Below are 57,671 nucleotides of genomic sequence, written 5' to 3'. Positions count from 1 at the left end.
GATGAGCCGCGATCCCTGGATTATAGCGGGTCGGCGCGGAAGGAATAGCGCGACACTTTCGCCAGCCAGAACGGGATCGGCAATGGGCCTTGTTGCAACGCGGCGAGGGTTAGCGCAGCCGATTGCGTGAAGCAAGCCCAACCTTGGCCCACCGACACAAATCGTGAGCTTCAAACGTCAGTTAGCGCGGCGTCAAGCTTGGGACGCACTTCGGCAATCGCTTGGTCTTTCACTGGCCCGAAGCCGCGAATTTGCATCGGCAAAGCCATTATATCGGCCACCGCTTCAACATTCTGCGGCGAAAGCTTCGCAAGCGCATCATCGATCTTTTCTTCGTACCAGCCGATCAGGTCGCGTTCCATGCGCCGCTCTGCGGTGTAGCCGAACACGTCGAACGACGTGCCGCGCAGGCGCTTCATGCGCGCGAGTACGTGGAAAGGCTTGCGGATCCACGGCCCGAACGAGCGCTTCAATGGTCGTCCGCGCGCGTCCGTTTCGCCGCCCATTATCGGCGGGGCGAGATGATGCACGATGCGATAATCGCCTTCGAATTCCGCCGCGAGCTTCTGTTTCAGTCCCGTTTGCGTGTGAAGCCTGGCGACTTCGTACTCGTCCTTGTACGCCATGAGCTTGAAGAGCGAACGTGCGACGGCCTCTGTGAGCCTTTGCGAGCCGAGATCGCTTTCTGCCGCCTGAACCTTATCGACGAACCGGCGATATCGCGCCGCATAGGCCGCATCCTGATAGTCGGTGAGGAACGCCTCGCGCTTCGCGACGATCTGGTCGAGCGTTTCGCGCGCCGGCTGCTTCGGCGCGATAAGACCCTTGAGCGCCTCGGGCTTCGCCGCCGCAATACGCCCAATCAGAAAAGCGCGATGGTTCGCCTCGATCGCGACGCCGTTGAGCTCGATCGCCTGACGCAACGCCTCGAAGCCGACCGGAACGAGCCCGAGTTGCCAGGCGAAGCCCAGCATCATGACATTGGCGAAAACCGTGTCGCCCATCAGTTTTTCCGACAGGCGATTTGCATCGACGGCGGACAGCGCTTCAGCGCCCGTGACGCTTTCGATTGCCGCAAGGCGCGCATCGACGGCAAGGTCGGCGTCACGTCGGCGCACGATGTCGCCGGTCGGCATCTTGGCGAGATTGACCGCCGCCTTCATGCCCGCCCGATACGTCGCGGACGCCTTGGAAGAAGACGAAACGACGATGTCGCAACCGATCAGCGCGTCGGCCGCGCCGCCATCGATGCGAACCTGATGGATCGCCTGCGGCGTCGCTCCGATCCTCACGAAGGAGAGCACCGGTCCGAATTTTTGCGCAAAACCGGTGAAGTCGAGCACCGTCGCGCCTTTCGCCTCCAGATGCGCGCCCATGGTGACCAATTGGCCGACCGTGACGACGCCCGTGCCGCCGACGCCGGTAATCAGGAGATCGAACGGCTTGTCGAGCGACGGCAATTCTGGCTCTGCCAATCCGGCGGCAAGGCTTGCAAGATCGACCTCGATGCCGCTCTTCTTTTTGCGCGTTGCGCCTTCCACAGTCACGAAACTGGGGCAAAAGCCGTTGAGGCAGGAAAAATCCTTGTTGCAGGACGACTGATTGATACGCCGTTTTGTGCCGAACTCGGTTTCGAGCGGCTCGACGGACAGGCAGTTCGACTCGACCGAGCAGTCGCCGCAGCCCTCGCAGACGAGTTCATTGATGACGACGAATTTCTTCGGGTCTTCCATCGTGCCACGCTTGCGACGGCGGCGCTTTTCGGTGGCGCAGGTCTGCTCGTAGATCAGGACTGACACGCCCTTCACGTCGCGCAGTTCGCGCTGGATGGCATCCAACTCGCGGCGATGATGAATGGTGGTGCCTGCCGGAAAATCCTGAACGGAGAATTTTTCCGGCATATCTGAAACGAGTGCGATGCGCTCGACACCCTCGGCCCGCACTTCCGCCGCGATGGCGTGAACCGAAACAGGCCCGTCGACGGGCTGGCCACCCGTCATCGCTACCGCGTCGTTAAAGAGAATCTTGTAAGTGATGTTGGCCTTCGCCGCGATCGCCTGCCGGATCGCCATCGAGCCGGAATGGTAATAGGTCCCCTCGCCCAGATTCTGGAAGACGTGGCCTTTGCCGGTAAAGAGCGAGGATGCGGCCCAGTTGACGCCCTCGCCGCCCATCTGGATCAGGGATGTCGTTTCGCGGTCCATCCACGACGCCATGAAGTGGCAGCCGATGCCGGCGAGCGCGGTGGAGCCTTCCGGCACCTTTGTCGAGGTGTTGTGCGGGCAGCCCGAGCAAAAATAGGGCGTACGGGTCGCGCCCGGAACGCTGATCGCGGAAACCGGCGACTGCGTGATCGCGCGGGCGCGCGCCGAAAAATCGCGACCGGCAAAGATACCGTCGAGCCGCTTGGCGACGATGGGCAAGAGCTGGCGTGGCGACAGTTCGCCCGTCCACGGCACCAGACGTTCGCCCGCTTCGTCGCGCTTGCCTACCATGCGCTTCGGCTTGTCGCCCGGCCAGTCGTAGAAATATTCCTTGAACTGGCTTTCGATGATGCCGCGCTTTTCCTCGATGACGAGGACTTCCTCCTTGCCGCGCACGAAATCGAGCGCATCGCGCCGCGCCAGCGGCCACACCATACCGACCTTGTAGATGTCGATACCGAGTTCGCGGCATTCGGTTTCGCCGATCCCCAGAAGACGCAGCGCCTCCATCAGGTCGAGATGCCCCTTCCCGGTCGTGACGATACCGAACTTGGCGTGCCGCACCTCATAGATATGCCGGTCGATCGGATTAGCGTCGGCGAAAGCGAAGACCGCCTGCTTCTTCGCCTCCATGCGTTCCTCGATCTGCGGTCCCGGAAGGTCCGGCCAGCGATAGTGCAATCCGGTCGTCGGAAAGGCGAAGTCCGGTGCGTTGAACAGGCGATCCGGCTTCAACTCGAACGAAGCGCCCGATTCCACCGTTTCGGAGACCGCCTTGAAGCCGACCCACATGCCCGAATAGCGCGACAGGGCGTAACCGTATTCGCCAAATTCGAGATATTCGGAGACGCTAGCCGGGTTCAAAGTCGGCATGAACCACGCCATGAAGGCGACATCGGACTGATGCGGCATTGAGGACGACACGCAGCCGTGGTCGTCACCCGCGACGACCAGCACGCCGCCATTCGGCGACGATCCATAGGCGTTGCCGTGCTTGAGCGCATCGCCCGCGCGGTCGACGCCCGGCCCCTTGCCGTACCAAAGCGCGAATACGCCCTCGACCTCGCGCTTCGGGTTTGTCTCAACCTGTTGCGATCCCAAAACTGCCGTTGCAGCCAGATCTTCGTTCACCGCCGGCAAAAACTCGATCGCATTGTCTTTGAGCTTATTGCCGATGCGCCAAAGCTCCAGATCGACACCGCCGAGCGGCGATCCGCGATACCCGGAAATGAAACCGCCTGTCTGCTTGCCCGCCTCCCGGTCTCGCCGCGCCTGATCGAGTGCGACACGAACGAGCGCCTGCGTTCCCGTCATGAAGACGCGCCCGCGCTCCATTTCGTAACGGTCCTTGAGCTTGTAGGTGGCAAGCGGACGCTGAGGCGTATGGATTGTCATGGCTGATCCTCCGCAGATTGGCTGGGCGAAGAATAGCGCGAAACGGGTGGCAACTCCTGCCGCAATTACAGTGAAAACGCTATTTGCCGGTAGCATTATCCGGTGATACGCATAAAATCGGAGAATTCATGCGGGAAGATACATGAAACTGGAAGATCAAGACAAGCGCATCCTCGCCGTCTTGCAGGAAGATGGACGCATATCCAATCAGGATCTTGCTGAGCGCTGCGGCCTGTCGGCATCGGCCTGCTGGCGGCGCGTTCGCGCCCTCGAAGATGCCGGAATCATCAGCGGTTACAGAGCCTTGCTCGATCCCGTTGAATCAGGATTGCAGTTCCATGCCGTCGTCCACGTTACCCTGACGCGCCACGACCACGGGCATGTCGACACTTTCATCGCCGAGGTGCAAAAGCGTCCCGAAGTGCTCGACTGTTTTTCGACGACCGGCGAGGCCGACTATCATCTGCGCGTCCTGTGCGCGGACCTCGATGCGTATAACGCTTTTCTCGAAGGCTTCCTGTTCCGCCTGCCCGGCATCGCCAATGTGCGCACGAACCTCGTGCTGAAAAGCATCAAGCACACGACGCGCCTCGCGCTTTAGACGAAGGCCGCCATGTGAAACGCCTGCACGTCGGGCGGATATCGAAAAGCGTCGTGTGGACACGCATTGCGCGCGATGCATCCAGCCGAACGGCACGTCGCTCCTTCGCTCCGCACATGCGCCCGGCAGCGCTCGACGGCATATCCGGCATCCGTAAACGCATCGACCGGACAGGAATTCAGGCAAGGTTTTTCGACACATAGGTCGCAAATATGATTCGATCTGCGAGCGTGTTGAATCGAAATCTCATGATCGAACAGCAACGCACCGCGATAGGCGTGCCAGAGACCGAACCGGGGATGCATCAAGATGCCGAGCGGTGACGGTCGCAATCCCTCCGCCCGCATCGCCCATTGCTGGAACGGCAGATACGGCCGGTCGTTCGGATAGACGGCACGCGCACCGACGGATCGCGCCACATCATCGATGACGATGCGCGACCATGTGTCGAGCGGCTCGGCGGTTTGCGGATTGTTTCGATGCCAATTCTGGAAATGCGTCCAGTATTCTGCACCACCATGCCCGACGAGCAGCACGGCTTTCGCTGGCGCGTCTTCACCCAGCTCAAAATTAAACCCGCCGCGTATAATCAGACCATGCACAACGAGTTCTTGGGCAACCGTCTCGATGCCGGTCACGTCTTCTGATCCGGCCCCCGCACTGCGGAGCGCCAGACTTCCTTGTGAATGATGTCGGCCACTTTAGCCCGGCCTGTTTCGGGCTCCCTTCACGTGAAGGCGTCGGGCATCGATTCCTTCTTCTTCGTCATGAAATCCTTCAGCCCGTCCTCGATGCCCGGATCGAGATATGGCGCTTCGTAGCTGTCCAGCCAGCGCCGGGCGAGTTCGTTGGCGCGGGCGTGCGCGGGCTTTTCGCCTTCGGCCTGCCATTGCTCGAAGGAATTGTTGTCCGCGATCGTCGAGCGATAAAAGGCTGACTGGAAGTTCGCCTGCGTGTGCGAACAGCCAAGATAGTGGCTGCCCGGCCCGACCTCCCGAATCGCGTCCATCGCCTGCCCGTTCTCCGAAAGGTCGACGCCCTGCGCAAATTTCTGCTGCATGCCGAGCTGATCGACATCCATCATGAATTTCTCGTAGCAGGAGGCCAGCCCACCTTCGAGCCAGCCTGCGGCGTGCAGAACGAAGTTTGTACCAGCCAGCACGGTCGAGTTCAGCGTGTTGGCGCTTTCATAGGCCGCCTGCGCATCGGGAATCTTGGAGGCGCAAAGCGATCCGCCAGTACGGAAAGGCAGTCCAACACGGCGCGCAAGCTGCGCTGCGCCGTAAGAAACCAGCGTCGGCTCCGGCGTTCCGAAGGTCGGCGCACCCGACTGCATCGAGATGGACGACGCGAATGTGCCGAACAGAACCGGCGCGCCCGGCCGCACAAGCTGCGTGAAGGACGCGCCCGCCAGCACTTCGGCCAGAACCTGCGTCAGCGTGCCCGCCACCGTCACCGGGCTCATCGCGCCGGCCAGAATGAACGGGGTGATGATGCAGGCCTGATTGTTGCGTGCATAGACCTTTGCCGCGCCGAGCATGGTCTCGTCGAAGACCATCGGCGAATTGGCATTGATGAGATTGATGATCACCGTGTTCTCGTCGACGAATTTCTCGCCGAAGAGAATCTTCGCCATGTCGACCGTGTCTTCCGCCCGTTCCGGCGCGGTAACCGATCCCATGAACGGCTTGTCGGAGAACTTCATGTGGGCGAACACCATGTCGAGGTGCCGCTTGTTGACCGGAATGTCGACCGGCTCGCACACCGTGCCGCCCGAATGGTGGATCGAGGGCGCCATATAGGCGAGTTTCACGAAATTGCGGAAATCCTCGATCGTGGCGTAACGGCGGTTGCCATCGAGATCGCGCACGAAGGGCGGACCATAGACCGGCGCAAAAACGGTGGCGTCACCGCCGATCTGGACGGAACGCTCGGGATTGCGCGCATGCTGCGTGAATTGCGAGGGCGCGGTCTTCAGGAGTTCGCGGCAAAGGCCCTTCGGAAAGTGAACCCGTTCACCGCGCACGTCGGCACCAGCCTGCTTGAAGAGTTCGAGCGCTTCGGCGTCGTCGCGAAACTCGATGCCGACTTCTTCCAGAACCGTGTCGGCATTGGCCTCGATCAGCGCCAGCCCCTCCTCGTTCAGCACCTCGTAAAGCGGTATCTCCCGCTTGATATAGGTCAGTGTCTTGCCCGGACCGCCGCCGGCACGCGCCGCGCGCCGTGCTGCCGCGCCACCGCTTGCGCCGCGTCCGCGCCGCCCGGAGCCTGCCTCATCTGCGTGCGCGAGATTTTCGTCCATGGGTGTTTCCTCGTCTATCCCGGCAGCGTTTGCGCTGCATTTTATCGTCAATCTAGCCAATGGGCCTCTTCGAAACGGCTTGCGCGCGCCAAACCCTGTCGCAAATTCGACAAGCAAATCCAAGGTTTTTCCGGTCGTTTTCATATTCCCGGACGTCGCAATCCGGCTATGGCGTAGCGCGACCGGCGCATATGAATTGGACATTGCAATCAAGGCGCGTATCGCCTGAACCGCCTATCGGGAGTGCCTCATGTCCGACGACGAAATCATCCTGTCCGAACTGTCCGACGACGAACTCGTGCAGCAGATGCATGACGATCTCTACGACGGGCTGAAGGAAGAGATCGAGGAAGGCACCAACATCCTTCTTGAGCGTGGCTGGGCGCCCTACAAAGTGCTGACCGAGGCGCTCGTCGAGGGCATGCGCATCGTCGGCGAAGATTTCCGCGACGGCATTCTGTTCGTGCCCGAAGTGCTCTTGTCGGCCAATGCGATGAAAGCCGGGATGTTCATCCTGCGTCCGCTTCTGGCCGCCACGAATGCGCCGAAGCAGGGCAAGATGGTGATCGGCACCGTCAAGGGTGACATCCACGATATCGGCAAGAACCTCGTCGGCATGATGATGGAAGGCGCCGGCTTCGATGTCGTCGATCTCGGCATCAACAATCCGGTCGAAAAATATCTTGCCGCTCTGGAAGAGCACCAGCCGGACATCATCGGCATGTCGGCGCTTTTGACGACGACCATGCCTTACATGAAGGTCGTCATCGATACGATGAAGGAAAAGGGCATTCGCGACGATTATGTCGTGCTCGTCGGCGGCGCGCCGCTCAATGAGGAATTCGGCAAGGCCGTCGGTGCCGACGCCTATTGCCGCGATGCGGCCGTCACCGTTGAAACGGCCAAGGATTACATGAAGCGCCGGCACAACGCCCGCGTTTCAGCATAGGAGAAAGGACGCCGTCACCGGCGTCCTCGCCCTCACCGTCTTACTGAGCGGCGTTGGCAACGTTGTTGCCGGCGCTCTGCGTGGCATCGACCGCATTGGCGGTATCTGCGCCGACGCCGCGGATCGTGTTCGCGCAACCGCTGGCGAGAGCCACCACGGCGAAAACGACGGCAAGACGTGAAATTGCCTTAGACATATGATCAAACCTCCAGAAGTTAGGTATGGGCTGCCGAAATGGCCTCCATTTCGCCACAACGTTCGAATGCCGAAAAGGTTCTCGTAATTGCGTGCGGGATGATCGCGCGCGAGATTTTGGCTGTTAAGGCTGCGATGCGGCTGGATCATCTCGACCTGACATGCCTGCCCGCCGAATTCCACTACCGGCCCGACCGGATCGCTCCCGCGCTCGATGCGGCGATCGTGAAGGCGCACACCGAAGGCTATGGGACGATTTTCGTCGGCTATGCCGATTGCGGCACGGGCGGCGACCTCGACCGCGTATGCGCAACACATGGCGTCGAGCGCATCGCCGGTCCGCACTGCTTCGCCTTTTATCAGGGGCTCGGCGCCTTCGAGACTATCGCCGAAGACGACATGACCTCCTTTTACATGACGGACTTTCTGTGCCGGCATTTCGACGCTTTCTTCATGAAGCCGATGGGTCTTGACCGGCATCCGGAACTTGCGAGGGATTTTTTCGGCAATTACGAAAAAGTCGTCTATCTGGCGCAGACCGACGAGTCTGAACTCGAAGCCGTTGCGATGCGCGCTGCCGATATGCTCGGCCTTGCCTACGAGCGTCGTTTCACCGGCTATGGCGATCTCGCCCCTGCCCTGAAAAAGGCACACGATGCGGCCAGTACGACATCGTGAATGCCTGCCAACGGATCTTCCTCATGCTTTCTCGCCTTTCCATCGCCTTGCTCCTGTCGGCCGCGACCGTACCTTTTGCGCACGCGACTGGTGAAATCCTGTCGATCATCACCGAGGCTGATACGGACCGGCTCGAACGGTTCGACGAGGCACGCGACAAGGCCGTCGACGAAGCGTCGCAATCGACCGACGAAAAAGCCAAGGCGACCTTTCTGGCCGCGATCGATGCGGAAGCCCTGCCTTTCGCGGATTTCGATCTGACGGGAAACTGGAAATGCCGCACGATCAAGGCCGGCGGCCTTGCCGAGCTTGTCGTCTATGGCTGGTTCAATTGTCGCGTGACCGATGACGGCTCCGGGTGGCGTCTCGAAAAGCTCACGGGCTCGCAGCGGACGGTCGGGCGCTTCTTCACCGAAAGCGACACGCGGCAGACCTATCTCGGCTCCTTCTTCGTCGCCGGCGATAGCGCCCCGCCTTACGCATCAGGCCCGGAAAGCGATCAGGTCGGCTACGCGACCCGCACCGGCAGCGACACCTGGCAGATCGCTTTTCCGTTTCCGCACTATGAGTCGACATTCGACATATTGCAGTTGCGACGCTGAACGTCTTTGGTGCAGCGCGAACCGCGACGAATACAATGACCGATCATATCGCCAGATGCCTGATCCTGCCGATGCCCGATCCGTGTACGGCATCGGCAAAGACGCGGCTGTCGGAAATATTCAGGCGACTTTCTGACGAAGCGGGCGAACGCGTTTCGGTCGAAGCGCTGCTCGGCGCGATGGGAGACCGCGGTTTTGCCATGCTTCTGCTGCTCTTCGCGACACTCAACCTTTTGCCCCTGCCGCCGGGAACGACAGTCATTTTGGGCTTGCCGCTCGTATTGGTCTCGGCGCAACTGATGCTCGGACTTCGAAAGGCGTGGTTGCCGGGCTTCATCGTCAACCGGTCGATCAGCGCCGAGCGGTTCAGGCAGTCGATCGGTACCATTTTGCCACGCCTCGAGCGCCTGGAACGGCTCGTGCGCCCTCGCTGGTGGCCTTTCGACACCGACACGTCGGATCGCTATCTGGGCGTTATCACCTTCATCCTCTCGGTCGTGGTGTTCCTGCCGATCCCCTTGGGCAACTGGCTACCCGCTTTTGCCGTCGCGATACTGGCTCTTGCACTGTCCGAGCGTGACGGGATCTTCCTTGGCTTGGGCGTCGCGCTGGCGCTCCTGTCACTCGCCATCATCTGCGCGGTGGGCGTTGCGGGTGCGGCACTGGCGAGCGCCGTCTTCGGCTTTTAGGTCACACGTCGCTTTTGAATGCACGCGCGTCGTCGCACAACAAGCAGGCCCTGTTGCCTTGCGTCAATGCTCCAAAGTGGATCGAAGCTTGGGAGCTTTCATGGCCGACCTCATAATTGTATACTGGCGTGACATCCCGGCGCAGATCATCGTCCGGAGAGGCCGTCAGAATGCCAAGCGTGAATTGTCGCTTCGCTTCACCGAAGCAATCGACATGTGCGCGATGAGAACAGGCGCGGGGGAGACCGACGCCTATCTGGCAGAATGGCGCAAGGCCGATCCGATTTCTGTTGGGGATGACCTGGAAGCCGAGGCTAACAAGGCTTTGAGGGATTATGAGGCCGCTTATGATCGCGAGCGACTGGTCGCTCTGGTCAAGGCGGGAGGACATGAACCCCAGCGGGAGGATCCCCAATCATGACGACTATAAACGCTTCAATCGAGGTCGCACCGACACAGGCGCTCGAATCTGCCGACCTGCCGGGACTGTTTCCGCAGGGCACCCATGTATACATTACGGATATCGGAAACGACACCACGGACGCTCTCGTGGCAGCCGCCCGACGCGTTCGTGATCTTGGCTACAGGCCGGTCCCGCATTTCGCTTCACGCCGCCTGACGACGCGCGCGGCGCTGGAAGATCGCGTGCGGCGCACCGCCGCTGAGGCTGGCGTAACGGACGTGCTCGTCATCGGCGGCGGACTGGACAAGCCGGCTGGCGAATTCACCTCGACGATGGACGTGCTCAATACCGGTTTCTTCGAGGCAAACGGCATTACCGACATCGGCATCGCCGGTCATCCCGAAGGCAGCCCGGACTTTTCCGAAGCGGTCGCGATCGACGCGCTGCGCCAGAAGCAGGCGTTCGGCGAACGTACGGGCATCAATATGCGCATCGTGACGCAATTCGGCTTCGACGCGGCGAAATTCATCGCGTGGGCCGAAGGCCTGAAGGCGCAAGGCATCGACATGCCCGTACATCTGGGCGTCGCCGGCCCCGCCAAGATCACGACGCTCATCAAGTTCGCCGCCATGTGCGGCGTCGGCAACTCGATCTCGTTTCTCAAGAAGAACGCGCTCTCGCTGACCGCGCTGGCGACAAGCCATTCACCCGAAGGCATGGTGGGTCCGATCGAAAGCCACGTCACTGCTACACCCGGCAGCGCGATCGCACAAATCCATGTCTTTCCGTTCGGCGGCATCAAGAAAAGTGCCGAATGGCTTGTCGAGCGCGGATCGTGGCCTGCCGCAGCATCGCCCGCACAACACGCCTCGTTATAAGCAACCCGTCGCGCAAGGAGCCCGCATATGACCCGCACCATCGTCGCCTCCGCGACACGAGAAATCGTCATCGGTTTCGACCAGCCCTTCTGCGTGATCGGCGAGCGAATTAACCCGACCGGCCGCAAGAAGCTTGCGGCCGAGATGGTCGAGGGCAATTTCGATACGGTTCGCAAGGATGCGCTGGAACAGGTCGCGGCGGGCGCGACGATGCTCGACGTCAATGCGGGCGTCACGGCGGTTGACCCGAATGCAACGGAACCGGCGCTGCTCGTGCAGACGCTGGAGATCGTGCAAAGCCTCGTCGACGTCCCGCTTTCGATCGACAGTTCTGTCTCCGCCGCGATCGAGGCCGCGCTCAAGGTCGCCAAGGGCCGGCCGCTGGTCAATTCGGTGACGGGCGAGGAGGAGAAGCTGGAAGCGATCCTGCCGCTGGTCAAGAAATACAACGTGCCGGTCGTTGCGATCTCCAATGACGAGACCGGTATTTCGATGGACCCGGACGTGCGCTTCGCGGTGGCGAAGAAGATCGTCGAGCGCTGTGCCGATTTCGGCATTCCCGCCCATGATGTCGTGGTCGATCCGCTGGTCATGCCGATCGGTGCACTTGGCGATGCGGGCCGGCAGGTCTTCGCGCTGCTGCGACGCCTGCGCGAGGAACTGAAGGTCAACACGACTTGCGGCCTGTCCAACATCTCGTTCGGACTGCCGCATCGTCATGGCATCAACGCCGCGTTCATTCCCATGGTCATCGGCGCGGGCATGACGAGCGCGATCATGAATCCCTGCCGCCCGCAGGAGATGGAAGCGGTTCGCGGCGCGAACGTGCTCACCGGCACCGACAAGGACTGCATGACATGGATCAAGACCTACAAGGACTACAAGCCTGCTGAAGGCGGCCATGCGGTCGCCGCTCCCGTAGCCGTCAACGCGCCGGGTGACGCTGCAGGTGGCCGCCGGCGCGGCGGACGCGAAGCGCGGATGGCGCGCGGCTGACAGGCATGAACGCGCCCGCCGACATCAAGAACCCGCTGGTTCTCTTCATGCCGTCGGGCAAGCGCGGACGCTTTCCCGCGGGCACGACCGTCCTTGATGCCGCGCGCGAACTCGGCGTCTATGTCGAGAGCGTGTGCGGCGGGCGTGCAACCTGCGGGCGCTGCCAGATCGAAGTGCAGGAAGGTCGTTTCGCCAAGCACAAGATTTCCTCATCCGCCGAGCATATCTCGCCATTCGGCGCGAAGGAGGAGCGATATGCGCGGGTGCGCGGACTGCCGGAAGGCCGCCGCCTCTCCTGCTCCGCGACCATCGAGGGCGATCTCGTCATCGACGTGCCGCAGGACGTGCAGATCAACGCGCAGCTCGTGCGAAAATCTCCCATCGAGCGCGTCATCGAGCGCAATCCGGCTGTCCAGCTTTGCTATGTCGAGGTGGACGAGCCGGACATGCACAAGCCGCTCGGCGATCTCGACCGGCTGAAAGTAATGCTGGAAAAGGACTGGGGCTGGCAAGATCTGCTCGTCTCGCAGCACCTTCTGCCGCAGGTCCAGTCTATTCTGCGCAAAGGCAACTGGGGCGTCACGGTCGCCATCCACCGCGATCTTGAATCATCGCGTCCCACGATCATCGCGCTTTGGCCGGGCCTCAAGAACGAAGCCTACGGCATCGCCTGCGACATCGGTTCGACGACGATCGCGATGCATCTCGTTTCGCTGCTTTCCGGCCGCATCGCCGCCACCGCCGGCGCACAAAACCCGCAGATTCGCTTCGGCGAAGATCTGATGAGCCGCGTCTCCTACGTGATGATGAACCCGGACGGGCGCGAGGCGATGACCAAGGCCGTGCGCGGCGCGGTCAATGATCTGATCGCAAAGGTCTGCAACGAAGCCGAAGTCGAGGCCGATACGCTGCTCGACGCCGTCTTCGTCGGCAATCCTATCATGCATCATTTGTTCCTCGGCATCGACCCGACCGAACTTGGCCAGGCTCCCTTCGCGCTGGCGGTTTCCGGCGCGGTGCATAGCTGGGGAAGCGAACTCGGCCTCAAGATCAACGAAGGCGCGCGCGTCTATGTGCTGCCGTGCATCGCGGGCCATGTCGGCGCGGACGCGGCCGGCGCGACGCTTTCGGAAGGCCCGCATCGGCAAGATCGCATGATGCTGCTCGTCGATGTCGGCACGAATGCGGAAATCGTTCTGGGAAACCGCCATCGCCTGCTCGCCGCGTCCTCGCCTACCGGGCCGGCCTTCGAGGGAGCCGAGATTTCATCCGGACAGCGCGCCGCGCCCGGCGCGATCGAGCGCGTGCGCATCGATCCTGAAACGCTGGAGCCGAAATTCCGGGTGATCGGCGTCGACAGATGGTCCGACGAGCCGGGCTTCTTTGAAGATGCCGAGAGTGTCGGCATTACCGGCATCTGCGGCTCTGCGATCATCGAGGTCGTCGCCGAGATGTATCTTACAGGGATCATCACTGAGGACGGCGTGGTGGACGGCTCGCTCGCAGCGAAATCGCCCCGCATTTTGACCACAGGGCGCACGGCTTCCTATCTGCTTCATGATGGCAAGCAGCGCATCACGGTGACCCAGAACGACGTGCGCGCGATCCAGCTCGCCAAATCGGCGCTTTATGCCGGCATCAAGCTCCTGATGGAAAAGCAGGGCGTTACCGAAGTAGATACGATCTGCTTTGCCGGCGCATTCGGCTCCTTCATCGATCCGAAATATGCGATGGTACTCGGTCTTATCCCCGACTGCGATCTTGCGGAGGTCAAGGCGGTCGGCAATGCCGCCGGAACCGGTGCGTTGATGGCGCTCTTGAACCGGGATCACCGGCGCGAGATCGAAGAGACCGTCAAGCACATCGAGAAGATCGAGACGGCGCTGGAACCGCATTTCCAGCAGCTTTTCGTCGATGCGATGGCGCTGCCCAACAAGGTCGATCCGTTCCCGAAACTGTCAGCCCAGGTGAAGCTGCCCGAGCGCAAGGGGCTGGCTGCCGATACCGGCGAGGCAGCGCCCCGCCGCCGCTCGCGCGAAGAACGTGCGGCACGGCGCAACCGGGAATAGCTCAGAACGTACCCGTCTCGCGGAAATTCTCGAATGTTGCACGGATATGGTCAGCGGCGGCCCTGACCGGCGCGGAAGCATCTGGTGCGACGATCATGGCGAGGCTGTAATTGGGCATGAGCGGCAACCCCTCATCCGGGCCGAGCGCCACGATGTCCTCGCCGATGAACGAGCGCGGCAGCGGCGCGATGGCCAGATCGGAGAGGATCGCAGCGCGCTGACCGGCCGTATGGGCGCTCATATAGGCGATGCGATAGTCGCGCCCTGCCCGCCCGAGCGCATCCAGCGCGGCCGAGCGCCACGCGCAGCCCTCTTCCCAACTCGACAGCGGCAACGGCTCACGCAGATGCGCCGAGCCACCCTTCGCACCACCCCAAACGATCGGCTCGGTCAAAAGCACTTCCGCATCGACCGGCACGGATCGGCAGACCGTGAAAAGCGAGATATCGAGCGCACCTTCAGCGAGCCGCCGCCTCAGATTGACGGTCTGGTCGATGGTGACATCGACGGCAATGGAGGGATGCGTGCGGGCAAACCGCTTCAAAACATGCGGCAGCACGCGCTCGCCGTAATCGTCGGGCGAACCGAGCCGCACGACGCCGGCGATATCGGGAATAATGAATTTCGCCACGGCTTCGCGATTGAGCGCGATCAGCCGGCGCGCATAGCCGATCAGAACCTCGCCATCGGTCGTCAGCGAGACGGAACGCGCGTCACGCGTGAAAACCGCACGCCCGAGCGTTTCCTCCAGCTTCTTGATCTGCATGGAAACGGCTGACGGCGTCCGGAACACCGCGTTGGCGGCGGCGGTAAAACTTCCCGTTTCCGCGATCGCGACGAATGTGCGCAACACGTCGAGGTCGAGCAATGGCAGGGGGTGATTGAGCGGCGCATTCATGATCAGAATTCCTGAATGAAACAATCATTTCATTTCGTTTGATTGAACATCGTACCGGGCCCATTGTCAATTCATCGAGATCGAGAACGCAGAAAGGAGACCTGAAATGTTCACGATTTCCGCTTTCTCCCACCTGGTCGATGGCCTTGTCGCCATTCACCGTCACCGCCGGAACGAGGCGTTGCTGAACGATTTGTCTGACGCGACACGCCGCGATATCGGCTTGCCCGAGCGCTATTCGAGACCTGTCGATTATCGCGATGCAAAGCCGGCGCGGAGGGCGCGTGGATGAGCCCGTCGATTACGTCGCGCGTGCATCGGTGGTGGACGATCCGAAAGGCGCGTCATCACCGCCTCGCCCAGTTCCAGTTGCTGACCGAACTGCCCGCTGAAATCCTCAGTGACATCTCGCGCCAATCTCTTGCCGAGGCGTTCGATGACGGAGCGGCACATGAACGCCAGAGCCTGCGAGCGTCTCGACATTGTTGCGATATAGCCGACGCACGAAAATTGTCGTGAAAGATGTCGTTTTTTCATCCGGGAACTTCGCTTTTGCTGCGTACGAAGCTCTCGACAACCCCTATATGTCCGACAACGACGAACGACCCCACTCCATGATGCGAAGGCCGTTGCGCGTGTCATCAATAAATGGAGACGTGTGATGAAATTGTTCAAACGCTTTTTTGCTGCCAACCGCCCGATGAACCTTGCGACCGCTCTTGAGCGCCAGCGCCTCGGCCGCACGATGCCGGGCCAGACCGGCGCGATGAACGCTTCGCGCCTCGGCTACTTCGTTTAAGGCAAATCGCTTCGAAATCGATAGCCGCGCAAGGGCTTGCCCATGCGCGGTTTTTGGCGTTTAGGCGACGGTTTTTCCCGATGACGGAATAGTTCTGCAGGAAGGCTCCATGCAATTGACACATAAGGGCTTTCCTGTTGAGGCTGTCTTTATCGCGACATGGTGGCGCGAGGCTATTTAGTCGGGTGGCGGGGTGTCGGATGAACGCCAGAAACAGCGTCAAGCGGTCGATTGTCTTTTTTCTGATACCCGATTTCACGATGATCGCCTTCGCGACGGCGGTCGAACCGTTGCGCGCCGCCAATCGCATGCTGGGCTACGAGGCCTATCAGTGGCGCCTGACGAGCCTCGACGGCAATCCCGTTGCCGCGTCGAACGGCGTGGAGTGTGCGGCCGACACCTCGCTCGAGGTCGAGCGGCGCAAGATGACCGGCGGCGAACGTCCCTCAATGGTCATCGTCTGCTCGGGCATCAATGTCGAGACCTATGCCAACAAGACGACCTTCGCCTGGCTGCGCGAGGAGTATAATCGTGGCGTCGCCATAGGTGGCCTTTGCACGGGCGCGCACATTCTGGCCGCCGCCGGGCTTTTGTCGAACCGCAGATGCGCAATCCATTGGGAGAACCTGCCCGGTTTTGCGGAGACGTTTCCGAAGGTGAGCGTCTTTGCCGATCTCTTCGAGGTCGATCAGAACGTCTATACATGCGCGGGCGGCACGGCCGCGCTCGACATGATGCTGAAGCTGATCGGCGACGATTTCGACGAACATCTCGTCAACCGCGTGTGCGAACAGGTGTTGACCGATCGCGTGCGCAGCCCCACCGACCGCCAGCGCCTTCCTCTGCGCGCGCGCCTCGGTGTCCAGAACTCGAAGGTGCTGACCATCATCGAACTGATGGAAGCGAATCTGACGGAGCCGCTGTCGCTGATCGAGATCGCCGACCATGTCGGGCTTTCGCGCCGGCAGATCGAACGACTGTTCCGCCAGGAAATGGGCCGTTCGCCGGCCCGCTACTATCTGGAAATCCGGCTCGACCGCGCACGGCATCTTCTCTTGCAGTCCGCAATGCCGGTTGTGGAGGTCGCGGTTGCCTGCGGATTCGTTTCCGCCTCGCATTTTTCCAAATGCTACCGCGAGGTCTATGCGCGATCACCCCAGCAGGAGCGCGGCGAACGCCGGCAATTGCTGGTGGCATGAGGCAGCGCCACTTACGGGTTCGGCCCGTTCCATGACCTGTTCATCCAGCGCTTTTCGCCGATCAGGCAGTCGTATGCCTCGACGTTCGAAACGGTAATGACGGGCGCGCGCTCGGCGTAATCGCGCCACGTCGGCGACCACGGTCCGGCCAGTTCCAGAACGAGCTTGCGACGAACCGCTTCAGGAAACTGGTCCCAGTCATTGACGGGAACCATGAACGAACCCGGCCCGCCGATCACGCAATTCGTGTAATATTCGTCGAGGTCCGGCACGTCGAACATCGAACTCATGCCGCCATTCGTCATCAGGGGAAGACCGTTGACGACGATGCCCTGCTCGACCAGCCGGTCGCGCGCCTCGACTACCGGGCCACCCTGATTGTTCGGCCCGTCGCCCGAAATGTCGATTACGCGGCGCAATCCGCGATAATCGCTTTCGGCAAAAAGGTCGCCCGCAAAATCGAGCGCACCGGAAACGGAGGTCCGCCGCGCGCTGTTGGTATCGACCTGCGCCATCCGCGCGGCGACCGCCTCGGCATCTGCGCGCGAGGCGATGATCGTCCAGGGAACGACCACATATTGCGACTGGTCGCCGGCCCATTCGAACATGGCGAGCGCGATCCGCCCGTAAGCACCGTCTTCGATCGCCTGAATGACGCTTTCATGCGTCAGCGCGGCCACGTATCCCTCGCGCTGGATGCTCAATTCCTCGTAGGACATGGAAAGCGACACATCGGCTGCGATGACGAGTTGGACGTCGACGATGTCGTCATCGGCCAGTACGGCCTCGCCAAATATCGCCAGCGCGATCGCGGCGCTACCTGTGATCAAGGAAAAGGATCGAATGGAGCCTGCCATAGAGGCAGGATACGCGCGAGACCCCGAGCGCCAAGACAAAAGCCCGACATTGCCGGGCTTTTCCCTTCACGATGACGTTACGTCATCCATCTGCGCGCAGCGAGGCATTCTCCTGATCGAACGGGCTTTCGCCGATGATTGTGGCCTTGTGCGGCTTGCCGAGGATCTTGATTTCAAGCTCCGTGCCTTCGGCAGCGTGCTCCGGCTTCACCATGGCGAGGGCCAGGCTCTTACCGACGCGCCAGCCATAGCCGCCATGCGTGGCACGGCCGACGAGCGTGCCGTCCTTGTGGATCGCCTCGTTGCCACGCGCATCCGCGTCGGTGACGCCATGGACTTCGAGCGTGACGAAGTTCCACTTCGGCCCCTGCTCCTTCAGCGAGACGAGTGCTTGCCTGCCAATGAACTCACCTTTGTCAGGATGAACGAAACGGTCGAGCCCGCTTTCCCAGGCCGAATATTCGATGGAAAGTTCGCGCGGGATGAGACGGTAGCTCTTCTCGATGGCCATCGCCGTCATGGCGCGGATGCCGAACGGCTTGATGCCGAACTCCGCCCCCGCTTCCATCAACGCGTCGAAGATCGCGTTCTGCTGCTCGATCGGATGATGCAACTCCCAACCGAGCTCTCCGACGAAATTGACGCGAAGCGCATGCGCGGTCGCAGTGCCGACCGCGATTTCCTTGCCGGAAAGCCACGGGAAATCGGCATTGGCAAGGCTCGTCCGTGTCAGCTTTTTCAGGACATCGCGACTGCGCGGACCGGCCAGCACGAGAACGCCGTACATCTGCGTGATCGGCTGAAGTACGACCGAACCGTCGGTCGGCGCGAGCTTGCGCAGCACGTCATGGTCATGCGCCTCGTAGGCACCGGCCGAGACGAGATAGAACCGGCCGGGCTTCCATTCATAGACGGTGAACTCGCTCTTTACGCCGCCCGTCTTCGTCAGAAGATGCGCCAGCGCGATGCGCCCGCGCTTTTTCGGGATGCGGTTGGCGAGAATGGAATCGAGCCATCCTCGCGCGCCGGGGCCGGACACTTCCATCTTGGCGAAGGCCGACATGTCGAGGACGCCGACCTTTTCATGGACCGTCTTCACCTCGTTGCCGACATGGTCGAAATAATTCGAGCGGCGGAACGACCAGCGCTCGACGATGCGCCCGTCTTCGAGCGCTGGCGCGTGGTTATGGTTGGTCAGGACATCCGCGCCGACGCCCAGTTCCTCGGCCGGAACCTCATAACCGTCCGGCGCGAACCAGTTGGCGCGCTCCCAGCCATAGACCGAGCCGAATACCGCGCCCATGTCCTTCAGTCGCGAATAGACGGGCGTCGTCTTCAGCGGACGCGCCGCAGCGCGCTCTTCGTCCGGGTAGTGCATGGTGAAGACGTTCGCGTAGGCTTCCTCGTTCTTCTCGATGAGGTAACCTTCGGTGGCGTAGGGACCGAAACGACGCGGATCGACGCCCATCATGTCGATGGTCGGCTCGCCGTCGACGATCCATTCGGCAAGCTGCCAGCCTGCGCCACCGGCTGCCGTCACGCCGAAGGAATGGCCTTCGTTCAGCCAGAAATTCTTCAGGCCCGGAGCGGGGCCGATGATCGGAGAGCCATCGGGCGTATAGGCGATCGCGCCATTATAGACCTTCTTGATACCGACCTCGCCAAATGCCGGAACGCGTGCGATGGCCGTCTCGATATGTGGCATTAGCCGTTCGAGGTCTTCCTGGAACAGCTCGTATTCGCTGTCGTCCGAAGGCCCGTCGACATAGCAAACCGGCGCGCCGTGCTCGTAAGGTCCGAGCAGCAACCCGCCATTTTCCTCGCGCATATACCAGGACGAATCGCTTTCGCGCAGAACGCCCATTTCGGGCAGGCCCTGCTTCTTGCGCTCCACGATGGCCGGATGCGGCTCGGTGACGATGTATTGATGCTCGACGGGGATGACCGGCACGTTGAGGCCGACCATCTCGCCCGTCTTACGCGCGAAATTGCCGGTGGCGGAAATGACGTGTTCGGCCTCGATGTCGCCCTGATCGGTCTTGACCACCCACTTGCCGTCAGCCATCTGCTCGATGGCCTTAACGGTCGTGTTTCGGTAGATCGTCGCGCCACGGTCGCGTGCGCCCTTGGCGAGCGCCTGCGTCAGGTCCGCCGGCTGGATATAACCGTCGTCGGGATGCTGGATCGCGCCAAGCAGGCCGTCCGTTTCGCACAAAGGCCAGATTTCCTTGACCTGTTCGGGCGTCAGGAGGTTCACCGGGATATCGAGCGTTTCCGCAACGCCGGCATAATACATGAACTCGTCCCAGCGATCCTTGGTGCGTGCCAGGCGAATGTTGGTGCATTGGGTGAAGCCGACATTCATGCCGGTCTCTTCCTGAAGCTCCTGATAGAACTTCACCGAATAGCGGTGAATCTGCCCAACCGAATAGCTCATATTGAAGAGCGGCAGGAGGCCGGCGGCGTGCCATGTCGAGCCCGACGTCAGTTCCTTGCGCTCGATCAGGACAACGTCCGACCATCCCTTCTTCGCCAGATGATACAGCGTCGACACGCCGACCACGCCGCCCCCGATGACAACCGCGCGCGCCTTTTCCTTCAATGCCATGATGTTCCCCGCAAAGGTCGTGCCGCGCTCGCGCGGTCGTGATTTGAGACCGCGACCATAGGACGGCGAAAAAGAGCGTCCTCGGCCTAAATGCGACATCGCCCAAGCGGGCCGCGACCTGTCGGCATCCCGCCATGAAAAGACGAAAAATTCGCTTTCGTTATGCCGCGCTATCTGTAGCTTGTGCTTCGTCTGGATGAACCGAACGGCACGAGCAATGGCTGAATATTCGTTCTTCTCGCTTTTGAAGAACGCCTTGAGTGGCAATGAGGGATGGAAACCGGCATGGCGCAAGCCAGAGCCGAAGCCGTCCTATGATGTGATCGTCATCGGTGGCGGCGGGCACGGCCTGTCCACGGCCTATTATCTGGCCAAGGAACACGGCCTGACGAACGTCGCCGTTCTGGAAAAGGGCTATCTCGGCTCAGGCAATATAGGGCGCAACACGACGATCGTGCGCTCGAACTATCTGCTGCCCGACAATATCCGCTTTTACGAACATTCGCTGAAGCTTTGGGAGAACCTCTCCCACGATCTCAACTACAATGTCATGTTCTCCCAGCGCGGCGTTTTGAACCTCGCCCACACGCCCGCACAGATGGACGAGCACGCAAGGCGCGGCAACGCGATGCGCCATGAGGGCGGCGATGCCGTGCTGCTAGGCCGCGAGGAAGTGGCGAAGATGGTGCCCGGTCTCGACGTCTCGGGCTCGGCACGTTTTCCAGTGCATGGCGGACTGCTTCAGCCGCGTGCGGGCACGGCGCGTCATGATGCGGTCGCCTGGGGCTATGCGCGCGGTGCGGACCGGCGCGGTGTCGATATTCTGGAAAACTGCGAAGTCACCGGCTTTCTGCGTGAAGGCGAGCGCATTGTCGGCGTCACGACGACGCGCGGCGAAATCCGCGCCAAGAAGGTCGCCGTCGCCGTCGCCGGTTCCACCGGCCGCGTCATGAAGCTTGCCGGCATCGAAAACCTGCCGATCGAAAGCCACGTCCTTCAGGCTTTCGTGTCGGAATCGCTGAAACCTCTGATCCATCAGGTCGTCACCTTCGGCGCGGGGCATCTCTACGTCTCGCAGTCCGACAAGGGCGGCCTCGTCTTCGGCGGCGATCTCGACGGCTACAACACCTATGCACAGCGCGGAAACCTGCCGCTCGTCGAGGAAGTCATGAGCGAGTTGCTCGCCATGTTCCCGATGCTGGCGCGCGTTCGGCTCCTGCGCTCGTGGGGCGGCGTGATGGATATGTCGATGGACGGCTCGCCGATCATCACCACCGGCCCCCTGCCCGGCATGTATCTGAACTGTGGCTGGTGCTACGGCGGCTTCAAGGCGACGCCCGCCTCGGGCTGGTGTTTCGCCCACACCATCGCGCGCGACGAACCGCACGCGTTCAACGCGCCGTTCACGCTCGACCGCTTTCATCGCGGCATCCTGATCGACGAAAAAGGGTCCGGCGCGACCCCGAAATGGCACTGAGGTTTCCATGCTGATCGCTTGCCCTTACTGCGGCCCGCGCGACCTGTCCGAATACACGTATCAGGGCGACGCGACGCGCACGCGACCCGATCCGGCCTCGACGGATCAGGAAGCCTGGAACGCCTATGTCTACGACCGGGTAAACACGGCGGGCGATCATGCCGAATTCTGGCAGCACTCGGGCGGGTGCCGTGCGCACCTCAAGCTCGTTCGCTCGACGCTGACTCATGAGATCAAGTCTGTGGCCTATGCGCGTGATATGATTCGCGAAAGGTCGCCCGCATGAGCGCGCGCCGCACACCATCCGGCGGCCGGATCGACCGGTCGCGCACGATCCGCTTCACCTTCGACGGCACGGCGATGACGGGCTATCCGGGCGACACACTCGCCTCGGCCTTGATGGCGAACGGCATCTCCGTCATCGGCCGCTCGTTCAAATATCACCGCCCGCGCGGCATCTTCGCCGCTGGCATCGACGAGCCGAATGCGCTCGTCACGATCATTCGCGGCAAGCTGCGCGAGCCGAACGTGCCGGCAACGCAGATCGAACTTTATGACGGGCTGACAGTCGAGAGCCAGAACCGCTTCCCCTCGCTTTCCTTCGATGTCGGCGCGGTCAACGGTCTCGCCGGCAATCTCTTTGCCGCCGGATTCTACTACAAGACCTTCATGGGCCCGGTCGTCGGCCCGCTGAAGGGAACGCGCTTCTGGCGCTTTTGCGAGCATTTCATCCGCCGCGCCGCCGGCCTCGGCCGGGCGGGCTACGACGCCGATACCGATCGCTACGAAAAGATGTTCGCCTTTTGCGACGTGCTGGTCGTCGGCTCTGGCCCGGCAGGCCTGATCGCCGCGCGCAAGGCGGCAAGCGAAGGCAAGCGTGTGATCCTCACCGAACAGGACGCAACGCTAGGCGGCGCATTGCGCTGGCGGCAGGCGAGCATCGACGGGCAACCGGCCGCCGAGTGGCTGGACGCGGCCAAGGCCGATCTGCATGCGGACGCGAACGTCACGATCCTGCCACGCACGACCGTGTGGGGCTATTACGACGGCAACCAGCTTGCCGCTCTGGAGCGCGTCACCGACCATAAATCCGTCCCCGGCATCGGCGAACCGCGCCACCGGCAATGGACGATCACGGCCACGGATGTCGTATTGGCGACGGGAGCGCTGGAGCGTCCCATCATCTTTCCCGGAAACGACCGGCCGGGCGTTCTGCTCGCTGGCGCGGCCGCGCGGTATGCGGGTGAGTTCGGCGCGTTGCCGGGCCACCGCATCGCGATCTTCACTAACAACGATTCGGCATACGAGACGGCAGCGCTCCTCAGGGAAGCCGGCGCGGAGATCGCCGTCATCGTGGACGTGCGCGCAAACATCTGCGAAGCCGCGCGCGATCTTGCAAGGCGTGCAGGCGGCGAGTTGCTGCTCGGCAATGCCGTCACCAATGCGAGCGGCGGCAAGCGCCTGCGCGAAATCGACGTTCAGCCTTTTGCCGGAGGTGCTGTAAGAAACGGCGGCAAGCGCTCCTTCGCGGTCGATTGCCTTGCTGTATCGGGCGGCTGGTCGCCGGCCATTCATCTGGCAAGCCAGGCTGGCGCAGCACCGGAATGGGACGAAAAATTGCAGGCGTTCCTGCCGCCCACGCCATCGCAGCGCTGGACCGGCATTGGCGCATTCACCGGCAAGTTCTCAACGGCGGAGGCGCTCGGCGGCGAGTTCGACGTTGACGAGGCGGAAATCGACCACGCGCCTGCTCCCGTTTTCGAAATCCGCCCCGAAGGCAAGTCCGGCAAGGCATTCGTCGATCTCCAGCACGATGTCACGGCGTCGGACATTCGTCTTGCAAATCGCGAAGGCTTCCAATCCGTCGAACATCTGAAGCGCTATACGACGCTCGGCATGGCGACTGATCAGGGCAAGACCTCCAATGTTCCGGGCCTCGCCATCATGGCGGCCGCGCGAGGTATTCCCATCTCGCAGGCCGGCACGACCCGCTTTCGCCCGCCATTTTCGGCTGTTTCCATTGGGTCGTTGGCAAGCGACACACATGGCCATTTCAAGCCGGACAGGCTGACGCCGATTCATGACTGGCATGTCGATCACGGCGCTAGGATGTATTCGGCGGGCCTTTGGCATCGCCCGATGATCTATGGAACCGGCGGCGAGACGATCGAGCAGGCTTATGTGCGCGAGGCGGCGGCCGTGCGGACCAGCGTCGGCATCGTCGATGTCTCGACTCTCGGCAAGATCGCCGTGCAGGGACCGGATGCGGCTGAATTTCTTGATCGTGTCTACACCAACATGTTCTCGACATTGCCGGTCATGAGAGCGCGCTACGGACTGATGCTGCGCGAGGAAGGCATCGCCTTCGATGACGGCACCACATGGCGGCTCGGCGAGCACGAATTCCTGATGACGACGACAACAGCCAATGCCGGCAAGGTCATGCAGCATCTGGAATATTATCTCGATTGCGTCTGGCCGGATTTGCGCGTCCACGTCACCTCCGTGACCGATGAATGGGCGGGCGCGGCAGTCGCCGGGCCGCATGCGCGCAAGGTTCTAGAAGCCTGCGTCGAGGGGACGCCGGTCGGCAATGAGATACTGCCCTTCATGGGCATCGTGCGGGGCGAGATTGCCGGCGCTCCAGTCCTAATCTGCCGCCTCTCCTTTTCCGGCGAACTCGCCTACGAGGTCTATTGCGGCGCGGGCCACGGCATGCATGTGTGGGAAGCGCTGATGGAAGCGGGAAAGCCGTTTTCCGTCACGCCCTACGGCCTTGAGGCGCTCGGCACGCTGCGCATCGAAAAGGGCCACGTCACCGGCGCGGAAATCGACGGGCGCACCTCGCCGCGCGATCTTTATCTCGATTGGATGCTGTCGAAGAAGAAGCCCTATATCGGCTCGGCAATGGTCGACCGCGAAGGGCTGGTCGCGGACAGCCGTGTCCGTCTCGTCGGCGTCGTCTCGCTCGACGACCGGCCGCTCAATGGCGGAGCGCATATCGTGGAACGGCTGGAAGACGAGCCACGCGGCTCCGTTGGCCACATCACGGCTGTCTGCTATTCGCCAGCACTGGGCAAATATATCGGGCTTGCGTTGGTGAAGGGCGGCAAAATCCGTCACGGACAACGCGCACACATCTCCGACCCGCTGCGAAACCGCTTCGGCCCTGTCGAGATCGTCAGCCACCACTTCTTCGATCCCGAAGGGAGCCGCATGCATGGTTGAGAATGTCTCGGCCCTCGAACCTGTCTACCGGCGCGGTGCGCACGGCAACCGCGATAACGGCTCTACGGTCACGATCTGGGAAACCCAGCCGGGCTCCATCGTTCAGGTCGCTTGCTGGCCCGGGCGGGAGGATGCGGCACGGATCGCCATTGAATCGGCAAGCGAACTCGCGCTTGGCACAGCATCCGGCGCGGGAGGATTCGATGTGTCGAGAGCAGCGTTCGGCTTTGCGCCGGGCCGCTGGCTCATCGTCGATCAGGCCGAAGGCATGGGCGATACGCTTCGAAGCAAAATCGATAGCGAAACCGGCACCGTGACCGATCTTTCACATGGGCGAACCGCCATTGCCATCAAAGGCGAGAAGGCCGGATGGGTTCTGGCCAAGCTCTTCGCGCTGGATTTCTCGCCGGCCGCGTTTCCGGTGGGCACCGGCAAATCGACCACCCATCACGAGTTCTTCACGCTCATCCAGCGCACGGGCGCTGATCGGTTCGACCTTTATGTCTACCGCTCGTTTGCACGATCGTTCTGGCAGCTTTTATGCGCCAGCGCCGAAGAGGTCGGCTACACGGTCGATTAAGCTGACCGCCGCTATTCGACGAAGGTGACGAACGCGTCGAGCGGTTCGCGCTCGGATATCAGCGTGTTTTCCGGCTTCGTCGTGTCCTCATGCCCGAGCGCCATACCGCAGACCACGATCTCCTCGTCGGGAATACCGAGAACGGTACGTATCTGCCGGTGATAGGGCGCGAAGGCCGCTTGCGGGCAGGTATGCAGACCGCGTGCGCGCGCGGCGATCATGATCGACTGCAGGAACATGCCGTGATCGATCCACGAGCCCATGTTCAGGCGACGATCGATGGTGAAGATCATGCCGACCGGGGCGTCGAAGAAGAGGAAATTACGGTCGTGCTGCTCGCGCATCCGGTCCGTCTCGCGCTTGCCGATGCCAAGCAGGCCGTAAAGTGCAAAACCCACGGCACGGCGGCGCGACAGATAGGGTTCGAAGAACTGATCCGGATAGTATTTATACTCGTCCCACGCGGCTTTTTCCGCACGCATGCCTGAGTTCAATATGGCGTCGGAAAGCACCTTCTTGCGCTTATCCTTCACGACATAGACTTTCCAGGGCTGCATGTTCGTGCCCGATGGCGCGCGCGCCGCGACCTTCAAGATATCGCGGATGGTCTGGTCGTCGACGGCAGTCGGCAGGAAGGCCCGCACGGATTTGCGCGACGTGATCGCCTCGTCCACGATCTCTTTTTCATCGCGCAGGGACGCGTTCATGCTTTCGCCTTTTGGATGATGATTCATCTCAATGCCTTGGTCGCTTCTTTTGGTCGGCATAGGACATGCCATGCCAGCGCGCAATTCCTTTGAGCCAATGGCAGAAAACCCGCCGCCGTCGCCTGCGAATTGATAGAACGTCGCCAATTTCATGATTCAAAGGAGGCGTACATGCCCGCTCCCTCGTCGCGCATTTCCGGTATCGTTCCTTCCGGCAAGGATGGCTGGGAGGTTCATTTCACCGCCTATCATCGCAAGCTGGCAGGCGAGGCGATCGTGATGCTTTCGGTCGGCGACCATGATTTCGATACGCCGAAGGAAACCGTGGAAGCCTGCGTTCGCGAGGTTCGCGCCGGACATCATCATTATACGCCGCTTCCCGGCATGCCGCGTCTTCGAACGGCGATGGCGGCGGTTTCCACCGAATGCACTGGTGTCGCAACAGAGGCCAACAACGTGCTCGCGACCCCTGGCGGGCAATCTTCGCTTTATGCAGCCGTTATGGCGACGCTGGATGCGGGCGGGCACGCCGTCGTCGTCGCCCCGTATTACGCGACCTATCCCGGTACATTTCGCGCAGCCGGTGCCGGCTTCACGGTGGTGGAGACCCGCGCGGAAGAAAGCTTCCAGCCCGACGCAGCGGCAATCGAAAAGGCGATCGAGCCCAATACGCGCGCGATTTTGATCAACACGCCGAACAATCCCACCGGCGCGATGTACACCGCCGAAACGCTTGCAAGCCTTGCCGACATCTGCATCCGGCATGATCTGTGGCTGCTCTCGGACGAGGTGTACTGGTCGATCACGGGCGGCAGGCAGCATTTGTCGCCGCGCGCCCTGCCCGGCATGGCCGAACGCACGCTCGTTATCAATTCCATGTCCAAAAGCCATGGCATGACCGGGTGGCGGATTGGCTGGTTGACCGGACCGCAGGAAATCATCTCCCGCCTGATCGACCTGAATCTCGTGACCACCTACGGCCTGCCGGACTTCGTCTCGCGCGCGGCGTCGGAAGCACTGGAAAACCGCTACGGGGTAGACGACATATCCGCTCGCTACGGCGCGCGGCGCGAGGTCTTTTTGCAGGCGATCGACGGCGCGAACGGGTTCGTCGTGCGCGGGTCGGAAGGCGGCATGTATGTGATGCTCGACATTTCGGCCATCGACCCGGACTGCGAAGCCTTTGCGTGGAAATTGCTGAACACCGAGAAGATCGCCGTCATGCCGGGATCGAGCTTCGGCGATGCCGCGAAAGGGCATATCCGTGTCAGCCTCACCCAGCCGGACGATATTCTTCGGGACGCCGGCGCGCGGCTGAAGCGGTTCGCGGCCCGATACGCTGATATTGAAGCCTAATCGTAAAAATCGAGAAGAGGCTGATCGCAGCGATAAACGGGACACTGATTGGTGTCGGCTGACGGAATGGTCGTGTAGCGCGCGACATCGGGACTATAGCAAAAGCGCCCGTCAACGACGTAGCGGTCATATGTGAACTGGCCTGTCGTCAACACAACTGCGCCATTGTCGTCGATCAGCGCCTGTACGCTTTCACAGTCGAGTTGTCGCGCATCGACCCTGTGCTGCGCCATTGCAGGCGTCGTTGCCACAAGCGCTACAGCAAGAAGCAGACTGCGCATTGGATGATCCTTTCATAAGCGACCGGCACCGACTTTGCTGGCAGCGCGGCTGGCCTATATTCCTTGTCCAATCTCAAACGGCGTCGACGCAAACTGTGTTCCACGGCCTCAAGCAAGGGTGATCATGACCGGAACAAACCCTCTCTCCAATCTCGTTCTTCCCTGCGACATCGATCAGCTCGCGATCTTTCTGGACTTTGACGGGACGCTGGCGGACATCGTCGAGCATCCTGACGATGTGCATTTGCCCCAAGATACGCTGGAGGCGCTCGACCGGCTGGCCCGGCGCACGTCCGGCGCGCTCGCCATCGTCACCGGCCGCCCGGTCCAGCAGATCGACAGGCTCGTCGAGCCGCTGCTCTTGCCTGTCGCCGGCGTGCACGGCATGTCGCGGCGCGCGTTTGACGGCACAGTCCATACGACACAACATGATCCCTCGACTTTCGCCGAAGTCCAAAGCCGGTTGACACAACTCCACACGCAACTCGACGACACCATGATCGAGTTGAAACCGGGTTCCGTCGCTTTTCACTATCGCCGCCGCCCGGACCTGAGCGAAACGATCGCCGAACACGTTCACGACGCGCTGGGCGATCTCGAAGGCATCGATGTGTTGCATGGCAAGATGGTCGTAGAGGCAAAGACGGGACATGCCGACAAGGGCAGCGCGATCCGCGCCTTTATGAGCGAATCGCCCTTCGCTGGCCGGGTCGCGCTTTTCGCCGGGGACGACGTCACCGACGAATTCGGTTTTTCGGCCGTGTCGGAACTCGGCGGCATCGCGATCAAGATCGGCAAAGGCGATACACGAGCCGATTGGCGCACGGAAGAGCCGGCTGACTTTCGGGAATGGCTCGCGCATCTGGCCGTCGCACCTGCCTAAATTTTACCTTGAACCAGAACCCTGCTACAAATTTGCGCATTCAAACTTTCGCTTGCGATGGATCGTTTGTCCGGGCCGAAAGTTTTTGCCGCAGGTAAATAAGGGAGATGGATTATTGGGAAGGCTCGTCGTCGTCTCGAACCGGGTTGCCGATTTGACGCGATCCACACAATCGGGCGGCCTCGCTGTCGGAATTGCCGACGCGCTGAAAAATCGAGGCGGGCTCTGGTTCGGCTGGAACGGAGAAATTGCGCCCGATGCCGATGACGTGTCGCCGACACTCGTCGATGCAGGCAATGTCGCGATGGCGACGATCCCGCTGAAACGGGCCGATTACGACAATTACTATCTCGGCTTTTCCAACAGTGTGTTGTGGCCGCTGTTCCACTATCGCCTCGATCTGGTCGATTTCCACTCCCGTTTTCTGGACAGCTACAAGGCGGTCAATCGACGCTTCGCCGAAGCACTTCTTCCACTTTTGAAGGATGACGACACGATATGGGTGCATGACTACCACCTGATCCCCCTCGCCTCCGAACTGCGCAGGCTCGGTTGCCGCCAGAAAATCGGCTTTTTTCTCCACATCCCGTTCCCGCCTCCTGAAATTCTGGCTGCGGCTCCGGGGCACAAATGGCTTACCGATAGCCTGCTGGCCTATGACCTCGTTGGCTTCCAGACGCAGGCCGACGTGTCCAATCTGGCGCGATACGCCGAAGACCATCTCCAGATGTCCAGGATGAAAGAAGGCCGCATCACCGGCCCGGCGGGCGATCTGCGGGTCGACTGCTTCCCGATCGGCATCGACGCGCAGGCATTTGCGGAGCTTGCCGCATCGCCTTCCGACGACGTCCAGATCGATACGATGCGGCGCGAGACGCTCGGCCGTAAACAGATCATTGGCGTCGACCGGCTCGACTATTCAAAGGGATTGCCCGACCGCATGAAGGCATTCGGGCGGCTGCTCGAGCTCTATCCCGACCACATGAAGAAGGTGACGTTCCTGCAGATCGCGCCGCCGACGCGCGAGGATGTTGACGCTTATGCCGATATTCGCAGCGAGCTCGAGCACCTGTCAGGCTCCATCAACGGACGCTTCGCGGACTTCAACTGGACGCCGATCCGCTACATTCACCGCTCCGTTCCGCGCGAAATCCTGGCGGCGCTTTATCGCGTCAGCCGCGCGGGCCTCGTTACGCCGCTGCGAGACGGCATGAATCTCGTGGCCAAGGAATTCGTCGCCGCGCAAAATCCGGAAGATCCGGGCGTCCTGATCCTGTCGAAATTTGCAGGGGCAGCGGAAGAACTGGCCGAAGCCCTGATCGTCAATCCATACGACATAGATGCGATGGCGCGCGCGATCGAACGGGCGCTGACAATGGACATAGCAGAACGCAAGGAACGCCACGCCGCTCTTTTCGAGCGAGTATCGAAAGGCGATGCCATCGCCTGGCAGAACGCGTTTCTGAGTGCGCTCGAAATGCGGGCCGACGATGTTCACATGAACGTTGCCTGATCAGGATTTCTTTTCCGGCAGGTTCTTTCGCTTCGTCTCCGCAAGCTCTTCGAGTTGCGTTTCCGACATCGAGTCGGCCATCTGCTTCGAGGCACCTTTCAATTCGGTTTTTTTGGTTTCGCCGCGCTTTGCCGACAACGCTGCGCCGGCCGCTTTCTGCTGGGCTTTCGATTTGGCGGGCATGGCAATCTCCTTCCGTCACCTTCCATGAAATCCGAAGGTGGGCGGCGAGGTTCCTTGTCGTTATGCAACACGCTGTGACCAAATCGACACGAAGTCGGTTGGACAGTCTGCAGGCCAGCCGGTAGGTTGCATTGTTGAGAACCGTCGCAATTTATTAGGATTTCATTATCAATATCACGCTCTTGGGGTTGGTGTTGATGTGTAGATTTCGCCGGGCGGTCGGGATGGGACGAGTGGCGGGCCATCCTGTAATGCGCCCGCTGGTTGTACGAGTTCGGGGAATAGAGTGTCGGAAAAGTTCGGTTCCTGGCGTCGACGTTTCGCCCTTTTTGCTTCGCTCAGCGTAGCGGCTGCGGCCCTTCCCGCCACGCAGGCTTCGGCCTTTTTCGGTCTGTTCGGCTCGCGTGACGATGAAGCAGCCGTCGATGTCATCGGCGATCCGCAGAACTATTCTGCCGAGGTCACGGTGCTGAATGCCGATGGCGCGCTCGAAAGGCGGTTGCGCTCCACCTCGACGCTCTGGAACGACCGGGAAGAACCAGCCTCGGGATCGGGCGGCCTGCTCGCCAAGGCGCGCGGTGATTATCGACGCCTGCTTTCGGCCCTTTATGCCGAGGGGCGCTATGGCGGCACGATCTCCATCTTGATCGACGGTCGCGAGGCCGCCGACATCCGGCCCGACACCGTCCTCGCCAACCCAGCCAATGTGGTCGTTTCGATCAATCCCGGCCCCGAATTCCGGTTCGGCGAAGCGTCGATCGTCAATGAGGCCCCACCGCCGCAAAGCTGGCGCGACGAAGTGGATGATCCGCGCGAGGAAGGCTATGCGAGCGGCGAAGTGGCGCGTTCCACCGCGATCCTGCGCGCAGAACGCCTTTCGGTCGAGGCGTGGCGTCAGCAGGGACACGCCAAGGCGGAAGTGGTGGAGCGCCGCGTGGAAGCCGCGCACAACGCCGACATCGTCAATGCGCGCATCACGGTCGAGCCGGGCCGCAAGGCATATTATGGCCCGATCACGGTCGAAGGCACCGAGCGTCTCGATCCCGAATTCATCGCCTTCATGGCCGGCCTTCCGCTCGGCCAGGAATACGATCCCGACGACATTCGCCGCTCCGGCGAGCGTCTCGCCCGCCTCGACGTCTTCCGCGCCTCGCGTTTTCAGGAAGCCGACACGATTGGCCCCGATGGCCTGTTGCCGATCAATTTGATCGTGCAGGAGCGCGAGCGCCGCCGCATCGGCATTGGCGGCTCCTATTCCACGCTCGACGGCCTCGGCATCGAGACATACTGGCTGCATCGCAACCTGTTCGGGCGTGCGGAGCGGCTGCGGCTTGACGCGCGCGTAGCAGGCATCGGCAAGAAGCTCGACAGCAGCGGCTTCGACCCAGAGGAACTGAACTACCGCGTCGGCGCTCTCTTCGAAAAACCGGGCGTCTGGACACCGGATACCAATTTCTTCGCTTCGGTCTACGGAACGCGCGAAGTGCTCGACAATTACACCCGCACCGGTGTCGACGGGCAGACCGGCCTGTCGCACATCTTCAACGAAGAGCTCGCCGGACGGTTTGCGGTGACGGGCGGCTATGCCCGTTTCGAAGATGACGCATTCGGCAAACGCGAATTCACCACGGCCGGCCTTCTCGGCTCGCTCACCTACGATTCGCGCGATAACGCCGCCGACGCCACGCGCGGATATTTCGCCGAAGCCGTCGTCGAGCCGTTCTACGAGTTCCAGTTCAACAATGCAGCCTTCCGCTCGACCATCGAAGGCCGCGCCTATTACGGTTTCGGAGCCGAGGACCGGTTCATCCTTGCCGGACGCGCCAAGGTCGGAACGCTTGTCGGACCGTCGATTGCGGAAGCTCCGCCAGACAAGCTTTTCTTTGCCGGTGGCGGCGGTTCGGTACGTGGCTACGCCTATCGCAATATCGGCGTCGAAGGTCCGTTCGACACGGTGATCGGCGGCAAGTCGCTGATCGAGGGCTCGATCGAGGCACGCGCGAAGATAACGGACACTATCGGCCTCGTCGGGTTCGCCGATGCGGGCCTCGTCGGTGCCGATTCCGTGCCGGACTTCGACGAAGACGTGAGGTTCGGCGTCGGTGCGGGCTTGCGATACTACACGGGGCTCGGCCCCATTCGTCTGGATGTCGCCGTGCCGCTCGACAAGCGGGAAGGCGATCCATCCGTCGCCTTCTACGTGGGAATAGGACAGGCGTTTTGATCAGGTTCCTCGTCGCCCTCGCTTTCGTTTTCCTAACCGCTCCCGCCTTTGCGCAGGAAACGGAAGCCGAGACACGTTCGGTTTTCACCAATTTCCTTCAAAATCAGCTTTCGACGCCAAACCGCCAGATCCGCATCAGTGGCATTCAAGGCGCGCTGTCCTCCAATGCGCGCATCGGCTCGATCACGGTTGCGGATCGCGAGGGCGTGTGGCTGCGCATCACCAACGCATCGATCGACTGGAGCCGCACCGCCCTGCTCCTGCGCCAGCGATTGGAAATCTCGTCGCTGCGCGCCGACCGCATCGACGTTCTTCGCAATCCGGTGCCCGAAGAAGGCTTGCCGCCACCTGAATCGTCCGGTTTCGCGGTTCCGGAACTGCCCGTTGCGGTCAATCTCGAAAGCCTCGAAATCCCGGTCGCGACCTTCGGGTCGACTGTCTTCGGCCTTGAATCGGAACTGTCGCTGACCGGCCGTTTGCGGCTGGAAGACGGTTCGCTCGATACCGCGCTGGATGTGCAAAGGCTCGACGGTCCTGGCGGTCAGCTCGGGCTTACTTTTGCCTATTCCAACTCGACGGAAGTGGTCGATCTCGACCTAACCTTGAGCGAACCGGAAGACGGAATCGTCGCAAATGTTCTCAATATCGACGGGCGTCCTCCCGTCGCTCTGACGGTTACAGGCAGTGGCCCGCTCGGCGACCTTAATGTCGATCTGACGCTCGACGCCGATGCGCAGCGCATGCTTACCGGCCGCGCGCAGGTGCGCGACGGCACCGGCGGACGGGGATTCTCGACGCGCCTCTCCGGCCCCATTGCCCGTCTGGTCCCAGCAGAATTCCGCGATTTCTTCGGCGCAGAAACCGCGCTGACCGCGCAGGGTTTCATACCGGAAGCAGGCGGCGTACGCCTCGATGCGCTTGACCTGACGAGCGCGGCCCTCAATTTGAGCGCGTCGGCCGAAACGACAGCCGACAATTTCCTGCGACGCCTTTCTATCGACGCGACGGTCGAGGACCCGGCCGGCGATGTCGTCATACTGCCCGTTTCGGGCGGGGAAACGACCGTCGACCGCGCGCAACTCGTCCTTTCTTATGGCGAAGGCGCATCCGACGACTGGTCCGGTTCACTCGATATCCGCTCGCTCAGCACGGCCGATTTTGCCGCCGAAACGATGGAACTGGACCTGACCGGACTTGCCCAGAACCTCGACCAGCCCGACGCGCGACGTGTCACGTTCGATCTGAACGGCGCGATCGACGGCGTTACGGCCACGCAGGAGGAGATTTCGCAGGCACTCGGTCAGCGCATAGCCCTGACCTCATCCGGCGAATGGAACGCCGGCCAGCCGCTCACTTTGTCCGATACGCAGGTCGAAGCGGAAGCGCTGATCCTGCGCCTTGCCGGCGAAATTGCGGAAAATGTCTTCGATGGCGACATCACGGTCGAAACGTCGAGCATCGCACCGTTCTCTGGCGTTGCCGGACGTGATCTGTCCGGCGCGATGACGCTCGATGCATCCGGCACGATTGCGGCGCTTTCCGGCGGCTTCAATCTTACGCTCGACGGCACGATCGACGAATTACGGATCGACAACGAGGCGGCGGACAATCTGATGGGCGGCCGCACCACGATAAGCGGCAGGGTCGAGCGCGGCGAGCAAGGTCTCGTCACCGACAATTTACGCGTGGAGAACGAGCAGTTCGACCTTCTCGCGGACGGCACCTATGCAACGGGCGCGGCTGATTTCGATTTCAATTTCGACCTGACCGACCTTGCGCTCGTTACCCCGCAAGCTTCCGGCGCGCTCGCGGTCGAAGGTCGGGCGGCAGGCGGCGACGGCATCATCAACCTGACGACTTCGGTGCGCGTGCCTTCAGGTCGCCTCGCCGAGAAGCAGCTGCGCGACGCGGCGATCACCTTCGACGGCACGCTTCAGGAAGCGAACCTCGATGGCACGCTCGGCGGCAGCGCATTTCTCGATGGCGTGCGCGTCGATCTTTCGACCGGGATTGCCCTCGTCGACGAAGAGCGGCGGCTGACCGATCTGACTTTCACAGCCGGCGGTGCGCGGCTGACCGGCGGCGTCGTTCAGGGCGCGAACGGCCTTTTGACCGGCTCGCTCGATATCGACGCGGCGGACATTTCCACTCTTGCCGCGCTTGCCTTGCAGGAAGCATCGGGCGCGGTTCGCGCCGCGATCGAACTGACGCCTGTCGAGAATGAACAGCGCGCGACGATCGACGCCTCGATCGATGGATTCGAGCTTGGCGAAACGGGCATCGAGCGTGCGCGCATCGAAGCTGCTATCGACGATCTTTTCGGTGTTCCCCGCGTCGACGGCTCGGTCGATGCAGCCGGCATCGCGGCCGGTGGCGTCGATATCGAAACCCTTCAGGCAAATGCGAGCCGTCAGGGCGACGCGACCGAATTCAGTGCGAATGCACGGCTCGACAATGCAACAACCACAGCGGTGGCCGGAACGCTGACGCCGGAAGGTGACGGCTTCAGGCTCGAACTCGATCAGGCCGATCTCGCACAGGGGAACCTTGCCGCCCGGCTTCGCCAAGCCGCGAGCCTCTCGATCATCGGTGACGTCATCACCATCGACCGGCTGGCGCTCGACGTCGGCGGCGGAAGCATCGACGCGACCGGGCGGATCGCCGATGAGATCGATCTCAATGCCACGATCGCCGCCCTCCCCCTGTCGATCGCCAACACATTGCGGCCGGACCTCGAACTCGACGGAACGATCGACGGCACCGCGCGCGTCACCGGCTCGCGCGAGCGGCCCGATGTCGCCTTCGATATTCGCGGCAACGCGCTTCGCGCCGCAGCCCTCAGCGGTGCAGGTCTTTCCTCGCTCAATATTACGGCGCGTGGAACGACCAGCGGCGAGAGCCTTAACGTCGATGCGCGCGCGACCAGCCCCGAGGGGCTCGACGCCTCGGTGCGCGGCAGCGCGCCGCTCGGAGAGGGGCAACTCGCGCTCGACGTCAATCTCGCCGCTTTCCCGCTCGCGATTTTGAATGCCGTGGTTCCCGACCAGAACCTTGCGGGCAATCTGTCGGGCACGGCGCAGCTTACCGGGACTACGGCTGATCCCCGCGCCGCGTTCAATCTCAATGTGGCGGGCCTATCCGCCGCCCCGCTAGCGCAAAACGGCATCGACGCGCTGACGGCATCGGCTGCAGGAAATTTCGCCGACCAGGCCGTGACCCTGTCATCGGTGAACGTGACGAACGGTCAGGACATCTCGGTGTCGGCCAGCGGCCGCGTACCGCTCGAAGGGGCAGGAATGTCCGTCAACCTGACGGCCGAAGCACCGCTGTCGCTCGCCAACCGGTTCCTGATCGATCGCGGCACACAGCTTTCCGGTACCGCGCGGTTCCAGGGCCAGGTTGCAGGATCGACCAGCGATCCGCAGATCAACGGCACGGTATCGACGCAAGGCGCGCAAATCGTCGACCCTGAGGCGAATGTCTCGCTCCAATCGATCAATCTGGCGGCGAGCATCGCAGGCGACACGATCACACTTCAAACCGCCAACGCCACGCTTGGAGCCGGCGGAACGATCAATGCCGGTGGCACGATCTCGCTCGCCGAAGGCATGCCGGCCAATATTACCGTGGCCCTCAACGAGGCGCGCTATAATGACGGGGACATGGTCGCGGCCACTGCCTCGGGCAATCTCACCATCATCGGCCCGCTGACCGGAGACGCGCGGATCGGCGGCACGATCAACGTCGCCCGCGCGGAAATCAGCGTTCCGGACAATTTTGGCGGTGGAGCGGCCGGCATCGACGTCATTCACCGCAATCCGCCTCCCGGCGTCGCTGCGACCTTGCAGCGCGCCCGCGCGAATGATGGAACGCCGGTCCCCACGACGCGCCCGAGCGTTCTGCAACTCGACGTGACCGTCAACGCGCCCAACCAGATTTTCGTGCGCGGCCGGGGCCTTGACGCGGAACTTGGCGGCAGCGTTCGCCTGCTCGGGCCCGTCACCAACATTCAGCCGGTCGGCGCCTTTGAGATGATCCGGGGCCGGCTCGGCATTCTGGGCCAGCGCATCGACTTCGAGGAAGGCACGATCACACTGATCGGCGATCTGGACCCGGTTCTGAACTTCGTCGCGAGTTCGGAAGGGTCGGGCGGCATTACCGTTTTCATCACGGTCTCCGGCCGCGTCTCTGACCTCGACATCTCGTTCTCCTCACAACCTCAATTGCCGGAGGACGAGGTCCTTGCGCAATTGATCTTCAACCGCAGCATTGGCGAGCTTTCACCGTTCCAGATCGCGCAACTCGCGGCTGCCGCGGCCGAACTTGCAGGCGGCGGCAACTCTTCTCTTTTGGGCAGTCTGCGCGGTGCGGCCGGTCTCGACGACCTCGACATTGTCACAGACAGCGAAGGCAACGCGGCCGTTCGCGCCGGCCGGTACATCCAGGACAATATCTATCTGGGCGTGGAGGCAGGGGCCGGCGGAACCGCTCGCGGCACGATCAATCTGGATATCACCGACGAGTTGAAAGCGCGCGGTGCTGTCGGCTCGGATGGCGATTCCAGCGTCGGCCTGTTCTTCGAACGGGACTATTGAACGCGCCCTGTCTGGCAAACCAAAAAGGCGGCCAATTGGCCGCCTTTTGATTTGGCGTGCGCTAAACCGCACATACTCACTTCTTTTCGGTCTTGTCCTTCTTCGGCGCACCGGTGATGCTCGATCCCGTTACCGATACCGGATCGCTTGCCGGAAACGTGTCTTCAAGGCCTTCTTCCAGCTCGTCATCGCGGCGCGTTTTGTCATCATTCTTCTCGATATTGAGATGGCGCTTCTTTTCGTTCTCGGGCATGTAAGCCTCCTGTTGATCTGCTCACGACAGAAACGCCGACGGTGGTTCGCCGGTTGCATGGCAAATCAGAAAGCAGACCGCTATTCCGCAGCTTCGCGTCGCTCTTCAGAGCCGGCATTTTCATGCTGGCTCGCCAGCGGCGATATGTCGGCCATGGGAAAGGCGTCGACGGCAATTACCTTGGCGACCGCTGCATGGGCCTCGTCGAGCCGCCGCTTTTCATCGGTCGAGATCAATCCCGTCTCCAGCGCGCGACCGACCTCACGCACCTTGGCATCGCGCATTTTCTTTTCGATGGGCGTGATCTGAGCGACAAGGTCGAAGGCGTGTTCGAGGTCCTTGAGAGCATGTTCGGCATGCCCCTCGCCCAGATAGATATCGGGCGTTAGCCGGTCGCGCTGAGGGCCGGCCTCCATCAGCATGTCCGCAACACGAGAGCGATCCGCATCACGCGGTTCGGGATGCGGCACGCCAACCGGAAAGGCGACGAGCCGGACGACAAATGCGGCCCAGCGCGCCGGCAAATTGGCAAGCACACCTTTGAACGCAACGCCCATGCGCTGGCGTCCGCGCACCATGATGAAGTCGACAAGCGGACGATCCGCCTCGGGCCGGCCTTCATCCTCGAAGCGCTTGAGTACGGCCGCGCCGAGATAAAGCTCGGCAAGAATATCGCCCAGACGGGCCGACAGCATTTCCTTGCGCTTCAAAGCGCCGCCAAGAGTCAAAAGCGAAAGGTCGGCCAAAAGCGCGAATGCGGCCGCGTAGCGCGAAAGCTGACGCCAGTGTCCCGACAACGCGGCCCGCGAGGGAGCGGGCGATACGAGGCCGCCAGTCCATCCACGCACGAACGCTCGCAGCGCATTGGCGACAGAGTGCCCGGCATGACGCCAAAATTGCTGGTCGAACTCCTTGAGGCCTTCGGTCTCGTCTTCGTCCGAGAGCGCCAGCAGTTCCTTGAGCATGTAAGGGTGCGAACGTATCGCCCCCTGCCCGAAGATCATGAGGTTTCGCGTCAGGATGTTCGCGCCTTCCACGGTGATCCCGATCGGAACGGACCGGTACTGCGCGCCGAGATAATTCTTCGGCCCGTCTATGACCGCCTTGCCGCCATGGATATCCATCGCGTGCTCGATCGACCGTCGCATGCGGTCTGTGGCGTGAAACTTCATGATCGCCGAAATGACGGACGGCTTGTGGCCTTCGTCGAGCGCGGCGACGGTCAGCCTGCGCGCCGCGTCAATCTGGTACGCGTTGGCCGCGATTTCAGCCAGCGGCTCCTGAATGCCCTCGAATTTGCCGATCGAAACGTTGAACTGGGTCCGAATGCGCGCATAGGCACCTGTCGCGCGAGCGCACATCGCGGCAGATGCCGCCGATTGCGACGGCAAGGAAATGCCGCGACCGGCGGCAAGTGCCGTCATCAGCATTTTCCACCCCTGCCCGACGCGTTCAGGCCCGCCAAGCACCCAGTCGAGCGGAATGAACACGTCCTTGCCGTAAAGCGGCCCGTTCTGGAAGAAGGTGAATTGCGGAATGTGGCGGTCGCCATGGCTGACGCCGGCAATGGCAGTCGGCAACAATGCGACGGTGATACCGCGATCTTCGCCGCCGCCAAGGTGATTGTCAGGATCGTGAAGCTTGAAGGCGAGGCCCATAACGGTCGCGACCGGACCGAGCGTGATATAGCGCTTTTCGAAATTCAGCCGAATGCCGAGAACGCGCTGGCCCTCATGCTCGCCATATTCGACGACGCCTTTATCCGTCATCGCCGCCGCATCGGAGCCGGCTTCCGGAGACGTTAGCCCAAAACACGGGATTTCGCGCCCGTCTGCCAAGCGCGGCAGCCAGTATTCGCGCTGCGCGTCGGTGCCGAAATGCATGAGAAGTTCGCCGGGGCCGAGCGAGTTCGGAACCATGACCGTGACGCCCGCCACAACACTCGCGGATGAGAGCGTGCGAACCACTTCCGAATGCGCGGTATTGGAAAAGCCGAGCCCACCGAATTCTTTCGGGATTATCATGCCAAAGAATTTCTTCTCGCGCATGAAATCCCAAACCGGCTTCGGCAGGTCGCGGTCCTCCCAGGCCAGCTTCCAGTCGTCGACCATGGCGCAAAGTTCGCGCACCGGCCCTTCCATGAAGGCTTTTTCCTCGGCCGAAAGCGAAGCCGGCTTCATGGCCACCAGCTTGTTCCAGTCGGGAGTTCCGGTGAAGAGTTCGCCGTCCCACCAGACCGTTCCCGCATCGATCGCATCGCGCTCTGTTTCGGAAATGGGCGGCATGACGCCCTTTGCCCACCCGAAAATGGGCTTCGAAATGCGGTCTCTTCTGAAGTCACGGAAGCTCATCGGCCACCCCAAGGTCGAGTTCGTCTCTCAACAAGGTGCAATGCGCGGCCAGGACGATCGTTCCTTCAGTCGGAAATGTGGCCGATTACTGCGTCAGATGAAGCGTCGCGACGTCACTTCCGATCTTGGCGAAGGCAGCTTCCAGCGCGGCCGTGTTGTTGGCCATGTGGAAATTACCGGGCCGGCTTGCACACTCGCGAAACAGCGTGGTGACCGCGGAATTCGTGGTGTTGTAGAGGACCGTATATACCTCCACTTCCAGTTCCTTGATCTGGCGACACATCGTGCGGGTATAGGTGTTGAGCGTCGTCTCGGCCGATCCCTGGCTCGTCGTGCCGTTTATGCGGCTGCCCGTTGTGCCGGCGGCCGGTGCACCCAAAAACCCGTAGGAGCCGTAGTCCGACTTGTTGATCGTGCTCGTTCCGCCGAACGAGACGTTCGTGCCATCGGTCATCAGAACGAGAAATTTGGAAACCGATTCCGTCTTGAAGGGAGCAGCCCCGGCAAACGGTTCGCCGGGCGAAAGAAGACGCCAGCCCCAGGCGAGACCCTCGGAAATGTTGGTGCCCGAACCGTTCCAGAATTGCATGGCATCGATGCCCGCCTGCACCTTGGACATATCCTTCGTGAGCGGCGTGAGCGGCGTCGGGCATGCGCGGTTCGGGCCGATCGTCAGATTTGCTGTATCCTTGACTGAACGAGCCGGGCGCTTGCTCGCCGTCTGCAAAGGACCAATCACATATTTCAAAGGCGAGCGCTGGATATCGTGCTGGTCAGAAGTCTTCGTCAGCGAAAGATCCTTCGTCTTGTGGTCCAGCCACGCATTGTTGAATTTGGAGCCGTCGTTTCCACCGTTCGTCATGCGCGTCGCAGGTTCGCTTGGAGCGAAATACGGCACGAAGAGCGTATCCGGATTGCTTGGGTCGGGCGCTGACGTGTCGAGATTGTAGGGAGCGGGCCGTGCCTCGACGCAGCCCTTCCAGGTCGTTCCGGAATAATCGAACAACGCCATGTGATGAGGATAGGAAACCATCCTCTTGCACATCTCGTACATGTCCCGATCCTTGGTAGCGAGATCAGCCGCGTCGCATCCGATCGGGTTGTTATGTTCCCAGCGCTGCATGACGGCATTGCGCGCATCTTTCGAAAGATTGGCGCGACGCTCGATGGGAGCGAGATCGCGGCGAGCCGCCCGCATCGGATCGGAAATGAAGCTCCAGCCATTATAGAGCGCTTCGCCCTTGGTATCGATCCAGCTTTCCTGAAAGCCCTCGCCCTTGATGTTGACGGCCGTCACGAACGGTACGAGGCCGATACTGACCTCCTGGCGCGGATCGCCATTGTTGTCGACCGCCGTTATCAGCGCCTTCGACGCTTTCTTCAACGCGTTGATGCCGGCCTGACCCATCGAGCCGGTATTATCCAGCACCATGGCGATTTCGAGCATCTTCGTGGAACGGAACGTCGTCGCCGATACGGTGATGTCGCGGTTACCGAACCGGTCCATCAGGAAAAGGCCGATCTTTGCTTCGACATGACCCGTCAACTGGACGTAATTCAACCCATCGTCGATATCGAGCCGCGTATTCGCTGTTCCGACGATGAAACTTGCGCCTTGCGTGGCCACGAAGCTGTTGAACAGGTCGCGCCTTTCCTGATCGGAAGCGTTTTCCTGCGAGGCGGCGAGAACGGCGCTGTCGACGATGTTTTGCAGGCGGCTTTTGGAATTGACGATATTCGCCGTGTCGATCGCCATGCCGACACCAGCAAGCAGCGCCGGCAGAAGCACTGCCGTCATCATAGCGAAATTGCCTGACTCGGATTGCCAGAACGTCTTCATTGAAACCCCCGCATGGTCGCGAGGGAAGCATTGCTCGGTGAAGCTTAACGGAATCGCACTATCGCCCGGGCTTCGAAGATCGCGGTTAAATCAAGCCTAACGCTGTGCTTTCAAGTTTCCGCTTTGACCGCCAATCCGTCAGTAAACGGCACGCCCGCCCGAAATGTCGAACACACCGCCCGTCGTGAAGGAACAATCCTCGGAAGACAGCCATGCGATCATCGCTGCGACCTCGGATGGTTCTACGAACCGGTTAAGCGGAATTTTCGAGAGCATGTAGTCGATATGCTCCTGCGTCATCTGGTCGAAGATCGCCGTGCGGGCCGCCGCTGGCGTCACGCAGTTGACGAGAACACCCGATCCGGCGAGTTCCTTGCCCAGCGATTTCGTCAGCGCGATCAAGCCCGCCTTCGAGGCGGAATAATGCGACGCGTTCGGATTGCCTTCCTTGCCGGCGATGGAAGCGACGTTGACGATGCGGCCGTAGCCCGCCTTCATCATCAGCGGCGCGATGGCATGGGAGGTCAAATAGGGCGCGACGAGATTGACCTCGATCGTGCGCCGCCAGGTATCGGGCGTCAGTTCCCACGTCTTTGCATTGCCGCCGGTAATGCCCGCATTGTTCACAAAAATATCGACTGCCTTGGCGTCGAACGATTTTTTGGCCGCCTCTGCGACCGCCTTTTCATCAGTCAGTTCGACGACTGCGCCACTTGCCTTCTCGCCAAGCGATTTCAATGCGTCATCGATGGCCGCGCCATCAACGTCCCACAATTCGACAGATGCGCCGCTTGCGATCATGCGTTCGGCCGTCGCATAGCCGATACCGCGCGCCCCGCCGGTGATGATGGCCTTGCGTCCTTCCAGATCAATCCGGTTCATGCCTGAACATTCTCCCTGCTGCGGCTCACGCCGTTGAGATCGGCCACGATGTCGGCGAGCATCGGCACGTAATCATCGCCGCGTCCGATTCCTTCGGCGGTCGCGAAGCTGTTCTTGATCGCCGATGAGAGATGCGAGGCGATGCCGCTTTCATTGGCAAGCCCCGCCAGATACCGCATGTCCTTGTGCGCGTTGCGCAAGGTGAATTTGTGCGCGTTGCGGTCGCCGTCGACAGCGTATTGCATGAAGCCCTGGAAGAAGCCGCAATCCATGCGGCTGCCGGTGATGATGTCCCGGAACGTGGCAGCTTCGACGCCGTTCTTGCTGGCAATCGCGAGGACTTCCGCGTAAAGCGCGGCATAGCCGAGCGCGACGAAATTGTTGAGCAGTTTCACCGTGTGGCCCGCGCCGACATCGCCGACCCACACGATCCGCGCAGCCCAGGTCTCGAAGATAGGCTTCAGCCGCCCAAAATCCGCTTCGCTGGCGCCGACCATCGTATCGAGTTGGCCGACCCATGCCTCCTTCGGCGTGCGAGCCAAAGGCGCATCGACCAACGTCACACCCGCTTCCTTGCATGCATGTGCGAGGTTCCGCGTCGATACCGGATTGCTCGTCGAGCAATCGACTATAGTGTCGACCGTCCCTTTTGCGGCGAGGATTTCATGGACGATCGCCTCGACCTGGGGGCTGCCGGGCAGGCACAGAAAAACGATCTGCGAGGCCGCAGCCAGTTCGCCGACGCTCTCGACTTCCTTCGCGCCTCTCTTTTTCAGATCCTCGACCGGCTCGCGGTTTCGATTGCCTTTGATCGTCAACGGGTAGCCCGCCTCGACGATGTTCTTGGCCATGCCATGTCCCATCAGCCCGACGCCGATGAAACCGACCCGCTCCTTTGCGCCGCTCATGCCGCATCTCCCTTCATTCGTTCAGCTTGCGCGTACTCGTCGGCAATATGCGCGCGTATGATTGTGCCGAAATCGGCATCGGCGACAAAACCGGCCGCTTTCGCCCGCTCCGCCGAAAAATCGCGTGGCCAGCCAGCGACGATTTTCTTGATTGCCGTATCGGGTTGCCGCCTGATGAGACGTGCGGTTTCCTCTCCGGCGATGTCGCGCAACGTTTCGATCATCTCGCCGACAGTGATCGACAGACCCGGCATGGTCAGCGAGCGCCGGTCGCCAAGCGCGGCCGTATCGAGCACGGCGGCATGCAGGAGAAAGCCGACTGCGGCAGCGGGGCTTGCGACCCAGTGGCGAACGTCGTCATCGACCGGCAGAATGGCTTCGACGCCGGCGAGCGGCTCGCGAATGATCCCGGAAAAGAAGCCCGACGCGGCCTTATTGGGCTTGCCCGGTCTCACGACGATGGTTGGCAGGCGAATGCCGACGCCATCCACGAAGCCCATCCGGCTGTAATCGGACAGAAGCAGCTCGCAGATGGCCTTTTGCGTGCCGTAGCTCGTCAACGGCGCATGGAAGAAGCTGTCGCGGATCGGCTCCTCGAACGGCGCACCGAACACGGCGATGGAGGATGTGAAAACGAGGCGCGGCAGATAGTCGTCGCCAGCCATGCGGACCGCTTCGAGCAGATTACGCATGCCGTCGAGATTGATCCGGTAGCCTTTCTCGAATTCGATTTCCGCTTCGCCCGAAACGATCGAGGCCAGATGGAAAATGACGTCCGGCCGCTCGACCACCAATCCATTGATCGTCGCCGCATCGGCGATATCGCCGGCTTGCGAGGTGACCAAAGGCGAACTGAAAGTGCCCTCGACGACATCGAAGGAATGAATGGCGCTGATCTTTCGACCGTTAAGTTCGCCGTTTGAGACGAGCGCGTCGATCAGCCTGCGGCCGATCATGCCCGCCCCTCCCAGAACCAGTATGCGCATCGGCGTCCTCCCTTAAGCGTTCAATGATTGTCGCGCGGAACGAGCGGCATCTTGCCGTCGACACCGCCCTGAGCGAGCCGGCGGTAGGCGACGGCCGGTTCGAGCACCATGCCCGTTTCGAGCTGGGAAACAATACCGCGCTGGATTTCCTGCCATGGCGTCTGGTGAGCGGGAAACTCGTACCCGCCACGCGCCATCAATTCACGCCGCCGGTCGTCGAGTTCGCCGTCGTCAATAAGCATGTCGGCGGAACCGGCTTTCAGATCGATACGCACGCGGTCTCCGGTCTTGAGCAGCGCCAGCCCCCCGTTGAGCGCCGCTTCCGGCGACGCGTTAAGGATCGACGGCGAACCGGAGGTGCCCGATTGTCGCCCGTCGCCGATGCAGGGCAGCGAGTGAACACCCGCCTTGATGAGGTAGTCTGGTGCGCGCATGTTGACGACCTCGGCCGCGCCCGGATAGCCGATCGGCCCGGCCCCGCGCATGAAAAGGATGCAGTTCGCGTCGATCTTCAGCGCCGGATCGTCGATCCGGTGGTGATAGTCCTCCGGCCCATCGAAGACGATCGCCCTGCCCTCGAAAGCCATCGGCTGTTCGGGATCGGACAGATATCGCTCTCGAAACTCCTGCGAAATCACCGACATCTTCATGATTGCGCTGTCGAAGAGATTGCCGCGCAGGACACGGAACCCCGCATTCGTCTTCAAGGGCTTGTCGAACGGGCGGATGACATTCTCGTCCTCGATGGTCGCATCGCGGCAGTTTTCGCCGATAGTGCGCCCGTTCACGGTGATCGCGTCTTCAACGATCAAACCGTTGGCGATGAGTTGGGAGACGACCGCCGGCACGCCGCCCGCATGGTAATAGTCTTCGCCGAGATACTCGCCCGCCGGCTGTAGATTGACGAGCAGCGGCACGTGCTCGCCCTCCTTTTGCCAGTCATCGATCGACAGTTCGACGCCGACATGGCGCGCAAGCGCGTTGAGATGGATCGGCGCATTGGTCGAACCGCCGATAGCCGAATTGACGCGGATTGCGTTGACGAAGGCGTCACGGGTGAGAATGTCGGACGGTTTCAGGTCTTCCACGACCATTTCCACGATGCGTTTGCCGGTGCGATAGGCCATTTCCTGCCGATCGCGATAGGGCGCGGGAATGGCAGCGGAACCGGGAAGCTGCATGCCGAGCGCTTCGGCAAGACTGTTCATGGTGGTTGCCGTGCCCATCGTGTTGCAATAGCCGGTCGAAGGGGCCGAACTCGCCACCAGCTTGATGAAGCCGGCATAGTCGATCTCGCCTGCCGCCATCATCTCGCGGGCCTTCCAGACGATCGTGCCGGAGCCGGTGCGCTCGCCCCGGAACCAGCCATTGAGCATGGGACCGACCGACAAAGCGATGGCCGGAATGTTCACCGTGGCCGCGCCCATCAGCATGGCAGGTGTTGTCTTGTCACAGCCGATATTCAGGACGACGCCGTCGAGCGGATAGCCGTAAAGCACCTCCACCAAACCGAGATAGGCAAGGTTGCGATCAAGCGAGGCAGTCGGTCGCTTTCCAGTCTCCTGAATCGGGTGGACGGGAAACTCGATCGCTATCCCGCCCGCCTCGCGAATGCCCTCGCGAACGCGCTTGGTCAGTTCGAGATGATGGCGGTTGCATGGAGACAGGTCAGAGCCAGTCTGCGCGATCCCGATGATCGGCTTGCCGGACTGAAGTTCTTCCTGAGACAGGCCGTAATTCAAATAGCGTTCAAGATAGAGCGCCGTCATGTCGGGGTTCATCGGGTTGTCGAACCACGCGCGTGAGCGCAGCTTCCGGCCTTGATCATCCGTTGTCATAACCCCTCCCGATCTTCGTCATTATGACGACAGTAAATTTTTGGCAGCGCTGCCAATTCATACATATCGAGCATCTTTCGCACAAGGCCGTGGCTTTTCATGCGCGCACCGCGCCCCTGTTTCGAAAGGCCGAATAAAAAACCGACGCCCAGATCAAGACCAACAATGCAGCCAGAACTGCAGCGATCGGCCGGTCGACGAATGTCACCAACGCCCCGTCCGACTTGATCATCGTCGTGATGAAGTTGCGTTCGAGGATCGGCCCGATGACGATGCCCAAAATGCCGGGCGCGATCGGAATGTCGTTTTCTTCCATGAAGAAGCCGAGAATGCCGAAAGCAAGCATGATGATGATGCCGTAGACGGCGTTGTTCGATGCGAATGCACCCACGATGCAGAAGATCAGGATGATCGGCATCAGGATCGAGCGCGGTGTCTTCAAAAGGCCACGTGCGAGCTTAATGACCAGCCAGCCGAGCGGCACCATCAACAAATTGGCAAGGATGAAGATGAGGAAAACGGCGTAGATCATCTGCGGATTGAAGATGAACAGCGTCGGCCCCGGATTGAGTCCCTTGACGTAGAGAACGCCGATGACGATGGCCGTGATCGTGTCGCCCGGTATGCCGAAGACGAGCGCGGGTACCCAGGCGCTGGAAAGAGACGCGTTGTTGGACGACGTCGCCTCGACCACGCCCTCCAGATGGCCGGTGCCGTATTTCTCCGGTGTTTTCGAAAAACGTCGGCTGACCGCGTAGCTGACATAGGCGGCGACATCCGCGCCCGCCCCCGGCAGGATGCCGATCGCCGTGCCGGTGACGTTGCCGCGAAGCTGCTGACGCCAATAGGTGGAAATCATCCCGCCCCAGTTGCGGAAGATATTGCCCACCTTGACCTGCACATTGTCCCACGCGGGCGCGCCGGCCGCCACGGTGCGGAACACTTCGGAAATGGCGAAAAGGCCGATCATTGCCGGAATGAAATCGATGCCGGACATGAGGTCGGTCGAACCGAAGGTGAAGCGCGGGACACCTGCTGCATTGTTGAGCCCGACGGTGGAGACCAGAAGCCCGATTAGGAGGCTGATCATACCTTTGGTGGCGGATACGGAACCGATGAATGTCGCGCATGTCAGCCCGAGCATCGCCATCCAGAAATATTCCTGCGAGGAGAAGTTCAGCGCGAATTCGGCAAGCGTTGGCGCAGCGAAGATCAGGACGGCCGTGCCGAACAGCCCGCCAATGGCCGAGAAAAGAACACATGCGCCAAGAGCGGTTTCCGCCTCGCCTCGACGGGTCATCGCATAGGCTTCATTCGTATAGGCGGCCGATGCTGGCGTACCCGGCATTCTGAGCAAGGCTCCCGGAATGTCGCCGGCGAAGATCGCCATGGCCGCACATGTAACCATCGCACCGACTGCGGGGATCGGGTCCATGAAGAAGGTGAGCGGAACGAGAAGCGCGGTCGCCATCGTCGCCGTCAGACCCGGCACGGCACCGACAAGCAGGCCGAAAAGCGCGGCGCCCGTCACCGTCAGAAGAACCTGCCATGTGAAAACCAGTTCGAAAGCCTGGATGATCGGGTCCATACCAGAGCTCCTACCAGGGCAGCCTAGGCATCATGCCGAATGGAAGCGGCACGAGCAGCAGGCTCCTGAAAACATAATCGGTGACGAGCGTCGCGACGACGGCAAAGAAAATCGCCTTGCCCCACGATACGGACAACATGCGAAACATGACGATGAGGATCACGACCGACACCGGCACGAAGCCGACGCGGCGCGCCAGAAGCATGTAGGCGACGATGCAAAGGATCGTCACGCCCACTGCCACGAGCGCGCCAGGCTGGCGCGTCCATTCAGTCAAGGAGATCAGCGGCGTGCTGCCTGCCGCCCTGTAGCCTTGAACGAGAAGAACGAGCGCGCAACACACGAAACCGACCCCGATCAGAACAGGAAAAGCCGCAGCGCCATATTGTTGTCCCGGCACGGCCGGAAGCGTCCAGGCATAGGCGGTGACGGCGATGCCGAGGATGAACAGCGTCGCGCCGAGCATTGTTTCGCTAAATCGCATGAGCGCCTCCGGAATGTCGGATCGGGTTGCCTGCCGGCGACGAGCCGGCAGACAAAGGCGAAATCGCGCCTATCGCGCGAGGCCGACGGCTTCCATCGTCTGACCGAGAGAAGCATCGGCCTGCTCCATGAAAGTGCCGAACTCCTCGCCTCTCGCCCAGCGAACGCCGAATCCCTGCGCAGCCATGAAGTTTTTGTATTCGTCGCTGTTGTAGACCGCCTCCAGCGCCACGATCAGCCGCTCCGCTACATCGTCCGGCAGGCCTTCGGGACCGACGATCCCGCGCCATGCGCCGATCTGCCAGTCCGAACCGATGGATTCGGAAAGGGTCGGCACATCGGGAAAGAGTTCGGCGCGCTCCTGACCCATGAGACCGAGCGATTTCACGCGCCCCGCCTCGATCAGGCCGCGAGCTTCGACAAGTGAGCAAGGAACGATGCTGACCCCGCCCGCCATCAGATCCTGAAGGCCCGCCGCAGCGCCCTCGCTCGGCACCCACGGCACCTTCGTCGGATCGATCCCGCGATCGTTGAGAAGGCCGGCGATCGCCAGATGCCAGATGCCGCCCTGCCCCGTGCCCGACGCGCGGAACGTTCCGGGCGGTGAACTGTCGATCGCTTCGAGAAGGCTTTCGAGAGAGTCGTATTCGGAATTCGCCAGAACCTGAACGCCGGCAGCGTCCTCATTCATCAGCGCGAGCGGCGTATAGTTCGCATAGGTCAGTTCGGTAAGACCCTGCCAATGCATCATCCCGATTTCGACCGTGGCGATGCCGATCGTGTAGCCGTCAGGCTCGGCCTCCGCGATGGCCGAATGGCCGACTACGCCGGAGCCGCCGGTGCGATTGACCACGCTGACCGATTGTCCGAGTTCTCGTTCAAGGCCGGAGCCGATGATACGCGCTGTAGCGTCGGTGCCGCCGCCAGCGCCCCATGGCACGACCAGCGTCAGCGGCCTGTCGGGATATTGCGCGGCTGCGTGCGGCACGCTCCAAACCGAAGCGGCAAGCGCGGCGCTCAATGCGAGTACGATTCTTCCGGTCATCTGCATTCTCCTCCCTTTGATGATGATGTTTGCCTCCCGGTCACGATGCCTCCTCGCATCAGGCCCGGTGTCATTTGCTCTATCTCTTTGTTTTTACGTAATTCCAGACGCAAAATCGCTCCGCACTTTTGCTGGAATTGCTCTAAGTCGTCGCCCCCTTCACCAGTTCGAACGGCAGGTCGATGACCTGCGGATCGCCGTCTTCCATAACCATGCGTGCGCCGATTTCGCCGATTTCGGTACGTGGCGTACGCAACGTCGTCAGCGGCTGCGGCGCGAAACGGCCAATGTCGAGACCGTTGTATCCCATGATGGCAAGCTGCGAGGGCACGGCTATGCCTTTCGCAAAACAGTGGAACAGCCCGCCGACTGCGAAATCATCATTGGAAAAATAGACCGCATCTAGCGTGGGGTTGCGCGCCAGCATCCGCTCCAGCGCGGCACGACCGACCTCCGTGGAAGACGTACGACCGATGAGTTCGGTTTCCACCGGCTGTAGCCCCGCCTCTGCCAGAATCTGACTAAAACCTTCGAAACGCTTTCTGGCGCGCGGGTCGAACGAGAACTGGGGACCGACATAGCCGATCCGCCGGTAGCCGCGCTCAAGCAGATGCCGCGCACTGACCATGCCGGCCTCGCGTTGCGAGAAACCGACCACGACGTCGATGCCCTCGCCGTCCGTATCGAGAAGTTCGGCAACGCGCACGCCGCTGTTCTTCAGCATCGCGCGGGTACGATCCGTATGTTCGAGCCCCGCAACGAGAAACGCAGCCGGCCGCCACGCCAGCATCGCCTGAATGACCTTCTGCTCCTGATCGATATCGTAATCGGTAACGGCGATCACGGTCTGATAGCCGATCGGATTGAGCGCCACCGCTGCACCGCTCAACAGGTCGGGAAAAACGATGTTGTGCAGCGAGGGAATAACGATGCCGACTAGATTCGATCCGGAAGACGCGAGCGTTCCCGCGATCCTGTTCGGCACATAGCCCAGCTCATCGACCGCTTTCATGACGCGGTCGCGCGTCGCTTTCGAGAAAGAGCCGTGATTGCGCAGAACACGCGAAATCGTGCTCATGCCAAGCCCGACCGCCGCGCTGACATCGCGCAGCGTGACCTCGTTTCGGTGCTTGTGATCGTCTTCCTGGCTCATGTGAATGGCATCCTGCCACAGTGTTTCCGAACGCCTACCACATTTTTGGCAGCGCTGCCAAATATTGCTTGCCAGCCTTTTGACGATGCGTTACCCGTTTGACGTGGGCAGCTCCTTACGAGCGCAACTGCACGGCTAAATTGTCTCTGGGAGGAGAACGATGACACCGGAAAACAGGCTTTTGCCGCATGGCTGAAAGTGCGGGCGGAAAAGCGTCTGTCGCACTCGTCACAGGCGGCGGCACCGGCGTCGGACTGGCGATTGCACGCGCGCTCACCGAGGCCGGCTGGCAGGTTGTGATTACCGGTCGCCGCGCCGAAGTGCTCGAGCGCGCCGCATCCGACATCAGTGGAAGCGGGCCAGCCGTCGCGTCTATCACTGCCGACGCCTCCGACCCGGAGTCAGTCAAGCATCTGTTCGACGAAATCGTGAAGCGTTTCGGCAGGCTGGATTTGCTCGTGAACAATGCGGGGATCAACGCGCCTCCCCTGCCCCTCGAAGAGGTTCCCTTTGCCGACTGGAATGCCGTCGTGGCATCCAATCTCACCTCGGCGTTTCTCTGCACGCAGCACGCGGTAAAGCTTTTCAAGACGCAGGAGCCGAAGGGCGGTCGCATCATCAACAACGGCTCAATCTCGGCGACGACGCCCCGCCCAAACTCCGCACCTTATGCGGCCACCAAGCACGCCATCACAGGTCTGACCAAGGCGACGTCGCTGGAAGGGCGTGCTCACAACATCGCCTGCGGCCAGATCGATATCGGCAATGCGGCGAGCGAAATGACGCAGACAATTTCGAAAGGCGTGTTGCAGGCCGATGGCAGCATCGCGGCCGAAGCGACGATGGACCCGCGCCATGTGGGCGAAGCGGTCGTCTACATGGCCGGATTGCCGCTTGAAACGAACGTACTGACCCTCACCGTCATGGCGAACGCGATGCCGTTCGTTGGGCGAGGATAACGCGCGCGCAAAGTAAGGCGGCGCGGACGGACATTCAGGGAGGATTCCAATGGCGTCAGTCGAGATCGACGACGTACGAAAGTCTTTCGGGAACCATCCCGTCATCAAGGGTGTAAGCGTCGGCATCGAAGATGGCGAGTTCGTCATTCTCGTGGGACCGTCGGGCTGCGGCAAGTCGACCCTGCTGCGCATGCTGGCCGGTCTCGAACACATCAGTTCCGGCGAAATCCGCATCGGTAACCGCGTCGTCAACGACCTGCCGCCGAAAGAACGCGACATCGCGATGGTGTTCCAGAACTATGCGCTTTATCCGCACATGACGGTCGCCGACAACATGTCGTTCTCGCTGATGCTTGCCGGCGTACCGAAGGCGCAGATCCAGGAGCGCGTGAAGCCAGCGGCGGAGATTCTCGGCCTGTCGAACCTTCTTGAACGCTATCCGCGCCAGCTTTCGGGCGGTCAGCGCCAGCGCGTCGCGATGGGACGCGCCATCGTTCGCGATCCGCAGGTCTTCCTTTTCGACGAACCGCTCTCCAATCTCGACGCCAAGCTGCGCGTCTCGATGCGCACCGAGATCAAGAACCTTCATCAAAGGCTGACCACCACCACGGTCTATGTCACCCACGACCAGATCGAGGCGATGACGATGGCCGACAAGATCGTCGTCATGAATGACGGCATCGTCGAGCAGATCGGCGCGCCGCTCGATCTTTACGACAATCCCGCCAATCTTTTCGTGGCCGGCTTCATCGGCTCGCCCGCCATGAACATGCTGAACGGGCGGCTGAATGAGGCCGATCCCTCGCAATTCGTCACAAGCGACGGCGTGGTCCTGCCTGCTCCGCAAGGCATCGCGGCCGGGCGCGGCAAGGACCTCGTCTACGGCATCCGGCCGGAGGGCATGGCGCTCGGCGGTTCGATCGAACTGAAGATCCAAGTGATCGAGCCAACCGGATCGGAAAGCCAGGTCGTCGCGCTTTTAGGGACGACGCCAGTCACCTGCGTTTTCCGGGAGCGCGTCCTGTCGCAGCCGGGCGAAACGCTGAGCGTATCGATCGATCCTGGCGCAGCACATCTCTTTGACTCAGCGTCGGGGATGAGACTTACGGACTGAAAGGCGAAGAGGCGGGCGCTGAAGGTTGGAGGACCCGAAACGTCCAGAAAAATGGGAGGAAACGACATGAGAATGAACCGCAGACAGATCATGACGGGTGCCGCCGGTCTCGTCGGCACGGCGGCTTTCGGCAAGCTGGCGATGCCCAGACGTGCATTCGCGCAAAATGGCGTCCCCACCTATACGCCTGAAGAAGGCGCGCAATTGAGGCTCTTGCGCTGGGTCCCGTTCGTTCCCGCCGAGGAAGAAGCCTGGAACGCCAACACGCAAGCTTTTACCGAGGCGACCGGCGTTCAGGTCCGCATCGAGCAGGAAAGCTGGGAAGACGTGCGCCCGAAGGCCGCCGTCGCCGCCAATATCGGTTCCGGTCCCGATCTGGTCATGGGCTGGTTCGACGACGCGCACCAATATCCCGACAAGCTGATCGACGTAACGGAACTTGGAAATGCGCTCGGCGAAGCCCATGGCGGCTGGTATCCGGGGCTCGAAGGTTACGGCCGGCGCGGCGACCAGTTCATCGCTCTGCCGCTTTGCACGATCGGCAATGCGATCTGCTATCGTGCCAGCCAGGTCGAGGCAGCCGGGTTCTCGGAATTCCCGAACGACACGGCGGGTTTCCTTGAACTTTGCACCGCGCTTCAGGCGAACGGCACGCCGGCCGGCTTCCCGCACGGCAAGGCAGTGGGCGACGGCAACAACTATGCGCACTGGCTGCTCTGGAGCCATGGCGGCCGGGCCGTGGACGAGGACGGCGCGGTGGCGATCGACAGCCCCGAAACGCTTGCTGCCATCGAATACGCGCAGGCGCTCTATGCGACCTTCATTCCCGGCACGGAAAGCTGGCTCGACATCAACAACAACCGTGCTTTCCTCGCCGGCCAGTGCTCGCTCGTCGCAAACGGCGTTTCGCTCTATTACGCCGCGCGTAACGATCCGGCGATGCAGGAGATCGCAGACGACATCCGCACCACCACCATGCCGATCGGGCCGGTGGGCGAACCGGTCGAACTCCACCAGACGTCGACGCTGTCGATCTTCAACCACACGCCCTACCCCGAGGCGGCAAAGGCCTATCTCGCCTTCATGTACGAGGCGGACAGGATGAACGCGTGGATCGAGGGGGCCAGCGCCTATTGCTGCCAGCCTCTGCGCGAATACGAGTCGAACCCGGTCTGGACCGCTTCGCCCATCCACGAGCCCTATTCGAAGGCATCGGCAAGCCTTCGGCCGAACGGCTGGCCGGGCCCGCTCGGCACCGCGTCCGCAGCGACGATGGCCGATTACGTCCTCGTCGACATGTTCGCCGAGGCGGTCACCGGCCAGCGCTCTCCGCAGGAAGCCATCGCAAACGCGGAAAGGCGGATCAGCCGCTACTACCGCACCTGATGCGTGATGCCGGGTTCTTCGGGACCCGGCAGTTTCACCGCCCGTGATGGGCCAAGCGATCCAGAAACGGAGATCGGCCAGCAATGTCCACAACCATGGAAGGCGGCAAGGCGACACCTCGGCCCAGCACATCGATGCTGATGCGGCTGACGGAGAGCCGCAATGGCCTTGGCCTTATCTTCATGCTGCCGGCGGCTGCGTTTCTGCTTTGCTTCCTGACCTACCCGCTCGGTCTGGGCGTCTGGCTCGGCTTCACCGACACCTCGATCGGCCGGCCGGGCGTCTTCATCGGGCTGGAGAACTATCAGTGGCTGTGGGAAGATTCCGTTTTCTGGATGTCGGTCTTCAACACGCTTCTCTACACCTTCGTCGCTTCGGTGCTGAAATTCGTGCTCGGCCTGTGGCTGGCGCTGGTGCTGAACGAGCACCTGCCGTTCAAGAATTTCTTTCGCGCAATCATCCTCTTGCCGTGGGTCGTTCCCACGGTGCTTTCGGCGCTCGCATTCTGGTGGATCTTCGATTCCCAGTTTTCGATCATCTCCTTCGTCCTGATGGAGTGGGGCTGGATCGACCAGCCGATCAACTTCCTCGGCGATCCGAACAACGCGCGCGCATCGGTCATCGCGGCCAATGTCTGGCGCGGGATTCCCTTCGTCGCGATCTGCCTTCTGGCCGGCCTTCAGACGATCCCGCAATCACTGCATGAGGCGGCGGCGCTCGATGGTGCGAAGTCTTGGCAGCGGTTCCGCTATGTGACGCTTCCGCTTCTAACGCCGATCATCGCTGTCGTGATGACGTTTTCCGTGCTCTTCACCTTCACCGACTTCCAGTTGATCTACGTGCTGACGCGTGGCGGGCCAGTCAACGCGACCCATCTGATGGCAACCTTGTCCTTCCAGCGCGCAATACCGGGCGGCCAGCTTGGCGAAGGCGCGGCCATCGCGGTCGCGATGATCCCCTTCCTGCTCGGCGCGATCCTGTTCAGCTTCTTTGGCCTGCAACGCCGCAAATGGCAGCAGGGCGGCGCGGATTGAGGACGACCAGATGACCGATCAAGCCATCACCACAGCCCAGCCCGCCCAGGACGATATCGTCGGCATGCGCCAGTACGACACGCTGATGCGCCGCATTATCGTGATCTACCTGCCGCTCGCCGTCTTCGTCTTCGTGCTGCTCTTTCCGTTCTATTGGATGGCCGTCACGGCGGTGAAGCCGAACCACCAATTGACCAATTACCGCGAGTACAGCCCGTTCTGGGTCGTCGGGCCGACGCTCGACCACATCCATTATCTTCTGTTCCGAACCTCCTATCCGGGCTGGCTGTGGAACACGATGATCGTGTCGGTCTTCTCGACCATCCTGTCGCTGGCCGCATCCGTATTCGCCGCCTACGCCATCGAGCGCATCCGATTCACCGGCGCGCGCGTCACGGGATTGCTGATCTTCCTCGCCTACCTCGTGCCGCCATCGATCCTGTTTATCCCCCTCGCCTTCATGGTGTTTCAGGTCGGCATCTATGATTCGCGGCTGGCGCTAATCCTGACCTATCCGACCTTCCTCATCCCGTTCTGCACCTGGCTGTTGATGGGTTATTTCCGGTCGATCCCGTTCGAACTGGAAGAAAGCGCGCTGGTCGACGGCGCAAGCCGTTGGCAGATTCTCACGAAGATCGTGCTGCCGCTGGCGATTCCCGGCCTGATATCGGCGGGTATCTTCGCTTTCACGCTGTCGTGGAACGAATTCATCTACGCGCTGACCTTCATCTCCTCATCGGAAAACAAGACCGTACCGGTCGGCGTGTTGACTGAACTCGTACGAGGCGACGTCTATGAATGGGGGGCGCTGATGTCGGGCGCGCTCATCGGCTCGCTGCCCGTTGTCATTCTCTACTCGTTCTTCGTCGACTATTACGTCTCGTCGATGACGGGAGCAGTGAAGGAATAGAAAAGGCCGGCGCTGCTAGGCACCGGCCCTTCCACTGTTCATAAGGCGTCGTCAGTCGGCGGTTGTAACCTGCGTCTGCTCGCCGAGCCCTTCAATGCCGAGACGGATCGTCTGGCCGGCCTTCAGATAGACCGGCGGCTTCTGACCCATACCGACGCCCGGCGGCGTACCGGTGGCGATGATGTCGCCGGGGTGAAGGCTCATGAACTGCGACAGGTACGAGACGAGATAGGCGACGCCGTAGACCATCGTCTTCGTCGAACCGTCCTGATAACGGTGCCCGTCGACATCGAGCCACATGCCGAGCGCCTGCGGGTCGGCGATCTCGTCAGCCGTCACCATCCATGGCCCGATCGGCCCGAACGTGTCGCAGCACTTGCCCTTGTCCCACGTGCCGTGGCGTTCGAGTTGATACTCGCGCTCCGACACGTCGTTGACGACGCAATAACCCGCGACATGCGAGAGAGCGTCGGCTTCCGACACGTATTTCGCGGGTTTGCCGATGACGATGCCAAGCTCGACTTCCCAATCCGTTTTCTTGGAGCCGCGCGGGATGCGAACGGTGTCGTTGGGGCCGATGATCGCCGAGGTCGGCTTCATGAACATGATCGGTTCGGGCGGCACCGTCGCGCCGCTTTCGGCGGCATGGTCGGCATAGTTCAACCCGATGCAGATGAATTTGCCGACATTACCGACGCAGGGACCGATCCGTGGGTCGCCTTCGACGAGCGGAAGGCTGGAGGGATCGATTTCAGCCAGCTTGCCGAGCCCTGCGGGCGTCAGCACGTCGCCAGAGATGTCATCGACCTTGCCGGACAGATCGCGAATGCGCCCGTCCCCGTCCAGAACACCGGGCTTTTCCATGCCCGCTTCGCCATACCGCAATAGTTTCATGAAATGGTCCTCTCCCTTGAAAAACGGTCAGATGGCCCAGCCACCATCGATCAGATGGATGGCGCCCGTCGTGTAGGTCGCGCCAGCGAGATACACGACCAGATCGGCGATCTCGTCGGCTTCGCCGATACGTCCGATCGGCTGGCGCGCGACAAAGGCGGTGCGTGCGGCCTCGTAGTCTCCCTGCGCGCGCAGCCGGTCGTGCAGGGATGGGCTGTCGACCGTACCCGGGCAGATCGCGTTGCAGCGGATACCCTGCGCGACATAGTCAGCCGCGACCGATTTCGTCAGGCCAATCACCGCCGCTTTCGACGCGCTGTAAAGGCAGCGATTGGGCACGCCCTTCACGCTCGATGCGACGGAAGCCATGTTGATGATGCAGCCATCCTTGCGCTCGAGCATGCCCGGCAGCACCGCCTTTATCATATGCATCTGCGCCTTGACGTTCAGCGCGAAGGCGAAATCGAACTCCTCGTCGGTCGCATCCAGAACCGTGCCGGACTGGACGACGCCCGCGCAGTTGAACAGGATGTCGACCTGCCCGAGTTCGGCGACGAACGACTGGATTGCGGCCGGATCGAGCACGTCGAGATTGCGGGTGACGATTCCTTCGGTCCCATCCAGCTCGCGCAATTTGTCGGTGTTGATATCGGTCGCGATGACCTTCGCGCCCGCCTTTGCAAGCGCAACGGCGCTCG

At 61.5% G+C, this 57,671-nt stretch carries 50 protein-coding genes (1 of these 50 running past the window's edge); 27 read left to right on the top strand and 23 right to left on the bottom strand.

The features are described from left to right. Positions 1-170: 170 nt before the first annotated feature. Positions 171-3,599, bottom strand: coding sequence for an indolepyruvate ferredoxin oxidoreductase family protein (locus ACX82Z_RS05395; protein ID WP_459587028.1), 3,429 nt, complete (start codon positions 3,597-3,599; stop codon positions 171-173). 142 nt (positions 3,600-3,741) lie between these two features. Here ACX82Z_RS05395 and ACX82Z_RS05390 point away from each other — a divergent pair, with 142 nt between their 5' ends. Beyond that, positions 3,742-4,200: an Lrp/AsnC family transcriptional regulator gene (locus ACX82Z_RS05390; RefSeq protein ID WP_459587026.1), complete on the top strand. Its 459-nt coding sequence runs from the start codon at positions 3,742-3,744 to the stop codon at positions 4,198-4,200. Here the strand turns inward: ACX82Z_RS05390 and ACX82Z_RS05385 are convergent. Next, the gene (locus ACX82Z_RS05385) at positions 4,197-4,838 is read right to left on the bottom strand and encodes a hypothetical protein (RefSeq protein WP_459587025.1); all 642 of its coding nucleotides are present in this window, start codon (positions 4,836-4,838) and stop codon (positions 4,197-4,199) included. The two genes, ACX82Z_RS05390 and ACX82Z_RS05385, sit on opposite strands and share 4 nt — an antisense overlap. An 89-nt stretch (positions 4,839-4,927) precedes the next feature. Then, complete coding sequence (locus tag ACX82Z_RS05380; RefSeq protein ID WP_459587024.1) at positions 4,928-6,502, bottom strand: trimethylamine methyltransferase family protein; 1,575 nt, start codon at positions 6,500-6,502, stop codon at positions 4,928-4,930. Between the two features lie 250 nt (positions 6,503-6,752). Between ACX82Z_RS05380 and ACX82Z_RS05375 the strand changes: the two genes are divergently transcribed. Next, on the top strand, positions 6,753-7,451 hold the full coding sequence (locus ACX82Z_RS05375) for a corrinoid protein (RefSeq protein ID WP_459587023.1): 699 nt from the start codon (positions 6,753-6,755) through the stop codon (positions 7,449-7,451). Positions 7,452-7,491: 40 nt separating this feature from the next. Here ACX82Z_RS05375 and ACX82Z_RS05370 read toward each other — a convergent pair whose 3' ends face one another. Continuing rightward, a complete protein-coding gene (locus ACX82Z_RS05370; RefSeq protein ID WP_459587022.1) occupies positions 7,492-7,647 on the bottom strand; it encodes an entericidin domain-containing protein in 156 nt (51 codons plus the stop codon). A 38-nt stretch (positions 7,648-7,685) separates the two neighbouring features. Here ACX82Z_RS05370 and ACX82Z_RS05365 point away from each other — a divergent pair, with 38 nt between their 5' ends. The 7 genes from ACX82Z_RS05365 to ACX82Z_RS05335 all read left to right on the top strand — a co-directional run bounded on the left by ACX82Z_RS05365 (position 7,686) and on the right by ACX82Z_RS05335 (position 13,961). Continuing rightward, on the top strand, positions 7,686-8,324 hold the full coding sequence (locus ACX82Z_RS05365; RefSeq protein WP_459587021.1) for a DUF1638 domain-containing protein: 639 nt from the start codon (positions 7,686-7,688) through the stop codon (positions 8,322-8,324). 23 nt (positions 8,325-8,347) lie between these two features. Beyond that, positions 8,348-8,926 carry a DUF4893 domain-containing protein gene (locus tag ACX82Z_RS05360; protein ID WP_459587019.1) on the top strand — a complete coding sequence of 193 codons (579 nt, stop codon included), beginning with the start codon at positions 8,348-8,350 and terminating at the stop codon, positions 8,924-8,926. Positions 8,927-8,961: 35 nt separating this feature from the next. Then, the gene (locus tag ACX82Z_RS05355; RefSeq protein ID WP_459587017.1) at positions 8,962-9,615 is read left to right on the top strand and encodes an exopolysaccharide biosynthesis protein; all 654 of its coding nucleotides are present in this window, start codon (positions 8,962-8,964) and stop codon (positions 9,613-9,615) included. A 100-nt stretch (positions 9,616-9,715) separates the two neighbouring features. Continuing rightward, positions 9,716-10,036, top strand: a complete 321-nt coding sequence (locus tag ACX82Z_RS05350; protein WP_459587016.1) for a virulence factor — start codon at positions 9,716-9,718, stop codon at positions 10,034-10,036. Then, positions 10,033-10,896, top strand: coding sequence for a methylenetetrahydrofolate reductase (locus tag ACX82Z_RS05345; RefSeq protein WP_459587014.1), 864 nt, complete (start codon positions 10,033-10,035; stop codon positions 10,894-10,896). The genes ACX82Z_RS05350 and ACX82Z_RS05345 overlap by 4 nt, the downstream gene beginning before the upstream one ends. Before the next feature lie 27 nt (positions 10,897-10,923). Continuing rightward, positions 10,924-11,892 (top strand): methyltetrahydrofolate cobalamin methyltransferase, encoded by a 969-nt coding sequence (locus tag ACX82Z_RS05340; protein WP_459587012.1) that lies wholly within the window; start codon positions 10,924-10,926, stop codon positions 11,890-11,892. Between the two features lie 5 nt (positions 11,893-11,897). Next, entirely contained in the window at positions 11,898-13,961 is a 2,064-nt protein-coding gene (locus ACX82Z_RS05335) for an ASKHA domain-containing protein (RefSeq protein ID WP_459587010.1), read from the top strand. 1 nt (position 13,962) lies between these two features. Here the strand turns inward: ACX82Z_RS05335 and ACX82Z_RS05330 are convergent, their stop codons facing one another. After that, on the bottom strand, positions 13,963-14,859 hold the full coding sequence (locus ACX82Z_RS05330) for a LysR substrate-binding domain-containing protein (protein WP_459587008.1): 897 nt from the start codon (positions 14,857-14,859) through the stop codon (positions 13,963-13,965). A 106-nt stretch (positions 14,860-14,965) separates the two neighbouring features. On the opposite strand from ACX82Z_RS05330, the gene ACX82Z_RS05325 reads away from it, so the two are divergent. The 4 genes from ACX82Z_RS05325 (at position 14,966) to ACX82Z_RS05310 (ending at position 16,857) form a co-directional block, all read left to right on the top strand. Next, entirely contained in the window at positions 14,966-15,151 is a 186-nt protein-coding gene (locus ACX82Z_RS05325; RefSeq protein WP_459587006.1) for a hypothetical protein, read from the top strand. Continuing rightward, complete coding sequence (locus tag ACX82Z_RS05320; RefSeq protein ID WP_459587005.1) at positions 15,148-15,378, top strand: hypothetical protein; 231 nt, start codon at positions 15,148-15,150, stop codon at positions 15,376-15,378. The genes ACX82Z_RS05325 and ACX82Z_RS05320 overlap by 4 nt, the downstream gene beginning before the upstream one ends. A gap of 142 nt (positions 15,379-15,520) precedes the next feature. Then, complete coding sequence (locus tag ACX82Z_RS05315) at positions 15,521-15,658, top strand: hypothetical protein (RefSeq protein WP_459587003.1); 138 nt, start codon at positions 15,521-15,523, stop codon at positions 15,656-15,658. Positions 15,659-15,858: 200 nt separating this feature from the next. Then, positions 15,859-16,857 (top strand): GlxA family transcriptional regulator, encoded by a 999-nt coding sequence (locus ACX82Z_RS05310; RefSeq protein ID WP_459587001.1) that lies wholly within the window; start codon positions 15,859-15,861, stop codon positions 16,855-16,857. An 11-nt stretch (positions 16,858-16,868) separates the two neighbouring features. Here ACX82Z_RS05310 and ACX82Z_RS05305 read toward each other — a convergent pair whose 3' ends face one another. Further along, a complete protein-coding gene (locus tag ACX82Z_RS05305; protein WP_459586999.1) occupies positions 16,869-17,714 on the bottom strand; it encodes a DUF1194 domain-containing protein in 846 nt (281 codons plus the stop codon). Between the two features lie 82 nt (positions 17,715-17,796). Continuing rightward, positions 17,797-20,316: a GcvT family protein gene (locus tag ACX82Z_RS05300; RefSeq protein WP_459911627.1), complete on the bottom strand. Its 2,520-nt coding sequence runs from the start codon at positions 20,314-20,316 to the stop codon at positions 17,797-17,799. 223 nt (positions 20,317-20,539) lie between these two features. On the opposite strand from ACX82Z_RS05300, the gene ACX82Z_RS05295 reads away from it, so the two are divergent. The 4 genes from ACX82Z_RS05295 to ACX82Z_RS05280 are packed head-to-tail and all read left to right on the top strand — an operon-like array spanning position 20,540 to position 25,607. Further along, entirely contained in the window at positions 20,540-21,799 is a 1,260-nt protein-coding gene (locus ACX82Z_RS05295; protein ID WP_459586997.1) for a sarcosine oxidase subunit beta family protein, read from the top strand. 7 nt (positions 21,800-21,806) lie between these two features. Beyond that, positions 21,807-22,085 carry a sarcosine oxidase subunit delta family protein gene (locus ACX82Z_RS05290; RefSeq protein WP_459586996.1) on the top strand — a complete coding sequence of 93 codons (279 nt, stop codon included), beginning with the start codon at positions 21,807-21,809 and terminating at the stop codon, positions 22,083-22,085. After that, on the top strand, positions 22,082-25,027 hold the full coding sequence (locus tag ACX82Z_RS05285; protein WP_459586994.1) for a sarcosine oxidase subunit alpha family protein: 2,946 nt from the start codon (positions 22,082-22,084) through the stop codon (positions 25,025-25,027). The genes ACX82Z_RS05290 and ACX82Z_RS05285 overlap by 4 nt, the downstream gene beginning before the upstream one ends. Continuing rightward, positions 25,020-25,607, top strand: coding sequence for a sarcosine oxidase subunit gamma (locus ACX82Z_RS05280; protein WP_459586992.1), 588 nt, complete (start codon positions 25,020-25,022; stop codon positions 25,605-25,607). The genes ACX82Z_RS05285 and ACX82Z_RS05280 overlap by 8 nt, the downstream gene beginning before the upstream one ends. 11 nt (positions 25,608-25,618) lie before the next feature. Here the strand turns inward: ACX82Z_RS05280 and ACX82Z_RS05275 are convergent, their stop codons facing one another. Further along, on the bottom strand, positions 25,619-26,314 hold the full coding sequence (locus ACX82Z_RS05275) for a nitroreductase (protein ID WP_459586990.1): 696 nt from the start codon (positions 26,312-26,314) through the stop codon (positions 25,619-25,621). A gap of 171 nt (positions 26,315-26,485) precedes the next feature. Between ACX82Z_RS05275 and ACX82Z_RS05270 the strand changes: the two genes are divergently transcribed. Beyond that, positions 26,486-27,670, top strand: coding sequence for a pyridoxal phosphate-dependent aminotransferase (locus ACX82Z_RS05270; protein ID WP_459586988.1), 1,185 nt, complete (start codon positions 26,486-26,488; stop codon positions 27,668-27,670). Here the strand turns inward: ACX82Z_RS05270 and ACX82Z_RS05265 are convergent. Then, complete coding sequence (locus ACX82Z_RS05265; RefSeq protein ID WP_459586986.1) at positions 27,667-27,951, bottom strand: hypothetical protein; 285 nt, start codon at positions 27,949-27,951, stop codon at positions 27,667-27,669. The two genes, ACX82Z_RS05270 and ACX82Z_RS05265, sit on opposite strands and share 4 nt — an antisense overlap. 124 nt (positions 27,952-28,075) lie before the next feature. Between ACX82Z_RS05265 and otsB the strand changes: the two genes are divergently transcribed. Next, a complete protein-coding gene (gene otsB, locus ACX82Z_RS05260; RefSeq protein ID WP_459586985.1) occupies positions 28,076-28,834 on the top strand; it encodes a trehalose-phosphatase in 759 nt (252 codons plus the stop codon). Positions 28,835-28,949: 115 nt separating this feature from the next. Beyond that, the gene (gene otsA / locus ACX82Z_RS05255; RefSeq protein ID WP_459586983.1) at positions 28,950-30,347 is read left to right on the top strand and encodes an alpha,alpha-trehalose-phosphate synthase (UDP-forming); all 1,398 of its coding nucleotides are present in this window, start codon (positions 28,950-28,952) and stop codon (positions 30,345-30,347) included. On the opposite strand, the gene ACX82Z_RS05250 is transcribed toward otsA, so the two are convergent. Next, positions 30,348-30,530, bottom strand: a complete 183-nt coding sequence (locus tag ACX82Z_RS05250; RefSeq protein WP_459586981.1) for a DUF3008 family protein — start codon at positions 30,528-30,530, stop codon at positions 30,348-30,350. Positions 30,531-30,816: 286 nt separating this feature from the next. Between ACX82Z_RS05250 and ACX82Z_RS05245 the strand changes: the two genes are divergently transcribed. Beyond that, positions 30,817-32,754 carry an autotransporter assembly complex protein TamA gene (locus ACX82Z_RS05245; protein WP_459586979.1) on the top strand — a complete coding sequence of 646 codons (1,938 nt, stop codon included), beginning with the start codon at positions 30,817-30,819 and terminating at the stop codon, positions 32,752-32,754. Next, complete coding sequence (locus ACX82Z_RS05240) at positions 32,751-37,349, top strand: translocation/assembly module TamB domain-containing protein (RefSeq protein ID WP_459586977.1); 4,599 nt, start codon at positions 32,751-32,753, stop codon at positions 37,347-37,349. Before ACX82Z_RS05245 ends, ACX82Z_RS05240 begins: the two co-directional genes overlap by 4 nt. A gap of 76 nt (positions 37,350-37,425) precedes the next feature. Here the strand turns inward: ACX82Z_RS05240 and ACX82Z_RS05235 are convergent, their stop codons facing one another. From ACX82Z_RS05235 to ACX82Z_RS05185, 11 genes are all read right to left on the bottom strand, one after another. After that, on the bottom strand, positions 37,426-37,602 hold the full coding sequence (locus ACX82Z_RS05235; RefSeq protein ID WP_459911944.1) for a hypothetical protein: 177 nt from the start codon (positions 37,600-37,602) through the stop codon (positions 37,426-37,428). A gap of 80 nt (positions 37,603-37,682) precedes the next feature. Beyond that, complete coding sequence (locus ACX82Z_RS05230) at positions 37,683-39,953, bottom strand: acyl-CoA dehydrogenase (RefSeq protein WP_459586975.1); 2,271 nt, start codon at positions 39,951-39,953, stop codon at positions 37,683-37,685. A gap of 85 nt (positions 39,954-40,038) precedes the next feature. Further along, positions 40,039-41,754 (bottom strand): pilus assembly protein TadG-related protein, encoded by a 1,716-nt coding sequence (locus ACX82Z_RS05225; protein WP_459586973.1) that lies wholly within the window; start codon positions 41,752-41,754, stop codon positions 40,039-40,041. A gap of 177 nt (positions 41,755-41,931) precedes the next feature. Further along, the gene (locus ACX82Z_RS05220) at positions 41,932-42,675 is read right to left on the bottom strand and encodes an SDR family NAD(P)-dependent oxidoreductase (protein WP_459586970.1); all 744 of its coding nucleotides are present in this window, start codon (positions 42,673-42,675) and stop codon (positions 41,932-41,934) included. Beyond that, the gene (locus tag ACX82Z_RS05215) at positions 42,672-43,583 is read right to left on the bottom strand and encodes an NAD(P)-dependent oxidoreductase (protein WP_459586968.1); all 912 of its coding nucleotides are present in this window, start codon (positions 43,581-43,583) and stop codon (positions 42,672-42,674) included. The genes ACX82Z_RS05220 and ACX82Z_RS05215 overlap by 4 nt, the downstream gene beginning before the upstream one ends. After that, positions 43,580-44,569 (bottom strand): D-erythronate dehydrogenase, encoded by a 990-nt coding sequence (denD, locus tag ACX82Z_RS05210; protein WP_459586967.1) that lies wholly within the window; start codon positions 44,567-44,569, stop codon positions 43,580-43,582. The genes ACX82Z_RS05215 and denD overlap by 4 nt, the downstream gene beginning before the upstream one ends. 20 nt (positions 44,570-44,589) lie before the next feature. Further along, entirely contained in the window at positions 44,590-46,407 is a 1,818-nt protein-coding gene (locus ACX82Z_RS05205; protein ID WP_459586966.1) for an IlvD/Edd family dehydratase, read from the bottom strand. A gap of 97 nt (positions 46,408-46,504) precedes the next feature. Beyond that, positions 46,505-47,995 carry a tripartite tricarboxylate transporter permease gene (locus ACX82Z_RS05200; RefSeq protein WP_459586964.1) on the bottom strand — a complete coding sequence of 497 codons (1,491 nt, stop codon included), beginning with the start codon at positions 47,993-47,995 and terminating at the stop codon, positions 46,505-46,507. Positions 47,996-48,005: 10 nt separating this feature from the next. Next, a complete protein-coding gene (locus ACX82Z_RS05195) occupies positions 48,006-48,479 on the bottom strand; it encodes a tripartite tricarboxylate transporter TctB family protein (RefSeq protein WP_459586963.1) in 474 nt (157 codons plus the stop codon). A 69-nt stretch (positions 48,480-48,548) separates the two neighbouring features. Then, positions 48,549-49,523: a tripartite tricarboxylate transporter substrate binding protein gene (locus ACX82Z_RS05190; protein ID WP_459586962.1), complete on the bottom strand. Its 975-nt coding sequence runs from the start codon at positions 49,521-49,523 to the stop codon at positions 48,549-48,551. A gap of 142 nt (positions 49,524-49,665) precedes the next feature. Further along, entirely contained in the window at positions 49,666-50,676 is a 1,011-nt protein-coding gene (locus ACX82Z_RS05185) for a LacI family DNA-binding transcriptional regulator (RefSeq protein ID WP_459586960.1), read from the bottom strand. Between the two features lie 188 nt (positions 50,677-50,864). Here ACX82Z_RS05185 and ACX82Z_RS05180 point away from each other — a divergent pair, with 188 nt between their 5' ends. The 5 genes from ACX82Z_RS05180 (at position 50,865) to ACX82Z_RS05160 (ending at position 56,079) form a co-directional block, all read left to right on the top strand. Next, positions 50,865-51,635 carry an SDR family oxidoreductase gene (locus tag ACX82Z_RS05180; protein WP_459586958.1) on the top strand — a complete coding sequence of 257 codons (771 nt, stop codon included), beginning with the start codon at positions 50,865-50,867 and terminating at the stop codon, positions 51,633-51,635. A gap of 49 nt (positions 51,636-51,684) precedes the next feature. After that, complete coding sequence (locus tag ACX82Z_RS05175; protein ID WP_459586956.1) at positions 51,685-52,749, top strand: ABC transporter ATP-binding protein; 1,065 nt, start codon at positions 51,685-51,687, stop codon at positions 52,747-52,749. 66 nt (positions 52,750-52,815) lie between these two features. After that, entirely contained in the window at positions 52,816-54,135 is a 1,320-nt protein-coding gene (locus ACX82Z_RS05170; protein ID WP_459586954.1) for an ABC transporter substrate-binding protein, read from the top strand. A 134-nt stretch (positions 54,136-54,269) separates the two neighbouring features. Beyond that, positions 54,270-55,169: a carbohydrate ABC transporter permease gene (locus tag ACX82Z_RS05165; RefSeq protein WP_459911625.1), complete on the top strand. Its 900-nt coding sequence runs from the start codon at positions 54,270-54,272 to the stop codon at positions 55,167-55,169. 10 nt (positions 55,170-55,179) lie between these two features. Further along, positions 55,180-56,079 (top strand): carbohydrate ABC transporter permease, encoded by a 900-nt coding sequence (locus tag ACX82Z_RS05160; RefSeq protein WP_459586952.1) that lies wholly within the window; start codon positions 55,180-55,182, stop codon positions 56,077-56,079. Positions 56,080-56,130: 51 nt separating this feature from the next. On the opposite strand, the gene ACX82Z_RS05155 is transcribed toward ACX82Z_RS05160, so the two are convergent. Beyond that, positions 56,131-56,973, bottom strand: a complete 843-nt coding sequence (locus ACX82Z_RS05155) for an ureidoglycolate lyase (protein WP_459586951.1) — start codon at positions 56,971-56,973, stop codon at positions 56,131-56,133. A 27-nt stretch (positions 56,974-57,000) separates the two neighbouring features. Then, positions 57,001-57,671, bottom strand: partial view of an SDR family oxidoreductase gene (locus ACX82Z_RS05150; protein ID WP_459586950.1) — the 3' portion only. Its footprint extends 61 nt past the window's final position; only the last 671 of its 732 coding nucleotides appear in the window; its start codon lies beyond the right edge, outside the window; the stop codon is at positions 57,001-57,003.

It is taken from the genome of Aliihoeflea sp. PC F10.4, assembly GCF_054612275.1.
The sequence above is the reverse complement of the archived record's forward strand: the minus strand, read 5'-3'. Positions and strand labels throughout refer to the sequence as shown.

Coding starts and splice junctions, on each gene's coding strand:
- ACX82Z_RS05320 (WP_459587005.1), top strand. CDS start 15,148: ATGAGCCCGTCGATTACGTCGCGCGTGCATCGGTGGTGGACGATCCGA.
- ACX82Z_RS05165 (WP_459911625.1), top strand. CDS start 54,270: ATGCTGATGCGGCTGACGGAGAGCCGCAATGGCCTTGGCCTTATCTTC.
- ACX82Z_RS05155 (WP_459586951.1), bottom strand. CDS start 56,973: ATGAAACTATTGCGGTATGGCGAAGCGGGCATGGAAAAGCCCGGTGTT.
- ACX82Z_RS05335 (WP_459587010.1), top strand. CDS start 11,898: ATGAACGCGCCCGCCGACATCAAGAACCCGCTGGTTCTCTTCATGCCG.
- ACX82Z_RS05250 (WP_459586981.1), bottom strand. CDS start 30,530: ATGCCCGCCAAATCGAAAGCCCAGCAGAAAGCGGCCGGCGCAGCGTTG.
- ACX82Z_RS05175 (WP_459586956.1), top strand. CDS start 51,685: ATGGCGTCAGTCGAGATCGACGACGTACGAAAGTCTTTCGGGAACCAT.
- ACX82Z_RS05185 (WP_459586960.1), bottom strand. CDS start 50,676: ATGAGCCAGGAAGACGATCACAAGCACCGAAACGAGGTCACGCTGCGC.
- ACX82Z_RS05370 (WP_459587022.1), bottom strand. CDS start 7,647: ATGTCTAAGGCAATTTCACGTCTTGCCGTCGTTTTCGCCGTGGTGGCT.
- ACX82Z_RS05325 (WP_459587006.1), top strand. CDS start 14,966: ATGTTCACGATTTCCGCTTTCTCCCACCTGGTCGATGGCCTTGTCGCC.
- ACX82Z_RS05380 (WP_459587024.1), bottom strand. CDS start 6,502: ATGGACGAAAATCTCGCGCACGCAGATGAGGCAGGCTCCGGGCGGCGC.
- ACX82Z_RS05265 (WP_459586986.1), bottom strand. CDS start 27,951: ATGCGCAGTCTGCTTCTTGCTGTAGCGCTTGTGGCAACGACGCCTGCA.
- ACX82Z_RS05285 (WP_459586994.1), top strand. CDS start 22,082: ATGAGCGCGCGCCGCACACCATCCGGCGGCCGGATCGACCGGTCGCGC.
- ACX82Z_RS05355 (WP_459587017.1), top strand. CDS start 8,962: ATGACCGATCATATCGCCAGATGCCTGATCCTGCCGATGCCCGATCCG.
- ACX82Z_RS05200 (WP_459586964.1), bottom strand. CDS start 47,995: ATGGACCCGATCATCCAGGCTTTCGAACTGGTTTTCACATGGCAGGTT.
- ACX82Z_RS05275 (WP_459586990.1), bottom strand. CDS start 26,314: ATGAACGCGTCCCTGCGCGATGAAAAAGAGATCGTGGACGAGGCGATC.
- ACX82Z_RS05375 (WP_459587023.1), top strand. CDS start 6,753: ATGTCCGACGACGAAATCATCCTGTCCGAACTGTCCGACGACGAACTC.
- ACX82Z_RS05340 (WP_459587012.1), top strand. CDS start 10,924: ATGACCCGCACCATCGTCGCCTCCGCGACACGAGAAATCGTCATCGGT.
- ACX82Z_RS05215 (WP_459586968.1), bottom strand. CDS start 43,583: ATGAGCGGCGCAAAGGAGCGGGTCGGTTTCATCGGCGTCGGGCTGATG.
- ACX82Z_RS05180 (WP_459586958.1), top strand. CDS start 50,865: ATGGCTGAAAGTGCGGGCGGAAAAGCGTCTGTCGCACTCGTCACAGGC.
- ACX82Z_RS05270 (WP_459586988.1), top strand. CDS start 26,486: ATGCCCGCTCCCTCGTCGCGCATTTCCGGTATCGTTCCTTCCGGCAAG.
- ACX82Z_RS05390 (WP_459587026.1), top strand. CDS start 3,742: ATGAAACTGGAAGATCAAGACAAGCGCATCCTCGCCGTCTTGCAGGAA.
- ACX82Z_RS05170 (WP_459586954.1), top strand. CDS start 52,816: ATGAGAATGAACCGCAGACAGATCATGACGGGTGCCGCCGGTCTCGTC.
- ACX82Z_RS05195 (WP_459586963.1), bottom strand. CDS start 48,479: ATGCGATTTAGCGAAACAATGCTCGGCGCGACGCTGTTCATCCTCGGC.
- ACX82Z_RS05220 (WP_459586970.1), bottom strand. CDS start 42,675: ATGAACCGGATTGATCTGGAAGGACGCAAGGCCATCATCACCGGCGGG.
- ACX82Z_RS05395 (WP_459587028.1), bottom strand. CDS start 3,599: ATGACAATCCATACGCCTCAGCGTCCGCTTGCCACCTACAAGCTCAAG.
- ACX82Z_RS05225 (WP_459586973.1), bottom strand. CDS start 41,754: ATGATGACGGCAGTGCTTCTGCCGGCGCTGCTTGCTGGTGTCGGCATG.
- ACX82Z_RS05310 (WP_459587001.1), top strand. CDS start 15,859: ATGAACGCCAGAAACAGCGTCAAGCGGTCGATTGTCTTTTTTCTGATA.
- ACX82Z_RS05315 (WP_459587003.1), top strand. CDS start 15,521: ATGAAATTGTTCAAACGCTTTTTTGCTGCCAACCGCCCGATGAACCTT.
- otsB (WP_459586985.1), top strand. CDS start 28,076: ATGACCGGAACAAACCCTCTCTCCAATCTCGTTCTTCCCTGCGACATC.
- ACX82Z_RS05230 (WP_459586975.1), bottom strand. CDS start 39,953: ATGAGCTTCCGTGACTTCAGAAGAGACCGCATTTCGAAGCCCATTTTC.
- ACX82Z_RS05290 (WP_459586996.1), top strand. CDS start 21,807: ATGCTGATCGCTTGCCCTTACTGCGGCCCGCGCGACCTGTCCGAATAC.
- ACX82Z_RS05235 (WP_459911944.1), bottom strand. CDS start 37,602: ATGCCCGAGAACGAAAAGAAGCGCCATCTCAATATCGAGAAGAATGAT.
- ACX82Z_RS05305 (WP_459586999.1), bottom strand. CDS start 17,714: ATGGCAGGCTCCATTCGATCCTTTTCCTTGATCACAGGTAGCGCCGCG.
- ACX82Z_RS05330 (WP_459587008.1), bottom strand. CDS start 14,859: ATGAATGCGCCGCTCAATCACCCCCTGCCATTGCTCGACCTCGACGTG.
- ACX82Z_RS05205 (WP_459586966.1), bottom strand. CDS start 46,407: ATGACAACGGATGATCAAGGCCGGAAGCTGCGCTCACGCGCGTGGTTC.
- ACX82Z_RS05350 (WP_459587016.1), top strand. CDS start 9,716: ATGGCCGACCTCATAATTGTATACTGGCGTGACATCCCGGCGCAGATC.
- ACX82Z_RS05295 (WP_459586997.1), top strand. CDS start 20,540: ATGGCTGAATATTCGTTCTTCTCGCTTTTGAAGAACGCCTTGAGTGGC.
- ACX82Z_RS05360 (WP_459587019.1), top strand. CDS start 8,348: ATGCTTTCTCGCCTTTCCATCGCCTTGCTCCTGTCGGCCGCGACCGTA.
- ACX82Z_RS05345 (WP_459587014.1), top strand. CDS start 10,033: ATGACGACTATAAACGCTTCAATCGAGGTCGCACCGACACAGGCGCTC.
- denD (WP_459586967.1), bottom strand. CDS start 44,569: ATGCGCATACTGGTTCTGGGAGGGGCGGGCATGATCGGCCGCAGGCTG.
- ACX82Z_RS05190 (WP_459586962.1), bottom strand. CDS start 49,523: ATGACCGGAAGAATCGTACTCGCATTGAGCGCCGCGCTTGCCGCTTCG.
- ACX82Z_RS05160 (WP_459586952.1), top strand. CDS start 55,180: ATGACCGATCAAGCCATCACCACAGCCCAGCCCGCCCAGGACGATATC.
- ACX82Z_RS05365 (WP_459587021.1), top strand. CDS start 7,686: ATGGCCTCCATTTCGCCACAACGTTCGAATGCCGAAAAGGTTCTCGTA.
- ACX82Z_RS05280 (WP_459586992.1), top strand. CDS start 25,020: ATGGTTGAGAATGTCTCGGCCCTCGAACCTGTCTACCGGCGCGGTGCG.